Source organism: Rhodoblastus sp. (assembly GCF_019449565.1).
Lineage (GTDB): Bacteria > Pseudomonadota > Alphaproteobacteria > Rhizobiales > Beijerinckiaceae > Rhodoblastus.
This window is the reverse complement of sequence record NZ_JAGRPM010000057.1, coordinates 110,956-166,421: the sequence shown is the minus strand read 5'-3', so window position 1 is coordinate 166,421 and position 55,466 is coordinate 110,956. Positions and strand designations below refer to the sequence as shown.

General features: G+C 64.1%; 55 protein-coding genes, 1 tRNA gene and 1 riboswitch (2 of these 57 only partly in view). Of the genes, 21 read left to right on the top strand and 35 right to left on the bottom strand.

Annotated features, from left to right (window positions below; genetic code table 11):
• Positions 1-611, bottom strand: partial view of an alpha/beta hydrolase gene (locus QZ409_RS13510; protein ID WP_296712204.1) — the 5' portion only. It extends 337 nt beyond the left edge of the window; 611 of the gene's 948 nt are visible here — the first part of the coding sequence; its start codon is at positions 609-611; its stop codon lies beyond the left edge, outside the window.
• 121 nt (positions 612-732) lie between these two features.
• Here QZ409_RS13510 and QZ409_RS13505 point away from each other — a divergent pair, with 121 nt between their 5' ends.
• Both QZ409_RS13505 and trxA read left to right on the top strand, forming a co-directional pair.
• Positions 733-2,793 (top strand): YgiQ family radical SAM protein, encoded by a 2,061-nt coding sequence (locus tag QZ409_RS13505; protein ID WP_296712202.1) that lies wholly within the window; start codon positions 733-735, stop codon positions 2,791-2,793.
• A 131-nt stretch (positions 2,794-2,924) separates the two neighbouring features.
• Positions 2,925-3,245, top strand: a complete 321-nt coding sequence (trxA, locus tag QZ409_RS13500) for a thioredoxin (protein WP_296712197.1) — start codon at positions 2,925-2,927, stop codon at positions 3,243-3,245.
• Positions 3,246-3,325: 80 nt separating this feature from the next.
• On the opposite strand, the gene QZ409_RS13495 is transcribed toward trxA, so the two are convergent.
• The 4 genes from QZ409_RS13495 to QZ409_RS13480 form a co-directional block, all read right to left on the bottom strand.
• A complete protein-coding gene (locus QZ409_RS13495; RefSeq protein WP_296712193.1) occupies positions 3,326-4,075 on the bottom strand; it encodes an SDR family oxidoreductase in 750 nt (249 codons plus the stop codon).
• A gap of 104 nt (positions 4,076-4,179) precedes the next feature.
• Positions 4,180-4,854, bottom strand: a complete 675-nt coding sequence (locus QZ409_RS13490) for an isoprenylcysteine carboxylmethyltransferase family protein (protein WP_296712189.1) — start codon at positions 4,852-4,854, stop codon at positions 4,180-4,182.
• Positions 4,855-4,867: 13 nt separating this feature from the next.
• Positions 4,868-5,098: a zinc ribbon domain-containing protein gene (locus QZ409_RS13485; RefSeq protein WP_296712184.1), complete on the bottom strand. Its 231-nt coding sequence runs from the start codon at positions 5,096-5,098 to the stop codon at positions 4,868-4,870.
• A 105-nt stretch (positions 5,099-5,203) separates the two neighbouring features.
• Entirely contained in the window at positions 5,204-5,974 is a 771-nt protein-coding gene (locus QZ409_RS13480) for a CDP-diacylglycerol diphosphatase (RefSeq protein ID WP_296712180.1), read from the bottom strand.
• Positions 5,975-6,250: 276 nt separating this feature from the next.
• Here QZ409_RS13480 and minC point away from each other — a divergent pair, with 276 nt between their 5' ends.
• From minC to QZ409_RS13460, 4 genes are all read left to right on the top strand, one after another.
• Entirely contained in the window at positions 6,251-6,958 is a 708-nt protein-coding gene (gene minC / locus QZ409_RS13475) for a septum site-determining protein MinC (RefSeq protein WP_296712175.1), read from the top strand.
• Between the two features lie 12 nt (positions 6,959-6,970).
• Positions 6,971-7,786: a septum site-determining protein MinD gene (minD, locus tag QZ409_RS13470; RefSeq protein WP_296712172.1), complete on the top strand. Its 816-nt coding sequence runs from the start codon at positions 6,971-6,973 to the stop codon at positions 7,784-7,786.
• Positions 7,783-8,091, top strand: coding sequence for a cell division topological specificity factor MinE (gene minE / locus QZ409_RS13465; protein ID WP_296712169.1), 309 nt, complete (start codon positions 7,783-7,785; stop codon positions 8,089-8,091). The genes minD and minE overlap by 4 nt, the downstream gene beginning before the upstream one ends.
• 463 nt (positions 8,092-8,554) lie before the next feature.
• Positions 8,555-8,875, top strand: a complete 321-nt coding sequence (locus QZ409_RS13460; protein ID WP_296712166.1) for a hypothetical protein — start codon at positions 8,555-8,557, stop codon at positions 8,873-8,875.
• A 98-nt stretch (positions 8,876-8,973) separates the two neighbouring features.
• Here the strand turns inward: QZ409_RS13460 and QZ409_RS13455 are convergent, their stop codons facing one another.
• The 4 genes from QZ409_RS13455 to QZ409_RS13440 form a co-directional block, all read right to left on the bottom strand.
• On the bottom strand, positions 8,974-9,255 hold the full coding sequence (locus tag QZ409_RS13455) for a hypothetical protein (protein ID WP_296712163.1): 282 nt from the start codon (positions 9,253-9,255) through the stop codon (positions 8,974-8,976).
• A gap of 278 nt (positions 9,256-9,533) precedes the next feature.
• Positions 9,534-9,872, bottom strand: coding sequence for a P-II family nitrogen regulator (locus QZ409_RS13450; RefSeq protein ID WP_296712160.1), 339 nt, complete (start codon positions 9,870-9,872; stop codon positions 9,534-9,536).
• Between the two features lie 372 nt (positions 9,873-10,244).
• Positions 10,245-10,319, bottom strand: a tRNA-Gly gene (locus tag QZ409_RS13445).
• 35 nt (positions 10,320-10,354) lie between these two features.
• On the bottom strand, positions 10,355-11,464 hold the full coding sequence (locus QZ409_RS13440; protein WP_296712157.1) for a 2'-deoxycytidine 5'-triphosphate deaminase: 1,110 nt from the start codon (positions 11,462-11,464) through the stop codon (positions 10,355-10,357).
• A gap of 124 nt (positions 11,465-11,588) precedes the next feature.
• A riboswitch (SAM riboswitch) is annotated at positions 11,589-11,669 on the top strand.
• Positions 11,670-11,730: 61 nt separating this feature from the next.
• On the opposite strand from QZ409_RS13440, the gene QZ409_RS13435 reads away from it, so the two are divergent.
• Together QZ409_RS13435 and QZ409_RS13430 are read left to right on the top strand one after the other, a co-directional pair.
• A complete protein-coding gene (locus tag QZ409_RS13435; protein WP_296712154.1) occupies positions 11,731-12,936 on the top strand; it encodes an O-succinylhomoserine sulfhydrylase in 1,206 nt (401 codons plus the stop codon).
• Positions 12,937-13,016: 80 nt separating this feature from the next.
• A complete protein-coding gene (locus QZ409_RS13430) occupies positions 13,017-13,433 on the top strand; it encodes an Ivy family c-type lysozyme inhibitor (RefSeq protein ID WP_296712150.1) in 417 nt (138 codons plus the stop codon).
• Positions 13,434-13,462: 29 nt separating this feature from the next.
• On the opposite strand, the gene QZ409_RS13425 is transcribed toward QZ409_RS13430, so the two are convergent.
• Positions 13,463-13,879 (bottom strand): DUF2147 domain-containing protein, encoded by a 417-nt coding sequence (locus QZ409_RS13425; RefSeq protein WP_296712147.1) that lies wholly within the window; start codon positions 13,877-13,879, stop codon positions 13,463-13,465.
• A gap of 251 nt (positions 13,880-14,130) precedes the next feature.
• Between QZ409_RS13425 and QZ409_RS13420 the strand changes: the two genes are divergently transcribed.
• Entirely contained in the window at positions 14,131-16,860 is a 2,730-nt protein-coding gene (locus QZ409_RS13420; RefSeq protein ID WP_296712144.1) for a bifunctional acetate--CoA ligase family protein/GNAT family N-acetyltransferase, read from the top strand.
• A 158-nt stretch (positions 16,861-17,018) separates the two neighbouring features.
• On the opposite strand, the gene QZ409_RS13415 is transcribed toward QZ409_RS13420, so the two are convergent.
• Both QZ409_RS13415 and QZ409_RS13410 read right to left on the bottom strand, forming a co-directional pair.
• Complete coding sequence (locus QZ409_RS13415) at positions 17,019-18,524, bottom strand: L,D-transpeptidase family protein (protein WP_296712140.1); 1,506 nt, start codon at positions 18,522-18,524, stop codon at positions 17,019-17,021.
• A 33-nt stretch (positions 18,525-18,557) separates the two neighbouring features.
• Positions 18,558-18,779 (bottom strand): hypothetical protein, encoded by a 222-nt coding sequence (locus QZ409_RS13410; RefSeq protein WP_296712136.1) that lies wholly within the window; start codon positions 18,777-18,779, stop codon positions 18,558-18,560.
• Here QZ409_RS13410 and QZ409_RS13405 point away from each other — a divergent pair.
• Positions 18,778-19,572, top strand: a complete 795-nt coding sequence (locus QZ409_RS13405) for a DUF2076 domain-containing protein (protein WP_296712131.1) — start codon at positions 18,778-18,780, stop codon at positions 19,570-19,572. The genes QZ409_RS13410 and QZ409_RS13405 overlap by 2 nt on opposite strands.
• A gap of 54 nt (positions 19,573-19,626) precedes the next feature.
• Here QZ409_RS13405 and irrA read toward each other — a convergent pair whose 3' ends face one another.
• Complete coding sequence (gene irrA, locus QZ409_RS13400) at positions 19,627-20,154, bottom strand: iron response transcriptional regulator IrrA (protein WP_296712127.1); 528 nt, start codon at positions 20,152-20,154, stop codon at positions 19,627-19,629.
• Between the two features lie 263 nt (positions 20,155-20,417).
• Here irrA and fabA point away from each other — a divergent pair, with 263 nt between their 5' ends.
• The 4 genes from fabA (at position 20,418) to QZ409_RS13380 (ending at position 24,973) form a co-directional block, all read left to right on the top strand.
• The gene (fabA, locus tag QZ409_RS13395; RefSeq protein ID WP_296712124.1) at positions 20,418-20,933 is read left to right on the top strand and encodes a 3-hydroxyacyl-[acyl-carrier-protein] dehydratase FabA; all 516 of its coding nucleotides are present in this window, start codon (positions 20,418-20,420) and stop codon (positions 20,931-20,933) included.
• Between the two features lie 57 nt (positions 20,934-20,990).
• Positions 20,991-22,211 (top strand): beta-ketoacyl-ACP synthase I, encoded by a 1,221-nt coding sequence (gene fabB / locus QZ409_RS13390; protein WP_296712120.1) that lies wholly within the window; start codon positions 20,991-20,993, stop codon positions 22,209-22,211.
• A 14-nt stretch (positions 22,212-22,225) separates the two neighbouring features.
• Entirely contained in the window at positions 22,226-23,044 is an 819-nt protein-coding gene (fabI, locus tag QZ409_RS13385) for an enoyl-ACP reductase FabI (protein WP_296712118.1), read from the top strand.
• Between the two features lie 63 nt (positions 23,045-23,107).
• A complete protein-coding gene (locus QZ409_RS13380) occupies positions 23,108-24,973 on the top strand; it encodes a hypothetical protein (RefSeq protein ID WP_296712114.1) in 1,866 nt (621 codons plus the stop codon).
• Between the two features lie 3 nt (positions 24,974-24,976).
• Here the strand turns inward: QZ409_RS13380 and QZ409_RS13375 are convergent, their stop codons facing one another.
• The 11 genes from QZ409_RS13375 to QZ409_RS13325 form a co-directional block, all read right to left on the bottom strand.
• Entirely contained in the window at positions 24,977-25,957 is a 981-nt protein-coding gene (locus tag QZ409_RS13375) for a glycosyltransferase family 2 protein (RefSeq protein ID WP_296712110.1), read from the bottom strand.
• Positions 25,958-26,090: 133 nt separating this feature from the next.
• Positions 26,091-28,247: a polyribonucleotide nucleotidyltransferase gene (pnp, locus tag QZ409_RS13370; protein WP_296712107.1), complete on the bottom strand. Its 2,157-nt coding sequence runs from the start codon at positions 28,245-28,247 to the stop codon at positions 26,091-26,093.
• 204 nt (positions 28,248-28,451) lie between these two features.
• Positions 28,452-28,721, bottom strand: a complete 270-nt coding sequence (rpsO, locus tag QZ409_RS13365) for a 30S ribosomal protein S15 (RefSeq protein WP_283365739.1) — start codon at positions 28,719-28,721, stop codon at positions 28,452-28,454.
• A gap of 191 nt (positions 28,722-28,912) precedes the next feature.
• Positions 28,913-29,818 carry a tRNA pseudouridine(55) synthase TruB gene (truB, locus tag QZ409_RS13360; protein ID WP_296712100.1) on the bottom strand — a complete coding sequence of 302 codons (906 nt, stop codon included), beginning with the start codon at positions 29,816-29,818 and terminating at the stop codon, positions 28,913-28,915.
• The gene (gene rbfA, locus QZ409_RS13355) at positions 29,815-30,270 is read right to left on the bottom strand and encodes a 30S ribosome-binding factor RbfA (protein ID WP_296712097.1); all 456 of its coding nucleotides are present in this window, start codon (positions 30,268-30,270) and stop codon (positions 29,815-29,817) included. Before rbfA ends, truB begins: the two co-directional genes overlap by 4 nt.
• A gap of 206 nt (positions 30,271-30,476) precedes the next feature.
• On the bottom strand, positions 30,477-33,203 hold the full coding sequence (gene infB / locus QZ409_RS13350) for a translation initiation factor IF-2 (protein WP_296712250.1): 2,727 nt from the start codon (positions 33,201-33,203) through the stop codon (positions 30,477-30,479).
• A gap of 5 nt (positions 33,204-33,208) precedes the next feature.
• Positions 33,209-33,979 (bottom strand): RNA-binding protein, encoded by a 771-nt coding sequence (locus QZ409_RS13345; protein WP_296712096.1) that lies wholly within the window; start codon positions 33,977-33,979, stop codon positions 33,209-33,211.
• A gap of 21 nt (positions 33,980-34,000) precedes the next feature.
• The gene (gene nusA, locus QZ409_RS13340; RefSeq protein ID WP_296712093.1) at positions 34,001-35,611 is read right to left on the bottom strand and encodes a transcription termination factor NusA; all 1,611 of its coding nucleotides are present in this window, start codon (positions 35,609-35,611) and stop codon (positions 34,001-34,003) included.
• Between the two features lie 21 nt (positions 35,612-35,632).
• Positions 35,633-36,454, bottom strand: coding sequence for a ribosome maturation factor RimP (gene rimP, locus QZ409_RS13335; protein ID WP_296712091.1), 822 nt, complete (start codon positions 36,452-36,454; stop codon positions 35,633-35,635).
• Between the two features lie 175 nt (positions 36,455-36,629).
• On the bottom strand, positions 36,630-37,178 hold the full coding sequence (locus QZ409_RS13330) for a pyridoxamine 5'-phosphate oxidase family protein (protein WP_296712088.1): 549 nt from the start codon (positions 37,176-37,178) through the stop codon (positions 36,630-36,632).
• A gap of 10 nt (positions 37,179-37,188) precedes the next feature.
• Entirely contained in the window at positions 37,189-37,548 is a 360-nt protein-coding gene (locus tag QZ409_RS13325; RefSeq protein ID WP_296712085.1) for an MmcQ/YjbR family DNA-binding protein, read from the bottom strand.
• A gap of 62 nt (positions 37,549-37,610) precedes the next feature.
• Here QZ409_RS13325 and QZ409_RS13320 point away from each other — a divergent pair, with 62 nt between their 5' ends.
• Positions 37,611-38,579: a KpsF/GutQ family sugar-phosphate isomerase gene (locus tag QZ409_RS13320; RefSeq protein WP_296712082.1), complete on the top strand. Its 969-nt coding sequence runs from the start codon at positions 37,611-37,613 to the stop codon at positions 38,577-38,579.
• Between the two features lie 6 nt (positions 38,580-38,585).
• On the opposite strand, the gene QZ409_RS13315 is transcribed toward QZ409_RS13320, so the two are convergent.
• From QZ409_RS13315 to QZ409_RS13295, 5 genes are all read right to left on the bottom strand, one after another.
• Positions 38,586-40,208 carry an ABC transporter ATP-binding protein gene (locus QZ409_RS13315; protein WP_296712079.1) on the bottom strand — a complete coding sequence of 541 codons (1,623 nt, stop codon included), beginning with the start codon at positions 40,206-40,208 and terminating at the stop codon, positions 38,586-38,588.
• A complete protein-coding gene (locus QZ409_RS13310) occupies positions 40,208-41,305 on the bottom strand; it encodes an ABC transporter permease (RefSeq protein ID WP_296712076.1) in 1,098 nt (365 codons plus the stop codon). Before QZ409_RS13310 ends, QZ409_RS13315 begins: the two co-directional genes overlap by 1 nt.
• Positions 41,305-42,405, bottom strand: a complete 1,101-nt coding sequence (locus QZ409_RS13305) for a microcin C ABC transporter permease YejB (RefSeq protein WP_296712072.1) — start codon at positions 42,403-42,405, stop codon at positions 41,305-41,307. Before QZ409_RS13305 ends, QZ409_RS13310 begins: the two co-directional genes overlap by 1 nt.
• A gap of 13 nt (positions 42,406-42,418) precedes the next feature.
• Positions 42,419-44,293, bottom strand: coding sequence for an extracellular solute-binding protein (locus QZ409_RS13300; RefSeq protein ID WP_296712067.1), 1,875 nt, complete (start codon positions 44,291-44,293; stop codon positions 42,419-42,421).
• A 115-nt stretch (positions 44,294-44,408) separates the two neighbouring features.
• A complete protein-coding gene (locus QZ409_RS13295; RefSeq protein ID WP_296712063.1) occupies positions 44,409-45,305 on the bottom strand; it encodes a LysR substrate-binding domain-containing protein in 897 nt (298 codons plus the stop codon).
• Positions 45,306-45,424: 119 nt separating this feature from the next.
• Here QZ409_RS13295 and QZ409_RS13290 point away from each other — a divergent pair, with 119 nt between their 5' ends.
• The gene (locus tag QZ409_RS13290) at positions 45,425-45,838 is read left to right on the top strand and encodes a CidA/LrgA family protein (RefSeq protein ID WP_296712058.1); all 414 of its coding nucleotides are present in this window, start codon (positions 45,425-45,427) and stop codon (positions 45,836-45,838) included.
• Entirely contained in the window at positions 45,819-46,532 is a 714-nt protein-coding gene (locus tag QZ409_RS13285) for an LrgB family protein (protein ID WP_296712055.1), read from the top strand. Before QZ409_RS13290 ends, QZ409_RS13285 begins: the two co-directional genes overlap by 20 nt.
• A 12-nt stretch (positions 46,533-46,544) precedes the next feature.
• On the opposite strand, the gene QZ409_RS13280 is transcribed toward QZ409_RS13285, so the two are convergent.
• Entirely contained in the window at positions 46,545-47,555 is a 1,011-nt protein-coding gene (locus tag QZ409_RS13280) for an alpha/beta hydrolase (RefSeq protein ID WP_296712052.1), read from the bottom strand.
• A 124-nt stretch (positions 47,556-47,679) separates the two neighbouring features.
• Positions 47,680-48,213 carry a cytochrome c family protein gene (locus tag QZ409_RS13275; protein ID WP_296712049.1) on the bottom strand — a complete coding sequence of 178 codons (534 nt, stop codon included), beginning with the start codon at positions 48,211-48,213 and terminating at the stop codon, positions 47,680-47,682.
• A 109-nt stretch (positions 48,214-48,322) separates the two neighbouring features.
• On the opposite strand from QZ409_RS13275, the gene QZ409_RS13270 reads away from it, so the two are divergent.
• Together QZ409_RS13270 and QZ409_RS13265 are read left to right on the top strand one after the other, a co-directional pair.
• Positions 48,323-49,069 (top strand): 3-deoxy-manno-octulosonate cytidylyltransferase, encoded by a 747-nt coding sequence (locus QZ409_RS13270; protein WP_296712045.1) that lies wholly within the window; start codon positions 48,323-48,325, stop codon positions 49,067-49,069.
• Positions 49,066-49,917: a prephenate dehydratase gene (locus QZ409_RS13265; RefSeq protein WP_296712042.1), complete on the top strand. Its 852-nt coding sequence runs from the start codon at positions 49,066-49,068 to the stop codon at positions 49,915-49,917. Before QZ409_RS13270 ends, QZ409_RS13265 begins: the two co-directional genes overlap by 4 nt.
• A gap of 58 nt (positions 49,918-49,975) precedes the next feature.
• On the opposite strand, the gene QZ409_RS13260 is transcribed toward QZ409_RS13265, so the two are convergent.
• Positions 49,976-51,052, bottom strand: coding sequence for a histidine kinase dimerization/phosphoacceptor domain -containing protein (locus QZ409_RS13260; protein WP_296712040.1), 1,077 nt, complete (start codon positions 51,050-51,052; stop codon positions 49,976-49,978).
• A 292-nt stretch (positions 51,053-51,344) separates the two neighbouring features.
• Complete coding sequence (queC, locus tag QZ409_RS13255) at positions 51,345-52,034, bottom strand: 7-cyano-7-deazaguanine synthase QueC (RefSeq protein WP_296712038.1); 690 nt, start codon at positions 52,032-52,034, stop codon at positions 51,345-51,347.
• 177 nt (positions 52,035-52,211) lie between these two features.
• Here queC and QZ409_RS13250 point away from each other — a divergent pair, with 177 nt between their 5' ends.
• Together QZ409_RS13250 and QZ409_RS13245 are read left to right on the top strand one after the other, a co-directional pair.
• Positions 52,212-53,348 carry an aminodeoxychorismate synthase component I gene (locus QZ409_RS13250; protein WP_296712035.1) on the top strand — a complete coding sequence of 379 codons (1,137 nt, stop codon included), beginning with the start codon at positions 52,212-52,214 and terminating at the stop codon, positions 53,346-53,348.
• Positions 53,300-53,971 (top strand): aminotransferase class IV, encoded by a 672-nt coding sequence (locus QZ409_RS13245; protein WP_296712034.1) that lies wholly within the window; start codon positions 53,300-53,302, stop codon positions 53,969-53,971. The genes QZ409_RS13250 and QZ409_RS13245 overlap by 49 nt, the downstream gene beginning before the upstream one ends.
• Here the strand turns inward: QZ409_RS13245 and QZ409_RS13240 are convergent, their stop codons facing one another.
• Together QZ409_RS13240 and nudC are read right to left on the bottom strand one after the other, a co-directional pair.
• Entirely contained in the window at positions 53,972-54,544 is a 573-nt protein-coding gene (locus QZ409_RS13240) for an HXXEE domain-containing protein (protein ID WP_296712030.1), read from the bottom strand.
• 148 nt (positions 54,545-54,692) lie between these two features.
• On the bottom strand, positions 54,693-55,466 hold the 3' portion of the coding sequence (nudC, locus tag QZ409_RS13235) for an NAD(+) diphosphatase (protein ID WP_296712026.1). 225 nt of this gene lie beyond the right edge of the window; only the last 774 of its 999 coding nucleotides appear in the window; the start codon falls outside the window, past its right edge — the gene reads right to left on this strand; the stop codon is at positions 54,693-54,695.

Below are 55,466 nucleotides of genomic sequence, written 5' to 3'. Positions count from 1 at the left end.
CCCAGCATGCTCTCGGTGTCCTTGTTGCCGGCGACGAAATCATCGGCGTCGACGTCGCCGCCGATGAGCGCCAGCTGGTTCAGCGTCCAGCCGCTTCCCGTCTTGATCCCGTCGTCGGCATGGTCGAGCGCCTCGCGCAACACATAGGCGCCCATGGAGTGACACAGGGCGTGGATGGCGACTCGGCAATCCTGCGTTTGCGCAGCGAGCAACGGTTTGATTGCGGCGTTGACCAGATCGATCGCCGTTCTTTTGGCAATGTCCAGATCGGGCAGATAAGCGAAGGTCTCGTCGGCCGAAGGCCAGTCGAAACTGATGACAGTGACCGTCATGCGACCCGCCAGTCCGGCGACAATGGCGCGATGCGCCGCATCGACGTCGGCGGCGCCAGTATTGTAGCCGTGGACGAAAAACAGCGCGTCGCCAAAGGCGCTTCCCTTCCCGTCGCGCTGAAAGCTCGCCATGATTCGCGCGATCCAGTCGCGCAGGCCGACGCGGTGCGAGGGGCGGGGTTCCTCGCCATCGGGGACAACAAGGTAGCGGATCGCGCCAAGCGCGGTTCCGAACGCGTCGCCATCGACGGAACGGACGGTGACAAAGAATTTCGCCATTTTTCCCTCCAAAATTGCTATTCTTGAAAAAATCGCGCTATGGGACCCGTCCGCACACGAGCCTCGCCGCGAAACGAGATTTTAGCGCGCCGCGTCACGCCGCCTATTCAGCAAAGAGTCCATGTCCGAGCCGAAAATTGCCGCGCACGCGGCCAAGCCATTGTTTTCATATCGCAAATATTGGGCGCACCGGTTCGGGACGGCGCCCTTTCTGCCCATGTCGCGCCCGGAGATGGAGGCGCTCGGCTGGGATAGCTGCGACATCGTGCTGGTCACGGGCGATGCCTATATCGATCATCCGAGCTTCGGCATGGCGATCATCGGCCGCCTGCTCGAAGCACAGGGGTTTCGCGTCGGCATCATCGCGCAGCCGGACTGGAAGGACGCGGAAGCCTTCAAGCAGCTGGGCAAGCCCAATCTCTTCTTCGGCGTGACATCGGGCAATATGGATTCGATGGTCAACCGCTACACCTCGGATCGCCGGCTGCGTCACAACGACAGCTATACGCCGCATGGCGAGGGCGGCAAGCGCCCGGATCGCGCGGTCATCGTCTATGCCCAACGCTGCCGCGAGGCCTTTTCGGACGCGCCGATCGTCATTGGCGGCATCGAGGCCTCGCTGCGCCGCATCGCCCATTACGATTATTGGTCGGACAAGATCCGCCGCTCGATCCTGATGGATTCCAAGGCGGACCTGCTGCTTTACGGCAATGCCGAGCGGGCGCTGGTCGATGTCGCCCATCGCATCGCCAAAAAGGGCTTGGCGCAGGATTTTTCCGACATTCGCGGGCTCGCCTTCATGCGCGACGCCACGCCCGAAGGCTGGACCGAGGCCCATGCGGAGGATCTCGACGGCGACGAGGGCGTTCACGTCAAGGGCGACAATGTCGTCGTGCGCCTGCCCGGCTTCGAGCAGGTCGTGGCGGAGCCGGAAAGCTACGCCCGCGCCTCGCGCGTTCTGCATCGGGAGAGCAATCCCGGCAACGCCCGCCCGCTGGTCCAGAAACATGGCGGCCGGGAAGTCTGGCTCACGGCGCCGCCCATTCCGCTGACCACGCCGGAGATGGACGCGGTCTATGGCCTGCCCTACGCCCGCGCGCCGCATCCCGTCTATGAGGGAGCGAAAATCCCGGCCTGGGAGATGATCCGCCATTCGGTCACCATCATGCGCGGCTGTTTCGGCGGCTGCTCGTTCTGCTCGATCACCGAGCACGAGGGCCGCATCATCCAGAGTCGTTCGCAGGATTCGATCCTCAAGGAGATCGAGGAGATCCGCGACAAGGGCGAAGGCTTTACCGGGATCATTTCCGACATCGGCGGGCCGACCGCCAACATGTATCGCATGGCTTGCAAGGACAAGGAGACGGAAAGCGTCTGCCGACGGCTCTCCTGCGTCTATCCCGACATCTGCAAGAACCTGAACACCAGCCACGACGCCCTGATCGAGCTTTACAGGAAAGCCCGCGAGATCAAGGGCGTGAAGAAGGTGATGGTGGCCTCCGGCGTGCGCTACGATCTGGCCGTGAAAAGCCCGGCCTATGTGCGCGAGCTGGTCGCGCATCATGTCGGCGGCTATCTCAAGATCGCGCCCGAACATACTGAAGGCGGCCCGCTGTCCAAGATGATGAAGCCGGGCATCGGGGCTTATGACACGTTCAAGGAAATGTTCGACAAGGCCGCGCGCGAGGCCAAGAAGGAATATTTCCTCATCCCCTATTTTATCGCCGCCCATCCGGGCACCAGCGACGAAGACATGATGAATCTCGCGCTTTGGCTGAAGCGCAACAAATATCGCGCCGATCAGGTGCAGACCTTCCTGCCCTCGCCCATGGCCTTGGCGACGGCGATGTATCATTCCGGCTTCAACCCGCTCAAGCCCGTGCGGCATGGGGCGTCCGAGCAGGTCTCGGCCATCAAGGGGTTGCGCCAGCGCCGGCTTCACAAGGCATTTTTGCGTTATCACGACGCGGAAAACTGGCCGATGCTGCGCGAGGCGCTCAAGGCCATGGGCCGCGCCGATCTCATCGGCCCCGGCAAGCACCAGCTGGTGCCGCAATGGCAGCCGGCCGGCACAGGCGCAGGGGGCGAGGGCCGTCGCCAGGGAGTTTTGAAAGGGACCGACAAAGGCCAGCGCAACAACAAGGCGCGGAAATTTCTCACCAAGGGCGTCTTTCCGGCGTGAGTCTTGCTCTTGCTTCGACGCAAGGAAGGTGCGGCGCTGGCGCGCTTGACGCTCAGTGTCGGCCTACCTACTTTCGGCTTCAACTTTCCCACTGGCCCAGGGATTCGCATCCCGCCGCACGCGAGGTTCTCATGTCCACCGAAAAAGTCACCGACGCCACGTTCGAATCCGATGTCATCAAGTCCGCGGAGCCGGTTGTCGTGGATTTCTGGGCGGAATGGTGCGGCCCGTGCAAAATGATCGGCCCATCGCTCGAAGAGCTGGCCAAGGATTACGCCGGCAAGGTCAAGATCGTGAAGCTCAATGTCGATGAGAACCCGGCCGTCGCCGGCAAGCTCGGCATCCGCTCGATCCCGACGCTGATGCTGTTCAAGGACGGCAAGGTCGCTGCGCAGAAAGTCGGCGCCGCGCCCAAGGGCGAACTCGCCAAATGGATCAATGGCGCGATTTGAGCGTCGACCATCTGACACGAAAACTTTGCTGATCGCGGTTGCCGCGATCAGCAATATAAAAATCAGCCCCGTTTCGAAAATCAGCCCCGTTTCACTATGAACGGGCCGGCGGCCTGACAGGTCGGCATCATTTCGATCCGGTTGATATTGACATGCGGGGGCAGCCCGACCAGCCAGGCGGCGGTTTCGGCAATGTCCTCCGGCGTCAACGATTTGGTCCCGGCATAGACCGCATCGGCCTTGGAATCGTCTCCCGCGAAGCGCACCTTCGAAAATTCCGAACCCGTGACCATGCCCGGCTCGATATTGGTCACACGGACGTTCAGCCCGGCGAGATCGGCGCGCAAATTCAGCGAAAATTGCAGCACGAAAGCTTTTGTAGCGCCATAGACGTGGCCGCCGGGATAGGGATAGTCGCCCGCGACCGAGCCGAGATTGATGATCAGCCCATCATTGCGCGCCACCATCTGCGGCAGCACCGCGCGGGTGAGGTGGACGAGGCCGGAGACATTGGTGGCGATCATCCGGTCCCAGTCGGAAAGGTCGGATTCCCAGGCCGGTCCGAGGCCGAGCGCGAGTCCGGCGTTGTTGATCAACACGTCGATCTGCCGCCATTCCTGGGGAAGCGAGTCCACGAAACCGTCCACGGCCTTGGCGTCGGTCATGTCCAGAGCCAGCGGCAGCACGGCGGGGCCGAGTTCCTGCGCGAGCTCCTGCAGGCGCTCGACGCGCCGGCCCGTCGCAATGACGCGATGGCCGTCCTTGACGAAGCGGCGGGCGAAAGTTGCGCCGAACCCGGCGGTGGCGCCGGTGACGAGAATGGTCTTCATGGAGAGGTCCCGAATTTTTCGCGCGGTCGCGCATTCACGTCAATATAGCCGCGATTTTCCCGGCGCCGATAGGCGAAAACCCGGGCGCCTGCTTGCATCGGCGCTTACCAGATAAAGGGGATCATCCGCCAGCTGCGCGCGCGATAGGCGGCGTATTCCGCGCCGAAATGCGCCTGCAACAGGTTTTCTTCGGCATCGATGCGCGCGAGCAGCGGCGGCAACGTCAAGGCCGTGACGATGAGTCCGAGGCCGGAGCGGAAGACGAAAGCCCAGCCCAGCGAGCCGAGCATAAGGCCGAGATAGGAGGGGTGGCGGATGAAGCGGTAGATCCCGTCGGTCACAAGGCGATGGCCGGGCTGGATGGCGACGAGGCCTGAAAAGCGGTCGTCGAGCACGGCCACCGGCCAAAGCCTCAGCCAGCCGCCGATCGCGAACAGGCCTACGCCGCTCCAGCGAAGCCCTTCGCCGCCGAGCGAAAGAATGTCATGCCGGTCGCCCCAGGCGGGCAAATAGCCGTTGACGAGGCCGAGAATGGCGAAAGCGGGAAGCACCCAGCGATTGTCGCGATCCTCGCGAATTCCGGGCGAGAGATTGCCGCCGCAGAACAAGGCGATGGCGGCGAGGCCGAAATAGACGATGGTTAGCGCCCAGAAGGCGGGGTGGAGCAGGAAAGGCTCGAAGCCGCCCCAGCCCCAGATCGGCAAGGCGTAATAGGCGAAGGCGCCGCCGATGACCCAGCCGACGCGGCTCATGGCGCTGAGGCTGCCGCGCTCCGCCATGATTTTGGCCTCCTCAGCCGAACATCGACGCGCCGGGGCAGGCGGCGCAGGACGGGCCGGCGCCGGCATTTGAGCAAGCCGCCGGGGCGTCGCTGTCGCCGCCGCGCGCCGGCGTGGCGATGAGGGATAATTGCTGCTCCAGCTCGACGGCGCCGCAGGAGGGGCAAGCCGGTTCTTCGCCGCCGCGCACCAGGGTCTGAAAGGATGAGCCGCATTTCTTGCATTGATAGCCGTAGATCGGCATCGGGAGCCTCGATCGATCGGGAAAGGGAGTTCTTGGGCGAAGTTCGCCCGTCGCGGTGTCATTAGCAACCGGGGCGCCAAAAGCAAATGTCTCAATTAGGCGGGTTCAGCCCCGCGCGACGCGGCATTGATGGTCGAGCAGTTCTTCCGCGTGGCCGCCGTTCCCGGCGACGAGCAGGATGAAGCCGCGCCCGTATTTCGCATCCTCGACGCCGATCATGGCGATGGTCTGGCGCGCCATGTCGTCCTTGGCGTGGGGAATTTCCGTCGCCACCATGCGGAAGATGTTCTGGTCGAGATCGCCTTCCTTCAGGCGCCGGGCGCGATAATGCCCGGCGGAGGGGCGCAGATCGAGATCGAACCAGCTTTTCTGCCCATTGACCGCGTGGGCCAGCGCCTTGCGGACCGTGGGCTGCACGCAATCGACATGGATATGGAGCTGGTCCTGGCTGCGCCCCGGACGCGAATTGACCGCCATGCCGAGATCGTTCCAGCGCAGCTGCTGGCCGGCGCCCTGGACCACCCAGTCACGCTGGCTCCAGGCGTTGGCCCAGTAATTCGGCGTGTCGGTCCGCAGCAGGGACGGGCTTTCGACGCCCGAAATCTTCTCCAGCGGCGTGACGATGATATGGGTGTCGTCGTCGGGGGCGCGCAAGGTCGCGGAACCCTTGTCGTGATCCACCGCGAGGCAGGGCAGAACGACCCCGGTGACCCGGCTGACCGGCGCGCAGATTCCGTGAACGATGCGCCACAATCCGTCGCGCCCGAACGCGCGGCCCTCGAAGGCGCCCGCAGGGCGGGTTGCGCAAGTCAGAGCCGACAGAGCCAGCGCGAGCAGACTCAGCAAAGAGCAAAATGCGGGAAAGGCGCGGTGCAAGGGCGGATCATCCGGCGTCGGGGCCGCTCCCTTAGCATTTTTTCCAGGCGGCGCGCCACCGAGCAGAGCGGCGCCACCCAGGAGAGCTGCGCCTTTGGGGAATTGGAGCGGGCGATGAGAATCGAACTCACGACATACAGCTTGGGAAATAGGATTTCTATAATTTCTTGAGATTGCCACTGCTTTCTGAAAGCCCCATGAAGACGCCATCAGCGTCGTTAACATTTCGTAAACCATTGCAATGCATGGTTAATGAAACACAAACGGGATGCATCGATGAACGCCCATGTGCGCTCTCCTGCCACGCTGAACCTGAGAACGCATTCGCTGATAGCGTTCGTTTTGCAGCCGGTTGAGCCCTTGGTCGAGTGGCTCGAGACGCTGGACGGCTGGCTGGCCCGCTCCCCGAATTTTTTTGCCAATAAGCCCATCATCCTAGACATGGCCCAGGCCGATATTTCTCTCATGGATTATCGTGACCTGCTGAGCCAGTTGGCGCGCCGCCATATCCGCGTCATGGGCGCAGAAGGCGCCAGCCGGTCTTTGGTCGGTCCGCATCTGCCGCCTAATGTGACGGGAGGACGGCCTGTCGATCAACCGGAAGCTCCAGCTGAAAGCAAGGCTCCCGCGGTGGAGCGGCCGCCCGCAGCCCATAGCCGGACATTGATCATCGATGCGCCGGTGCGCTCGGGACAGACGATCTCCAATCTCGAGGGCGACATCACTATCATAGGCCGCGTGGCTTCAGGCGCCGAAATCATTGCGGGCGGATCTGTCCATATTTATGGAGCGGTGCAGGGCCGCATCATCGCGGGCGTGTCCGGCACGCCCGATGCGCGCATTTTTTGCACTGAAGCGCGAGCCGAACTGCTTTGCATCGGCGGCGCCTATGCGACTGCCGAAAATATGGACCCAAAGACCGAGGGTAAAAGTCTCGAGATCCGCCTGGCCGAAGGCTACCTGAAATTCCGAATTTTGAATTGAAAGGGGTGTGCGATGAGCAAAGTCGTTGTGGTGACGTCAGGAAAAGGCGGAGTGGGAAAGACGACCTCGACGGCTTCTATCGGGGCGGCTTTGGCCAAGAGCGGCAAGCGGGTATGTGTCGTCGATTTCGATGTCGGGCTCCGCAATCTCGATCTGGTGATGGGCGCAGAGCGTCGCGTTGTTTATGACCTGATCAACGTCGCCCAGGGCGACGCCAAGTTGCCCCAGGCGCTGATCCGCGACAAGCGCATCGAAACGCTGAGCCTGCTAGCCGCCTCGCAGACCCGTGACAAGGATGCCTTGACGGAACAAGGTGTCGAAAAGGTCATAGGTGAATTGCGCGGCATGTTCGACTGGGTTCTCTGCGACAGTCCTGCCGGGATCGAACGGGGAGCTTTGCTTGCGATGCGCTTCGCCGACGAGGCGGTGGTGGTCACAAACCCGGAAGTGTCGTCGGTTCGCGATTCGGATCGCATCATTGGATTGCTGGATTCCAAAACGCTTCGCGCCGAACAAGGTCTGCGCATGGACAAGCAGTTGCTGCTGACCCGCTTTGACGCTGGACGCGCGAGCCGCGGCGAAATGCTCAGCGTCGCCGACGTGCTCGACATCCTCTCAATTCCTTTGCTCGGGATCATTCCCGAAAGCGAGGACATCCTGCGCGCTTCCAATCTCGGCGCTCCCATCACGATGAACGGGTCGACGAGCCTGGCGGGGCGGGCCTATGAGGACGCCTCGCGTCGCCTTATGGGCGAAACGATCCCCATGGTTATTCCCGGCGAAAAGAAGTCTTTCCTCAACCGCATTCTCGGCCGGAGGGCGGCATGAACCTACTCAACTTCTTCAAGCCTCGCGGCACGGCGCCGGTCGCGCGTGAACGGTTGCAAATTCTGCTCGCGCATGAGCGAATCACACTGGGGCCTCGCAATCTCATCGCTATTCTGCGGGACGAAATATTGGCGACCATCGCGAAACATGTTGAGATTGCGCCAGAAGCTCTGACCGTCAAGATGGGTCAGGCAGGCTCCGTTTCCACACTTGAAATCGATGTGGAGATTCCGACCGAGAAGGTTAGCGCCAAGCCCGCCCATCAAGAAGCAACGCTCGCCAAAGCAGCGGCGGCGTCGCGATAAGCTGGCGACCTCGCTACCATTCATCCTTTAGAAACGTCCACTCGGTCGTCACTATCGCAAACCCCGCTCGCTGAAATCAATCCAATGGTCAAACAGCGACGACGCCCGCGCTCCAACGGGAAGCGCTCTTGTCGAAGTGAGAATGTGCCCCCACATCGAATCCACGATGAGCTTTCCTTCCCATCGGCTCAAGCCAACTGACGGGTCGCCGCGGACGTACCGGCGATCGGTTTTCGTAAGGCCCTGGCAAGCTTTCGGGCGCAGGGTTCAAAGACGCGGGCCAGCCTCCCGTCCCGCAACTGCAATACGCCCGCCACGGATGTACTGGCGGGCGTTTCACTTTATCGTGCATCGTTCAAATTGAATCTAAAAAGGTTACGCGCCCTTTAGCAGCCTATGTAACCCTTTGATAACAACTGGACCAGAAATACTGCGCACAGATTTTTGAGATGGGAGAAAGCCAATGCTTGCCCAAATCTCTCTCGACGGCATCAAGGCGCGACTCGGCGGCGACGAACATCTCGCTGTGATCGGCGCACGTGATTTCACTTTTGATACGGCGCACGTTACCTTCCAATTGAGCCGAAGAAACCCAAGTCACGTGAGGATCGTGGATATATCCGTTCAGCCGAATGGCCGCTTCACGATCGATTGTTTCGGAGCGCTTCTACCTGGCACATTCCAAGCTCCTCTTGTGCGCGAGGCGACAAACATCTTCCCCGAGAACCTAGGAATCGTCTTTGATCAGCTCGTCGGTATAGACGGCCCGAATTGGCATTCTTGATCAGGCTGTCTCAAATCCTGGCGTTCTAGATAGCATGCCCCGCACGGTGAAAGCCGGCTGCGGGGTTTTTCGTTATCGCACGACGAAAGCATTTCGAATCAAGGCGGGGTCCAGTAGCCTGCGCTTTGATCCCCGGTTCCGATGAAGTCTTGGGGGTGGGACTCAATCACCTCTGCAGGCACGATCTTCATCATTTCCGGCGGAGCTGACGCGGGGGCCTGATTGGAAGCTGTCGAGGCTGGCGGGATCGCTTGCGCAAGAGTCGACGTGGAGCGGCAGGCGCCGCCCATAACGAGACCAATATTCGTGGCGAGGGCCGTCGCGCCGCCGAGAATGGCGGCGAGGCCCAGCACGGTGAATTTCGAAAAGCGAATCGTCATAGCGCCTCCTTTTGGCGCATCGCGCCAAGATGGTTGACGGCTGATTTTCCCAGTCGCCGAGGAGACGATACGCAAATTGGAGACAACGACTGTGATCTAGTCCACAGCACGAACACCAAGCTCATAGGTCGCTATTTTCCGCTGGCGCCGAAAGCGGCAAACTGGCTATTCCGGCCTCGACCCGCCGACGCTGTGCGCCCTGAGGCAAAAATAGTCGCGCTCGCCGGACGCGGCGCATTGGTGCGGACGTACCAACGGCCCGTTTCGTTTTTGGGGGGTTAGACCGCGTCGGGGCCGATATCGCCAGTTCGGATGCGGATCGCCTGCTCGATCGGGATCACGAAGATCTTTCCGTCGCCGATATGGCCGGTCTGCGCGCTTTTGTGAATCGCCAGAATCGCTTCGTCCAATTTTTCGTCTGGTACGATGACCTCGATCATCACCTTTGGAAGGAAATCGGCCACGTATGGGTTGCCGTGGTATAGTTCGGTGTGACCCAGTTGGCGACCGATGCCCTCGACCTCAGTCACGGTTACGCCTTGGGCGCCAAACTCCTGCAGGGCCTGTTGCACTTCCTCGAATTTGAACGGTTTGATGATCGCGACGATCTTTTTCACAGCCACCGCTCCGAACAAGAAGCACGCGGGAACATAGACCATACCAAATTTCGTCGTATCCTCGATAGCCCAACCAATCAGGCGTCACAGCGCCGCCTTGCGCGCAATAGGCCACACGGCGGAGCCGCCTGGCGCGGCAAATGTCAGGGAATCGGTTAGTTTCGTCCGGCAGGCCGATCGTATCGAAGGCCATGGCGCCAGAATGCTGCCAGGAGTAGCAGGTGGCGTCGCGCAGAAATGGTGCGATGGCGACCAATCCGATTTTGTCGCGAATCGCTTCGGTGGCGGCATGGTGGCGACATAACATTTACGCGAGGCGAGAGGCGTGTCGCGCCATTGCAATAAAATTATTTAAAATCAATCAGATGTGGTTGGAGCGGGCGATGAGAATCGAACTCACGACATACAGCTTGGGAAGCTGTCGTTCTGCCACTGAACTACGCCCGCGCTCCCGACTCTCATAGCCGGATCGGACGCGGCCTTCAACGGGCCGCGCGAAAATGTTTCGACAGTTTCAGGCCCTGCGCCTGATAATTCGAGCCCAGACCTGCGCCGTAGAGATCATGCGGAACCTCCGCCATGCGCTCATAGACCAGGCGCCCCACCGGCTGGCCGTCTTCAAGGATGAAGGGCACGTCATGCGAGCGCACTTCCAGCACCGCGCGCGCGCCCTTGCCGGCGGCTTCCGTCGCGCCGAAGCCGGGGTCGAAAAAGCCGGCGTAATGGACGCGGAACTCGCCGACCAGCGGATCGAAGGGCGTCATTTCGGCCGCGTGGTCGGCCGGCACCTGAACTTCTTCCTTGGACGCGAGGATGTAGAACTCGCCTGGGTCGAGCACCAATTCGCCGCCGCCGCTGGCGAAGACCGGCTCCCAATATTCGGCGATTTCGCAGGACCCCGGCTTGTCCACGTCGATGAGCCCGGTGTGGCGCTTGGCGCGATAGCCGATCAGCCCGTCGCCGAAGCCCGAAAGATCGATGGAAATGGCGACGCCGCCGGAAAAGGACGGATTTTCGATCGAGACCAGTCTTTTGCGCGCATGAAGTTCCGCATGTGCGGCGTCATCGAGCCGGGCGGCGCCGCGGCGGAAGCGGATCTGCGACAGGCGCGAGCCGCTGCGCGCGAGAATGGGAAAGGTGCGGGGTGAAATTTCCGCGAATAAAGGTCCGCAATAGCCCGCCTCGATAGTGTCGAAGGCGCGGGCCTGGTCCGCGATGACGCGGGTGAAGACGTCGATGCGGCCGGTCGAGCTTTTCGGATTGGCGCTGGCGGCGACGTCCGGCGCGAGCGCGAGGCTCTCCATCACTTCCGCCACATAAACGCAATTGGTTTCCAGCACCGCGCCGGGGCCGAGGTCGATTTCATGCAGGGCGTGGCGGGCGATGGCCTCGCCGACGCTGCGCGCGCCGGGCAGGAAGCTGGCGCGCATGCGCCAGGCGCGCCGTCCCAGCCGCAGATCGAGGCTCGCGGGCTGGATCTGGCCCGGCGCCAGCGGCGCGGCCGGGCGGATGGCGCCGCTCTGGGCGAGAGCGGCGATCTGATGGGCGGCGAAAATGCCTTGTTCTTCTTGTTTCGCCGCCGACGCAGCCACGGGCCTCTCCCAAAACTCAACAAGCGCCCGCGATTGTTTACGGGGCGCGAGAGCCTAATCCAAGTTTGTTCAGCGGCAAAGACGCAGTTTGTGTGAGATTGACCCGCCGTCGCCACGGCGTTAAAAGCGGGACCGTGGTCATTTGAGCCGGCCGGCTTGCCGCCACGTTAAACAAAGCAGCTAAACAGGCCGGGTCTGCCCAAAATCGAGCAGCCGGCCGCTTTGCTTCCAGGAGCCAGGGCGCGTTGCGCCGTGAGGAGTTCGCCATGTCCGCCTATGACCGTCCCGCCATCGACGCCAAGACCCTGCGCCCGCGCACGAAAATGGTCCATGGCGGCACGATGCGCTCGGGCTTTGGCGAAACTTCCGAGGCTTTGTTCCTGACGCAGGGCTTCGTCTACAATAGCGCGGAAGTCGCCGAAGGCCGTTTCACCGGCGAGGACGAGGGCTTCCAGTACAGCCGTTTCGGAAATCCGACCGTGGCGATGTTCGAGCAGCGCATGGCTTTGCTCGAAGGCGCCGAAGCCGCGCGCGCGACCGCGACTGGCATGGCGGCGGTGACCAATGCGCTGATGGCCCAGGTGCGGGCGGGCGATCATGTCGTCGCCTCGCGCCAGCTGTTCGGCTCCTGCCTTTATGTCATCACGGATCTGCTGCCCCGCTTCGGCGTCGAGACCACTCTGGTGGACGGCGACGACCTCGGCGCATGGAAAGCGGCGCTGCGGCCCAATACCAAGACCGCTTTTCTGGAAAGCCCGACCAATCCGGCCCTCGGCGTGCTCGACATTCCGGCCATCGCCGAAATCGTTCATTCCGTTGGCGCCACGCTAGTGGTGGACAATGTCTTCGCCACGCCCTTGATGCAGAAGCCGCTCGAGCTGGGCGCGGATTGCGTGGTCTATTCCGCGACCAAGCATATTGACGGACAGGGCCGCTGCCTCGGCGGCGTCATCCTCGGCTCGAAGGATTTCATCGAGACCCATATCCATAATTACCTGCGCCAGACCGGGCCGTCGCTGTCGCCCTTCAACGCCTGGGTGCTGCTGAAAGGTCTTGAGACCTTGCCGCTGCGCATCGCCCAGCAGCAGGACAGCGCGGGCAAGCTCGCGGATTTTCTCGCCGGTGAGACGAAAATCGCCCGCGTCTATTACCCGGGGCGTTCGGACCATCCGCAATATGAACTGGCGAAGCGCCAGATGAAGGGCGGCTCCACCATGGTCGCCTTCGACGTCGCGGGCGGCAAGGCCGAGGCGTTCCGCATGGCCAACGCCTTCGAGATCATCAAGATTTCCAACAATCTCGGCGACGCCAAAAGCCTCGTCACCCATCCGGCGACCACGACCCATCAGCGCCTGACCGAAGAGGCGCGGCAGGCCGCCGGCATCGGACAGGGCATGTTGCGCCTGTCCGTGGGGCTGGAAGATGTCGAAGATCTGATCGACGATCTGAAGCGCGGCCTCGCCGCCGTCTGACTTGGCGTCCTCGCGCGCAAAAATATTGGCGGGCGGGCCGCAGCGGCGTAAGCTGGGCGGCGACGCGTCGGGAGTTTTCCATGCGCAATGCCGGCCATTGGCGCAACGCCTGTCTCGCCCTGCTGATCTCGGCGACGCCGCTTGGCGGCACGCGGGCGCAGGATTATCCGCCCGATATCGCCACGGCGACGCCTGCGGCCTTTGCCGCCTGGCGCGCGGTCACGCCGATCGAATATCGCAACAAGGCGTGGATCGGCCAGCTGAACGGCGTTTCCACGCCTATGGAGCGCATCAAACTGCGTGGAAAGCCGTTTTATTATGGCTCCGTCTGCATTCCGCATGATTGCGGCGGCAATTTCGTCGCCTTTCTGATCGCCGTCGATGGCGCCGAGGCCTCGGGCCTGCTGTCCTCACAGTCGCTGGGCGTGCGCCATCGCTGGTTCGGCGCTCCCGACTCCGAGGCGCGGGCGCTGCTGCAGAAAAAAATCGGCGATTGAGGCGATTGATCGGCCCGCGCGCGGAAAACTCAGTTCGCGCGCGCCCAGGTCATGGACTTGCAGATCAGCCCGCCGAACACGCAGCCGCTGGTGCGCAGCTTCTTGCCGTTGACGACCATCTTGCCGCTATAGGTCTTGCCGTCTTCGGGGTTGAAGGCCTGGCCGGTCCAGCTGTTCTGGTCTGCGCGCGCCATGTCGAAAAACACCTTCTGGCCGACATGGGCCTTGGAATTCGGATTTTTCAGCCAGACGACGGTCCCGCACAGGGCCGCGCCGCAGGGCGAGAACTGCACCTTCGAGGCGCCGTCCTCGCGCATCCAGACGCCCTCGGCGTCCTGCGCGCGCGCGGCGGGAGCGCCCAGAGCGGCGAAAAGTGCGGCCGCAGGCAAGACGGAGCGAAAAAGCCTGCGACAATCCAGGTTGAGCATGGTTCCCAGGTTCAGCATGGTTCCTCCCGCGAAGCCGCCGTTCCCGGGCTGGCGTCGTGACCTCGGCCGATTGAAGAATGATCCATCGCAAAGCTTGCGCGAGGCAAATGCGCGAATCATGTCCCGCCGATTTCGTTCATATATTACTTAAACCCGCGCCGCGCTTTTCGTGCAAGGGCAATCGGCCGGAGCCGGGCGCGACCGGGCTTTGCGGGTGAATTGCCGCCCGAAAGCGTTTATGTTCGCGCTTGCGAAGTTGGAGATCATATATGAGCACCCGTCACCTGGACCGCGCCCTCCATCCGCGATCCCTGGCGCTGTTTGGCGCGAGCGATCGTCCCGGTTCGACCGGGCGCGCCGTGCTCGACAATATTGTCTCGGCCGGCTTTCCCGGCCTGCTCCATGTCGTCAACCCGCGCTATGAGGAGATTGCGGGACGCAAGTCGTTCAAGGCGCTGCGCGACATTCCCGAGCGGCCGGATCTGGTGATCGTTGTCGCGCCGAAGGACATGGTCGCCGCCATTGTCAACGAGGCGGCGGATATTTCGGTCCCCGCCGTCATCGTCATGACCGACGATCCCACGCCCGGCGCCGATTCCCTGTTCGAACAGTTGCGCTCCATCGCGCGCCGGCGCGACATCCGCATTTTTGGCCCCAATTGCCACGGTCTGATCGCGCCGCGCGTCAAGTTGAACGCCAGCCTCTCGGCCCAGCCTGTGCTGCCGGGCGACCTCGCGGTGATTTCGCAATCTGCGGCGGTGATGGGCGCCATCGTGGCCTGGGGCCATACGCGACAGGTCGGTTTTTCCGGCATGGCCTCGCTGGGCCACATGGCCGACGTCTCCATCGACGACATGCTCGATTTCTACGCGCTCGATCCCGTGACGCGCGCGATCCTGCTCTATGTGGAAACACTGGAGGATTCCAAGGGCTTCATGTCCGCCGCGCGCGCCGCCTCCCGCGTCAAGCCGGTCATTGTCGTGCGCTCGGGCCGCCACGAGGCCTCGCGCCGCGCCGGCACCCATGCCGGCAATCTCGCCACCACCGATGAGGTCTATGACGCCGCCTTCCGCCGCGCGGGCCTGCTGCGCGTGCCGGACATCGACTCGCTGTTCGACGCCGCCGAAGCGCTTGGCCGCGTGAAGCCTTTCAATGGCGACCGGCTCGCCATCGTCACCAACGGGCGCGGCGTCGGCTATCTCGCCATCGACCAGTTGCTCGACCTCCACGGCAAGCTCGCCGAAATTTCCCCCGCGACCCGCGACGCGCTCAAGCCGATCCTGCCGGCCAGCTGGTCCGGCTCGGCGCCGGTGGAGCTCGCCGGCGACGGCGGCGCCGATGACTATGGCCAGGCCCTGTCCCTGGTGCTGCAGGACAAGGCCAATGACGCGGTTCTGGCGATGCATTCGCCCAATGTTCTATCCAGCAGCGAGGAGACGGCCCGGGCGGCGGTGGAGGCGGTGAAAAAACATCGCCGCGCCTCGATCAACGCCAAGCCGGTCTTCGCCGTCTGGTATGGCGCGGACGAGGCGATCAACCATGTGTTCGAGGAGGCGCGCATTCCGCATTACGAGCGGGGCGCCGTCGCCGGTTTCATGCATATGGTCAACTGGCGCCAGGCCCGCGAGGCGCTGATGGCGGCGCCGCCCTCGATGCCGGTGGATTTCGCGCCGGACACCTCAAAGGCGCGGGCCGTCGTCCAGCAGGCGATCGCGCGCGGCAACAGCTGGCTGGCGCCCGTCGAGATCAGCGCTTTGCTGGAGGCCTATGACATTCCGATTGCTCCGGCGCGGCTCGCGCGCTCGCCGGAAGAGGCGGCGGAAGTGGCGCGTCTGGTGCTCGGCCGCTACGGCGGATGCGTCGTCAAGATCATGTCGCGCGACATCATCCATAAATCGGACCTCGGCGGCGTCGTGCTCGACCTGCGCACGGTCGAGCAGGTTGTCGAGGCCACGCGGAAAATGCTGGAGCGCGTCGCCATCGAGGCGCCCCACGCGCAGGTGGACGGCGTCACCATTCATCCGATGGTGCGGCGTCCCAATGCGCGCGAACTGGTGATGGGCGTCACCGACGACCCGACGTTCGGACCCGTCATCGTGTTCGGGCGCGGCGGCAAGGCGGTGGAGGTCATTAACGACAAGGCGCTGGCCCTGCCGCCGCTCGACCTGTCGCTGGCGCGCGGCCTCATCGAACAGACGCGCGTGGTGCGCGCGCTGCGCGACTACCGCGACATCCCGGCCGCCGACATCGACGCCGTCGCCCTGCTGCTGGTCAAGCTTTCCCAGCTTTCCGCCGACATTCCAGAAGTACGCGAGCTGGAGCTCAATCCGGTCCTGGCCGATTCCGACGGCGTCGTGGTGGTGGACGCCCGCGCGCTGGTCGCGCCTTCGGAGGGCCGCGTGCTCTCGGGCTGCAATCCCCGCTTCGCGGTCTCGCCCTATCCCAAGGCGCAGGAGCGGCGCACCACGCTGAAGAACGGGACGCCGGTGCAGTTGCGTCCGGTTCGGCCCGAAGACGAGGAAATGTACAAGGTCTTCTTCACTCATGTCTCGCCGGAGGACATTCGCCTGCGCTTCTTTGCGCCCGTGAAGGAGTTTTCGCACGCCTTCATCGCGCGCCTCATCCAGATCGATTATGCGCGGTCCTTCGTCTGCGTCGCAGTGGACGAGAACACCGGGCTGATGCTGGGCGTGGTGCGGCTGATGCTCGACGCCGACCACGAGCATGGCGAATATGCCGTCCTGCTGCGTTCGGACCTGAAAGGGCAGGGCCTCGGCTGGAAGCTCATGAAATATATGATCGAATTCGCCCGCGCCGAGGGCATCAAGACGGTCGAGGGCCAGGTGCTCAGCGAAAACCAGCCCATGCTGTCGATGAATCAGGCGCTCGGTTTCACCATCCAGGACGATCCGGGCGAGCATGGCGTGAAGAAGGTCGTGCTCGACCTGACCCAGCCTCCGACCGAGGCCGAGACGCGGGTTAATCCAGAGGCGAAGTAATACCAAGACTCACGGGTGAGAACCTGTGAGTCTTGGTTAGGCGTGACTGCGCCCAATAGCCCGTCGAAAGACGGGCGTCTCTCGACGCCCTTTTGGCTGATGCGAGGGATTCCTTGACCGCGACGCGTCGCGGTCAAGGAGAAATGGCATAAGAGCCTTCAGCCCCCTACGGTGTCGACGTTATAGACATCATCGCGGAAATGGACTGTGCCGTCGGCGGAGGCCCAGCCGGTCATATAGACCCAGACCACCGGCACGGGCTTCGGCAGCTTGATGTCCTCGCGCGCGCCGGAGGCGATGCGTTGCTGGATCATCTGGCCGGTCCAGCCAGCGCCCGAAGCGCCGCCTGAGGTGCTTCCCGGCGCCGTCCCAATCGTCGCGGCGGCGCTGGCAAGCAGCGGATCGGACGAGACCGCCGCCGAAGAGGCCCCATTTGCGGCGCCGTTCACCGGAACGCCCTGCAGCAGCCAGGCGGCGAGATCATAGACGCCCTGCACGCGCACGCAGCCATGCGACAGGAAGCGATAGTCATTGGCGAATAGATTGCGCGACGGCGTGTCGTGCATATAGACGGCGTCGGGATTGGGCATGGCGATGCGGATCAGGCCCAGCGAATTGCCCGCGCCCGAGTCCTGGCGCAGCGTGTAATTCGTCGCCCTGTCCGAGTTCCAGTTGATCGAGCCCGGATTGATCTCCTGCCCCTTGCCGTCGAGGATGCGGATGCGCGCGCGCGCCAGATAGTTCGGCTGCTTGCGCATTTTCGGGATGATCTCGTTCTTGATGATCGAGACCGGCACCGTCCAGGTCGGGTTGAGGTTGATCGCGACGATTTTTGCCGCGATTTCGGGCGAATGATGCTCCGGCCCGCCGACGATGGCGGCGTAGCGCCGCGCGACGTGGTTGTTTTCGACTGCGTCGACAGCGGTGGAAGGAATATTGACCGCGACATATTTTTCGCCGAAGGGGAAGTTCAGCCCGGCGAGCCTTTGCGCGCTGGAGGCCAGTTGCTTGAAGCGGACATTGGCGGGCACGTTCATGGCGCGAAGGGTCGCGCCGGCGACGATTCCGGTCTGCTTCAGCCCATTGCGAAACTGGAAGCGCTTGACCGCGGCGGTGAGGGCGGGCGTCCACGCCGCGCCATTGGCTTCGGCGCCGACGATGTCGCCCTCGACCGCAAGGCGGCGGCGCAGGGTCGCGACCGCCGGGCCCTTGGCGCCGGGCGAGAGCGCGCCGGGCACGACCGGCCAGCCGCCCGCGTCGACTATCGCGGCATAGCGTTCCGAAGCCTTGGCGGTGGTGAAGAAGGTCTCCGGCTGGAGAACGGGGGTCGGGTCGTCGGACAGCGCCATTTCGCGCGGCGGCGGCGCCGGCTTGGGCTTCGGCTTGACCGGCGCAACCTGCGCGGCCGCGGGCGCGGCGGGGTTTTGAGCGGGCGCAGCCGCGGGGGCTTCGGGCGCTACGGCGGCGGGCGCTGGCGCGGCGGTAGCGGGCGTCGTCGTCGCCGGGGCCGCGGGCGCGGTAGGGGCGGGCGTCGCTGGAGCGGCCTCGACCGGCTGGTTGGCGAGCGGCGTCGGCGAAAGCGCGCTTTGCGCAAAACCGGCCAGCGGCGCGGCGCAGAGCGCGGTCGCCGAAAGAAGGGCCAAAATTCTCGTCTTGCGCCTCATGATGCGAAATTTCCCTCGACCGTCGCCTTCCCTTTAAGAACCATGCGACGGCGATTGCCAAGGTTTTTGCGGGTTCTGGCGCAAATTCCCTGTTTCTGTGGCCTTTTTACGGCTATGGCGGGCGAGTGTTCCCATACGCCGCAACATGACGGAAATTTCATCTTGCGCCGCCTTTTCTTCGTCGCGCGGGCCGCCCATATTCCGGGCGTCCGGCCATAGCACGAAGCGCCGTTCGCCATAAAGGAAATGCGCCATGTCGCCCGAAGAACGCCAGTTGCTCTCCGAATTGTTCGAACGCGTCCGCAGCCAGGCGAATGCTCCGCGCGACCGCGACGCCGAAGCCTTGATCGCCGACAGCGTGCGCGCCCAGCCCTATGCGCCCTATCTGCTGGCGCAGGCGGTGCTGGTGCAGGAGCAGACCCTGCGCGCGGCGGACCAGAAAATCCGCGAATTGCAAGCCCAGGCCAGCCAGCTTGAGGCGGAAGTTAGCCAGCTGCACGCCCAGGCCCAGTCCGCGCCGCAAAATTCGGGCGGCTTTCTCGGCGGCCTGTTTGGCGGCGCCGCACGCCCCGCGAGCCAGCCGCAGCCGGCTCCCAATCCGTGGGGCGCCGCGCCCCAGGCCCAGCAATATGCGCCGTCTCCGCAGCAGCCAGGTCCCTCGCCTTGGGGCGCGCCACAGCAGCAACAGCCTCAGGGCGGCGGCTTTTTGAAAAACGCAATGGGCGCGGCCGCTGGCGTGGCCGGCGGTGTGCTGCTGGCTGATTCGCTTCGCGGCCTGTTCGGCGGCGGGCATGGCTCGGGCGGCGGCCTTGGCGCTGGTCTCGGCTCGGGGCTTGGCGGAACCGGGCTTGGGGGAACAGGGCTTGGCGGCTCGGGGACTGGCGGCGGCGAGACGATCGTGAATAATTTCTTCGACACGCCGAAAAAGGATCAGGACAAGTCGGTGCTCGATTCGCCGCAGGATAAGGACCAGAATCTTTCCGACGCCGATTATTCGGGCGACGACGATTTCTTTGGCGGCGACGACGATTACAGCTCGGACGTCTGAGCCGGCGGCATCACTCAAGGCCCGCCCGCCGCAAGGCCGGGCGGGTTCGCCGTTTCAGGAGTCCGTTTTGCGGCGCAGGCGGATCACCACGTCGACGCGGGCGATTTCCATGCCTTCGGGCGGCTCCGGCAGCCGGCTGAAATCAATCATCTCCTGCGGCAGATCGACCAGCAGATGGGTTTCGTCCTCGGTCAGGAAATGCTGGTGGGCGGCGAGATTGGTGTCGAAATAGGTCTTGGCGCCGTCAACCGTCACTTCCTTCAGCAGCCCCACCGAAGTGAACTGGTTCAGGGTATTGTAGACCGTGGCGAGCGAGATCGGCGTGCGCGCCTTCAACGCCTCTTCATAGAGCCGTTCCGCCGTCACGTGGCGGTCGCCGCCGCCAAACAGCAGCCAGCCGAGGCGCAGGCGCTGCCGGGTCGGACGCAGGCCCGCGTCGCTCAGCTTGCGCCGCAGGTCATGTAGCGGGCAGCCATTGAGTTCGGCGCCGGCCTTGGTGGTGGCGAAAATCGCGTTGCGGCCTTTCGCCGCGCTGTCGGGCTCCCGCCGCGAGCGGGACGCGCTCTCTCTTTTCTCCATCACGACGACCTTTCACCTTGGCGAAGCGGCAGGTTTTTCTTGGTTCAAATCGCCGCGCGCCATCGCCAGATATAGACTTTTGCGTCAGTGGCGGCAATATCGGCGCGTCGGGGCGCAGCTCATCATTCCGGGAATCGTTCGAGGCTTCTACTTCTTTTTGCGCGGCTTTCAGCCCCTCGATTGCTGTGTTAGAAGGCGCGGTTCATCATCTTGCGCCGCCGCGCCCAAGCGCGCCGCGCGGCGTCACTACAGGGGAAATGTCCCATATGGGCGAGAAACGCTCCAGTTTCGCTTATGAAGATCTTCTGGCTTGCGGTCGTGGCGAACTTTTCGGCCAGGGCAATGCGCAATTGCCCCTGCCGCCGATGCTGATGTTCGACCGCATCGTGGAGATCGGCGAGGAGGGCGGCGCCCATGGAAAAGGCCTGGTCCGCGCCGAATTCGACATCAAGCCGGACCTCTGGTTCTTCGGCTGCCATTTCCAGGGCGATCCCGTCATGCCCGGCTGTCTTGGCCTCGACGCCCTGTGGCAGCTCACCGGCTTCTTCCTCGGCTGGCTCGGCCTGCCCGGCCGTGGCCGCGCTTTGGGCGTCGGCGAGGTGAAATTCGCCAATCAGGTGTTGCCGAGCGTCAAGAAGGTCGTCTATGGCGTCGAGGTGAAGCGCGTGTTCAAGGGCAAGCTCGTCCTCGGCATCGCCGACGGCTGGCTTGAGGCCGACGGCGTCCGCATCTATGAAGTCAAGGACATGCGCGTCGGCCTGTTCCAGCCTGTCGCGGGCTGAGGCCCGCGCCCAAAGCGGCCCCGTGAAAGAGCCGCTCACCCAACAAGGAGTGAAAGCATGAGGCGCGTCGTCGTCACCGGCATCGGCATTGTCTCTTCGATCGGCAATAACGTCGAGGAGGTCACGGCATCGCTGCGCGAGGCGCGGGCGGGCATCGTGCGGGCCGAAAAATATGCGGAACTGGGCTTCCGCTGCCAGGTTCACGGAGCGCCGACGCTCGATCCCGAAAAGCTCGTCGATCGCCGCGCCATGCGCTTCCACGCCACGGGCACGGCCTGGAACCATGTCGCCATGGATCAGGCCATTGCGGATTCCGGCCTGGAAACGGCCGATATCGTCAATCCGCGCACCGGCATCATCATGGGCTCGGGCGGTCCCTCGACCCGCGTCATCGTCGAATCGGCCGACATTACGCGGACCAAGGGCCCCAAGCGCGTCGGGCCCTTCGCGGTGCCCAAGGCCATGTCCTCCACCGCCTCGGCGACTCTCGCCACCTGGTTCAAGATCAAGGGCGTCAATTATTCGATTTCGTCGGCCTGCTCCACCTCCGCGCATTGCATCGGCAATGCCGCGGAAATGATCCAATATGGCAAGCAGGACGTGATGTTCGCCGGCGGCTGCGAAGAGCTGGACTGGACGCTGTCCGTGCTGTTCGACGCCATGGGCGCGATGTCGTCCTCCTATAATGATACGCCCGCGACGGCCTCGCGCGCCTATGACGCCGACCGCGACGGCTTCGTCATCGCCGGCGGCGCGGGCGTCGTGGTGCTGGAGGAATATGAGCACGCCAAGGCGCGGGGCGCGAAAATTTATGCCGAACTCGCAGGCTATGGCCTGACCTCCGACGGCCATGACATGGTCGCCCCTTCGGGAGAGGGCGCCGAGCGCTGCATGCGGATGGCGCTGGAGACCTGCAAGATTCCGATCGACTATATCAATCCCCACGCGACCTCGACGCCGGTTGGCGATCTCAAGGAGATCGAGGCGATCCGGAAAGTCTTCGGCGCCGACAAATGCCCGCCGATCTCGGCCACCAAATCGCTCACGGGCCATTCGCTCGGCGCCGCGGGCGTGCAGGAAACGATCTATTCGCTGCTGATGCAGCAGAACAATTTTATCTGTGAAAGCGCCAATATCGCCAATCTCGATCCGGCCTTCGCCGATATGAATATCCTGCGTCAGCGTCGGGATAACCAGCAGCTCGGGGCGGTGCTGTCCAATTCCTTCGGATTTGGCGGCACCAACGCGACGCTGATCTTCAAAAATATCGACGCTTGACCGAGAGTGCGCGCATGACAGTTTCCGCCAAGGGCTTGATGACGGGCAAACGCGGCCTCATCATGGGCGTGGCCAACAACCACTCCATCGCCTGGGGCATCGCCCAGGCCGTCGCCGCCGAGGGCGCCGAACTCGCCTTCACCTATCAGGGCGAGGCGCTGGGCAAGCGGGTGAAGCCGCTCGCCGAGAGTCTCGGCTCCACGCTCACCTTGCCCTGCGACGTCGAGGATCTCGCCAGCGTCGACGCGCTGTTCGCGGAACTTGAAAAGCATTGGGGGACGCTGGATTTCATCGTCCACGCGATTGGCTTCTCGGACAAGAACGAGTTGAAGGGCCGCTATGTCGACGCCACGACGCGCGAGAATTTCTCGCGCACCATGGTGATCTCGGCCTTTTCCTTCACCGAAATCGCGCAGCGCGCGATGAAGCTGATGCCGAACGGCGGCTCCCTGCTCACCTTGACCTATGGCGGTTCGACCCGCGTCATGCCCAATTACAACGTGATGGGCGTGGCGAAGGCGGCGCTGGAATCCAGCGTGCGCTATCTCGCGGCCGATCTCGGCGCGCAGAACATCCGCGTCAACGCCATTTCCGCCGGGCCGATCCGCACGCTGGCGGGCGCCGGCATCGCCGACGCGCGCTTCATGTTCAATTTCCAGAAGGCCCATGCGCCGCTGCGGCGGACGGTGACGATCGAGGACGTCGGCGGTTCGGCGCTCTATCTGCTGTCCGGTCTTTCGGCCGGCGTGACCGGCGAGATCCATTTCGTGGACGCTGGCTATAACGCCATCTCCATGCCCCAGCCGGGCAGCCTCAAGGCCGATCTGGAATAGCGGCTTCTTAAGCCTTTTGCCGCCATATTCCCGCGTCGCGGCTGTGACGCGGGAGACCTTCATTTGCATCAGGCGCCGAGCATCGTTTCCCCGGACGCGGAGCCGAGCTCCCCTGCCCAAAATCCGACGCGGGATCACCTCGCGCGCGGGAATGTCGGGCTCTGGCTGGCCGTGGCCTGCGCGCTCGCTCTGTCCCTCGTCCTGCAACAGTCCCGCCTGCTGACGGTTTGGCGCACCGGCGGCTTCTTCGACACCGACGACGCCATGCGCATGGTTCAGGTCCGCGATCTGCTGGCGGGTCAGGGCTGGTACGACATGACGCAATGGCGGCTCGACGCGCCGGGCGGCGTCTTCATGCACTGGTCGCGGATCGTCGATATTCCGCTCGTCCTGCTGTTGAAATTCTTCGGGCTCTTCCTGGCGCCGGAGCAGGCCGAGCGCGCGGCGCGGATCGCCTTTCCCACGCTCATGTTCGCTGTTTTACTCTCGGGCGGCGCCTGGGCGGCGCGGATCTTTGCGGGGGCCTCCGCGCGGGTCTATGGCGTGTTCGCCATCCTGTTTTGCGGCGTGTTCTTCTGGCAGTTCCCGCCCGGCCGCATCGATCATCACGCGCCGCAGATCACGCTGTTGTTCTTCGCCGTCGCGGCGCTCGCCCGCGCCTTCGATCCGGCGCAAGCACGCTGGGCCGCGCTCGCCGGCGCCTGCATGGCGGTCTCTCTCGGCATTGGCCTCGAAAACATGCCGTTTTTTGCGGTGATCGCGGGCGCTCCGGGCCTCATTTTCGTATTGCGGGGAGCCGAGGCGCGCGAGCTCTTGCGCTCCTTCGCTATCGGTCTCGCTCCGACGCTGACAGTCGTATTTTTGATGACGGTTGGGCCACGCAACTGGTTCGTTCCCGCCTGCGATGCTTTGTCGGCGCCCTGGTTGGTTGGCGCGCTTTGTGGTGCGGCGGCCTATGGGGCGTTGTCCTTGTTGGGCTCATTGTCATTCGCAGGTCGAATCGCCTCTCTGGGCGTGTTTGGCGTGGCCAGTCTGGCGCCAATTGTCCTGTACTGGCCGATTTGCCTGCAGCCGCTCTATGCCGGTGTCGATCCCGTGGTGAAGAGTTTATGGCTCGATCACGTGGGCGAAAATTTGACGCTTCGCCAGGATTTCGCGGTTTCGCCCGGCGGGGCTTTGCTGATGGCGCTCCCGATTCTGATCGGTTTGTGCGGCGCACTTTTCGGCATGCTGTCCACCTCGGGAATTGCGCGGGTGCGTTGGCTGTTTCTTGCATGCGTCGTAGCCGTCGGTTTTGCCCTTGGCTGCCTGTGCTTGCGCGTCTTTTCCTCGACCATGCCGCTTGCGGCGCTTGGCCTGTTGGCGCCAGTCGCCGCTTTGCGGCGGCGCCTCGCAGGCCGGGGCGAAGCGCTTGCGGCGACAGCGAGTCTTGCCGCTCTCTTCGCCCTGTCGTCATTCGGAGTTGCTTTGGCTCTGCCCGAACTGAAGCCGTCGGCGGAAGCGGAAAATTCGCCGGACATGTTCTGGCGCCGGCCCTCAGCCTGTCTCGATTCGGCGAGCTACGAGCCGTTGGCCGGTCTCGCGCCCGGCCTTGCCGTCGCGCCCGTCTCCGCCGGCTCCTATCTCCTTGCCCATACGCATTTGAGCGTTCTGGCCGCTCCCTATCATCGCAACAATCACGGCAATCGCGCGGCGCTTGACATTTTGCGCAGCGCCCCGGCGCTGGCGGAATCCCTGGCGCGCAAGGCCGGCGTGGCTTATGTGCTGCTGTGCTGGGATGCGCCGGCGGATGTCGCGGCATACAATGCCATGGGCGCGGACAGTCTCGCCGCCCAGATCGTGGCGGGGCAGGCGCCTGGTTGGTTGCGCGCGCTGCCGGTCACAGGAACGCCATTGCATGTCTTTACGGTGACGCCGCTGGACGATTGACGTTCAGCGACCGCTCATGAACGGCGTGCGCTCCACCGGAGTGGCGGCGCCGACTTCGTCTTCGATCGGGAAGGGCGGATATTGCAGATAGGCGAGGAAGCGCATCTCGCGACGTCCCCGGCTGACAGTGTCCAGAACCATGCCGGAAACCAAGCTCAGCGCGGAAAGCAGCATGATTCCCATTGAAAGCACGGCGGACGGCATGCGTGGCACCAGGCCGGTTTCCAGATAAGTGACGAAGACCGGAATGGAGATCGCCACCGAAGTGGCGGCGAGGGCCAAAGCGAGCAGGCTGAAAAAGAGCATGGGGCGTTCGTGACGCACCAGTTTTAGAATCATCATCAGAATGCGCCAGCCGTCGCGATAGGTGCGTAGCTTGCTCTGCGAACCCTCGGCGCGGTCGCGGTAAAGGCCGCGCACATGGCCGACGGGCATGGCTGCCTCCAGCGCATGTATGGTCAGTTCGGTCTCGATATCAAAGCCTTGGGACAGCGCCGGGAAGGATTTCACAAAGCGGCGGGAAAATAATTTATAGCCAGAAAGCATGTCGAGCACGCGACCTCCGAAAATACCCCGCACCACGCCGGTCAGGACGTCATTGCCGAAGCGATGCCCGCGCCGATAGGCTGACTGGCCGATTTCATGGCGGATGCAATTGACGATATCGCAGGGGCCTTTTCGCGCGAGCGCGATCATGTCGTTGGCGGCGCTGACGTCGTAAGTGTCGTCGCCGTCGACCATCAGATAGAAGTCGGCGTCGATGTCGCGGAACATGCGCCGCACGACATGGCCTTTGCCCTGCTGGCTTTCGTGGCGGACGATCGCGCCGGCGGCCCTGGCGGCTTCGGCGGTGCGGTCCCGCGAATTATTGTCGTAGACATAGACCGTCGCGCCCGGCAAGGCGCGGCGAAAATCCCGCACCACTTTGCCGATGGCGGCTTCTTCTTGATAGCAGGGGATCAAAACAGCGATTTTGGGCGTCATCGACGGGGTTCAGTCTCGCGAGAGGTAGCTGGCTCCCCAAATTAGCGCGCCGGCATTAAAGAAAGCCTTGCCCGGACAAAAGAAAAAGGCGGCCGTCTCGCGACGTCCGCCTTTTCCTTGGAATGTTGGAGGCTCAGGCCTGTTCTTCGGCCGCTTCAGCCTTGGCTTCCGCCTTGGCCTTGGCTTCAAGATCCTCGCCGGTGGTCTGGTCGACGACGCGCATCGAGAGACGGACCTTGCCGCGATCGTCGAAGCCCAGCAGCTTGACCTTCACCTTGTCGCCTTCCTTGACCACATCCGTGGTCTTGGCGACGCGCTGGCTGGACAGCTGCGAGATGTGGACGAGACCGTCCTTGGCGCCGAAGAAGTTCACGAAAGCGCCGAAATCGGTGGTCTTGACGACCGTGCCTTCGTAAATCTGGCCGACTTCCGGATCGGAGGCGATGGACTTGATCCAGGCGATCGCCGCCTTGATCGAATTGCCGTCGGCGGAGGCGATCTTCACGGTGCCGTCGTCGTCAATGTTGATCTTGGCGCCGGTCTTTTCCACGATCTCGCGGATGACCTTGCCGCCCGAGCCGATCACTTCGCGGATCTTGTCGGTCGGAATCTTCATCGTCTCGATGCGCGGGGCGAATTCGCCCAGCTCGGCGCGGGCGCTGGTAAGCGCCTTGGCCATTTCGTGCAGGATGTGCAGACGACCGCCCTTGGCCTGGCCGAGAGCGACCTTCATGATCTCCTCGGTGATGCCGGCGATCTTGATGTCCATCTGCAGCGAGGTCACGCCATGCTCGGTGCCGGCGACCTTGAAGTCCATGTCGCCGAGATGATCCTCGTCACCCAGAATGTCGGAGAGCACCGCGAAGCGCTCGCCTTCCAGGATCAGGCCCATGGCGATGCCGGCGGTCGGGCGCTTCAGCGGAACGCCCGCGTCCATCAGCGCCAGCGAGGCGCCGCAAACCGTCGCCATCGAGGACGAGCCGTTGGATTCCGTGATCTCTGACACGACGCGGATCGTGTAGGGGAACTCGGCCGCCGTCGGCAGCATCGGATGGACCGCGCGCCAGGCCAGCTTGCCATGGCCGATTTCGCGGCGGCCGGGCGAACCCATGCGGCCGGTCTCGCCGACGGAATAGGGAGGGAAGTTGTAGTGCAGCAGGAAGTTTTCCTTATAGGTCCCTTCCAGCGAGTCGATGTATTGCTCGTCCTCTCCGGTGCCGAGCGTCGCCACGACCAAAGCCTGGGTCTCGCCGCGGGTGAAGATGGCGGAGCCATGGGTGCGGGGCAGGACGCCGACCTGGGCGACGATCGGGCGCACGGTGCTCAGATCGCGGCCGTCGATGCGGATATGGGTGTCCAGAATGTTCCAGCGCACGACCTTGGCCTGCAGGTCATGGAACACTTCCGCGACCTTCTGCTTGTCGAACTTGGCTTCGCCGTCAGCGGGGAACAGGGCGGCCGTGACCTTGGCCTTCACGGCGTCGACGGCGGCGTAACGCTGCTGCTTGGCGGTGATCTTGTAGGCTTCGCGCAGCTCGGCTTCGGCGATGTCGGCGACGGCCTTTTCGATTTCGCTCTTGTCGACGAGGACGAGGTCGCGCGGCTCCTTGGCGGCGCGCTCGGCGAGGCGGATGATGGCGTCGATCACAGGCTGGAAGGCGGCGTGGCCGGCCATGACGGCGGCGAGCATGGTCTCTTCCGAAAGCTCCTTGGCTTCCGATTCCACCATCAGCACGGCGTCGGCGGTGCCGGCGACCACGAGGTCGAGGTCCGAGGTCTTGGCCTCGTCGACCGTCGGGTTCACCTTGATCTCGCCATTGATAAAGCCGACGCGGGCGGCGCCGATCGGGCCCATGAAGGGCACGCCGGACAAGGTCAGGGCGGCGGAGGTCGCGACGAGGGCCAGAATGTCCGGGTCGTTCTCGAGGTCATGGCTCAGGACCGTGACGACGACCTGGGTGTCATTGCGATAGCCGTCCGGGAAGAGGGGGCGGATCGGACGGTCGATCAGGCGCGAAATCAGCGTCTCACGCTCGGAGGGACGGCCCTCGCGCTTGAAATAGCCGCCGGGAATGCGGCCGGCGGCGAAGGCCTTTTCCTGGTAGTTTACGGTGAGCGGGAAGAAGTCCTGGCCGGCCTTGGGCGCCTTGGCCGAAACGACCGTGGCCAGCAGGGTGGTTTCGCCATAGGAGGCGAAGACCGCGCCATCGGCCTGGCGCGCGATGCGGCCGGTCTCCAGCGTCAGCTTGCGCCCGCACCAGTCGATTTCCTCGCGATGAATCTCGAACATTTTTTTCGTCTTTCGTGGATGGGAGAAGCGCCACACCATGAGCAAGACGGCGAGACGTCGCCTTGTGCGGCGTCTGGCAATCCTGCCATGGCCCGAACGCTTCGTCCGGTTGGACGGGCGGCCCCTGCCGCCGGCCCCTTTTGCGCGGCTTTTGCCCCGCGATATCGAAAAACGCGGCCGGACAAGCCGGCCGCGCGGGAAAATTTAACGGCGGATGCCGAGACGCCCGATGAGCGTCTTGTAGCGGGCTTCATCGCCCTTCTTGACATAGTCGAGAAGCTGACGACGCAGGGAGACCAGCTTGAGCAGGCCGCGACGCGAATGGTTGTCCTTCACATGCGACTTGAAATGCTCGGTCAGGTTCGTGATGCGCTCGGTCAAAATGGCGACCTGCACTTCCGGCGAACCGGTATCGCCCGGCTTGGTGGCGTATTCCGTAATGAGCGCGGCTTTGCGCTCGGCCGTGATCGACATCGAATGTCCTTTCGTTGTTGAAGAACCGCTGCGCGTGGGGCCGCTCCGGGATGTCGTCCAGGGAGGTCAAACGCGAGCGCCGCCGCAAGCGCGAGCCGGCGGCGAAGTGCGCCTTATACACGAAAATTGTGGCGGGGCCAGCCCGAAGGCGTTTTGCGCGCGTAGGAGGCTTTTAATGGCGGCCGGTTTGCTTAGAACGGCAGGTTGAACACGCGGTTCGGGACGAACTCGCCGGCTTGAACCTGTCCGGAGGCGATCACCACGCCGCCGCAGACGGCATAGGCGGCGCCTTCGGCCGGGGCGTCGCGGCCGCGCAGGATGACCGACTGGCCGCGCCGGGCGCGGGTCGCCGCCGTGCGGTCGAGCAACAGGCAGGGCAGCTCCGTCAGGCCAGCCTCGACGCCGAGCAGGTCTTCATGGGCCAGTTCCGGCGCCTCCAGTAATTCCGCCAGCGGCGCGGAGGTCTCTTCGCTGAACGGGCCGACGCGGGTGCGGCGCAGCGCGGTCACATGGCCGTAGCAGCCGAGCGCGCGGCCGAGATCGCGGGCGATGGCGCGGACATAGGTGCCCTTGCCGCATTCGGCCTCCAGCACCGCCTGGTCGCGGTCCGCCGCGACGAGCCGCAGCGCATGGATCGTGATGGGGCGGGGCGCGAGATCGACCGTCTCGCCGTCGCGGGCGAGATCATAGGCGCGCTCGCCATTGATCTTGATCGCCGAAAAGGCCGGCGGGCGCTGCATGATCTCGCCGGTGAAGCTCGGCAGCAAAGCGGCGATGGCGGCGGGGTCGGGCCGCGCGTCGCTCGTCTGGACCGCATGGCCTTCGGTGTCGTCGGTGTCGGTCTCCACGCCCCATTGTACGGTGAAGCGATAGGCCTTTTCGCCGTCCTGCACGAAGGGCACGGTCTTGGTCGCCTCGCCAAAGGCGATCGGCAGCACGCCCGAAGCGAGCGGGTCCAAGGTGCCGGCGTGGCCTGCCTTCTTGGCGTTGAACAGGCGCTTCAGCCGGGAGACGGCCTGGGTCGAGGTCAGCCCGACCGGCTTGTCGAGCACGACCCAGCCATTGACTTCGACGCGGGTGGAGCGCGGCGCGTTCACGGCGCGTCGTCCCCTTTTTCCGCGCCGTCGCCCTGATCGTCTTCCGAGCCGTCTTGCCCGGGCGCGGCGAGATCCTGCGCGACCTTGGCCGTTTGCAGCAAGGCGTCGATCTTGGCGGCGTTGGCGAAGGATTCGTCCACCCGGAAGCGGATTTCCGGCGCATATTTCAGATTGACCTGATGGGCGACCTCGGTGCGCAGATATTTCTTGTGGCGCTCAAGGATTGTCACGATCTGGTCCTGCGCCTTGCCGCCGAGCGGCATGACATAGACGGTGGCGAGCTTGAGATCGGGGCTCATCTTGACCGTGGGTACGGTGACGACCAGCCCGGCGAGATCGGGATCGTTGATTTCGCCGCGCGACAGCAATTGCGCCACGGCGTGGCGGATCAGCTCGGCGACACGCAACATGCGCTGGCTCGGCTCGCCGCCCTTTTGATGAATTCTGGACATTTTTGCCTCGTGAGAGCGCCGCCGCCTTGAGCGGCGGCAATTATCTCTGCGTATTGGCGAAGGGGCGCTCGCTCGTCCCTCCCGCTCGGCCCGCGGGACGAGCATGGGAGCGACTGCGACCAAACGCCAGTCGAAAGACAGGCGTCTTTGGACGCCCTTCGGCTGATGCGAGGGGCGCCGAACCGCATCGCGGTTCGGCAATGTTATCAGAGACTCCGCTTGATTTCCTCGACGCGGTAGCACTCGATGACGTCGCCCTGCCGCATGTCCTGGTAATTCTCGAAGGCCATGCCGCATTCCTGGCCGGAGGCGACTTCCTTGACCTCGTCCTTGAAGCGCTTGAGGGTCGAGAGCTTCCCCTCGTGCACCACGACATTGTCGCGGATGAGGCGGACGTGCTGGCCGCGCTCGACGACGCCGTCGGTGACGAGACAGCCAGCGACCTTGCCGACCTTCGTAATGGTGAAGACCTCGCGGATTTCGGCGTTGCCGAGCATGGTCTCGCGCAGGGTCGGCGCGAGCAGGCCGGACATGGCCGCTTTCACATCGTCCACGAGATTGTAGATGATGTTGTAATAGCGGATTTCGATGCCGAGCTTTTCCGAGGCCTCGCGCGCTTCCTTGTGGGCTCGGACGTTGAAGCCGATGACCGCGGCCTTGGAGGCTTCGCCGAGCGCGATGTCGGATTCGGTGATGCCGCCGACGCCGGCGTGGACCACGCGCGCCGCGACTTCGTCGGTGCCAAGCTTCTCCAGCGCCGCGCAGATCGCTTCGACCGAGCCTTGCACGTCGCCCTTGATGACCAGCGGGAATTCCTTGCGGCCCGCAGTCTTGAGCTGGCTCATCATGTCGGCGAGCGAGGAGCGCGCCGAACCGCCGCGCGCGGCGGCCTGATCGCGCTTCTGGCGTTCGCGATATTCGGTGATCTCGCGGGCGCGGGCTTCGGACTCAACGACCGCGACGCGGTCGCCGGCTTCTGGCGCGCCGCCGAAGCCGAGGATTTCCGCCGGGAAGGACGGGCCGGCATGGACGCAATTGACGCCCTTGTCGTCGATCAGGGCGCGCACGCGGCCCCATTGCGAGCCGGCGACGACGATATTGCCGACGGCCAGCGTGCCGCGCTGGACCAGAACGGTCGCGACCGGGCCGCGGCCGCGGTCGAGGCGCGCCTCGATGACGGTGCCTTCGGCGGGGCGCTCGGGATCGGCCTTGAGGTTGAGCACTTCCGCCTGTAGCGAAATGGCTTCGAGCAGCTTGTCGAGATTGGTCTTCTGCTTGGCCGAAACCTCGACTTCCAGCGTGTCGCCGCCCAGCGATTCGACCTGCACCTCATATTGCAGCAGTTCGGCGCGGACGCGCTCCGGCTTGGAGTCGGGCTTGTCGATCTTGTTGATGGCGACGATGAGCGGCACGCCCGCCGCCTTGGCGTGGCTGATGGCCTCGATCGTCTGCGGCATCACGCCGTCATCGGCCGCCACGACCAGCACGACAATGTCGGTGACCTTGGCGCCGCGGGCGCGCATGGCGGTGAAGGCGGCATGGCCGGGGGTGTCGATGAAGGTGATCTTGCCGCCCAGCGGCGACTGCACCTGATAGGCGCCGATGTGCTGGGTGATGCCGCCGGCTTCGCCGGAGACCACATTGGCCTGGCGGATTGCGTCGAGCAGCGAGGTCTTGCCGTGGTCGACATGGCCCATGATGGTGACGACCGGCGGACGCGAAACGAGGCTCTCCTCGGCGTCCGGCGTGTCGAACAGGCCTTCCTCGACGTCGGATTCAGCCACGCGCTTCACGGTGTGGCCGAGTTCGGAGGCGATCAGTTCGGCGGTGTCGGCGTCGATCACGTCGGTGATCTTGTGCATCTGGCCCTGGCGCATCAACAGCTTGATGACGTCCACGCCGCGTTCCGACATGCGGTTGGCGAGCTCCTGAATCGTGATCGTCTCAGGCAGGACGACTTCGCGCGACAGGCGCTCCTTCTGCTCCACGACGCCCTTGAGGCGCTGGGTGCGGCGACGGAAGGCGGCGACGGAGCGCGTGCGCTCCTCGCCGTCGCTGGCGAGCGCGGTGGTGACGGTCAGGCGGCCACGCGACTTGGCTTCGGCGCCGCGCGCCGGCTTGACGGCCGGCACGGCGAGCTTGGGCTGGATCGGGGTGCGGCGCAGGCCGAGCGGCGCGGGGGCGCCCGCGCCGGGAGCGGCGGGCGTTGTCCGGCCTTCGGCGGCGGCCGGGGTCGGCGTGGCCGACGGGGCCGGGGCGGCGGGACGGGGCGTGTTGAAGACGATCTGCTGCGGACGGCGCGAATTGCCCGACGGGGTCAGGGACAGGCCATGCTCGCCCTCGGTCGAGGCGGGAGCGGCGGGCGCGGCGCCCGGGGTGAGGCGACGGCGCGCCTCATCCTCGGCGCGGCGCTTGGCTTCCAGATCGCGCTGCAGGCGCGTTTCTTCTTCCTTCTTGCGGGATTCCGCCGCTTCGCGCTCGGCGCGTTCGCGGTTTTCACGCTCGGAGCGGGCGCGGGCCTCGGCCTCCTGGCGCTTGCGGTCTTCTTCCTCACGAACGCGGGAGTCGTTCAGGGCGCGGGCGCGGGCGTCGCGCTCGTCATCAGTCAAGGTGCGGAGGACGACGCCGGTCTGCGGGCGCGGCGGAGTCGGCTTGACCGGCGGGCGCGCCTGGGCGGGCGCGCTCTGCTGGACAGGAGCGGCAGGGGGAGTCGGCGCGGCGGCGGCCGGCCTCGGCGCGGGCGCGGCCGTGGCGCCGGGCGCTTTCGGCGCTTCATGGGCGCGACGCTTCACCTTCTCCACCACAACCGCCTTGGTGCGGCCGTGCGAGAAGCTCTGGCGCACGACTCCCTGCTCGACCGGGCGCTTCAACGACAAGGTCTTGGTCGGAGGCACGGTCAGGGTTTTGTCGCCGGAATTGTTAGAATCGTTCATATCGCTCATGCGTCCCCGGAATCTCGCCCGTTGCTGTCTCGACCGTTCGCGCCATCGGCTTCGAAGTCCTGCTCCAAAGCCTCGGTCGTTGTCAAATCTTCGCCCCCGTCAGGGGCCGCCGCTTCGCCGTCGCCGCGATATAACGCAAGTCGCCGTGCGGAAGCGAGAAAAACCTTCGCCGCGGAGCCAATGCCCAGCGCGGCGTGAACCACATTGCCGCGGCCGAGCGCGGAATCGAGTTCATCCGTGGTGAGGAGATCGATGTCCGGCGGCATGCTGTCGCCGAAGCGGCGGCGCAGCGCCTGACGCAGCTTGCGCTTGCCGTCCGGCGCGCCGTCGACAGCATGAATCAGCGCGGCGATCTTGCCCGAGCCGATGGCGCTTTCGACCTTGGCGAAGCCGGTGGTCACGAGGCCGGCCTTGTTGGCCAGCGCGAGCCCTTGAGCGGCGTCGCGCCGTATCAGCGTCTCGATCAGCTCTGGAAGATCGGGTGAAGCAAAAGCCTTTTCGCGCAAGCCGCGCGAGAAGAGCTGCTTCTTGACGGCCTGGGCGACCAGCGCCTTTGACAAGCCGACCCAGACGCCGCGTCCGGGCAATTTGCGCTTGAGATCTGGAACGACAGCCTGATCGGGGCCGAGGACGAAGCGGATCAGCTCGTCAGGCGCGCCGGTCTGGCGCGTGACGACGCAGGTGCGCTCTTCCGGCGCCTCTCCCTTGCGGGGAGCGGCGACGGGCGCGACCAGATCCTGTTTCGTCTCCAGCGTCAAAGCCAGCATGCCCTTTCTCGCGGCCGCGCATCACGCGGTCTCGCCGTCCTGTTCAGTTTCAGCGGCCTCGTCTTCCGCCGGGGCGGCGAGATCGGCCTCATCGACCCAGCCCATCTTGACGCGGGCGCGCATGACGATGGCCTCGGCCTCGTCGCGGCTCACGTCGAGACCGTCGAGGAAGCCTTCGGTCCGCACGTTTTCGCCATTCCGCTTCTCGGTCCAGCCAACCAGATCGTCGGTGGCGCAACCGGCGAGATCCTCGATCGTCTTGACCTCGTTCTCGCCGAATTTCACCAGCATGGCGGTGGTGACGCCTTCGATCTCGCGCAATTCGTCCGACACGCCAAGTTCAATGCGGCGGGCGTCCTGCTCCGCCTCGACGCGGGCCAGATATTCACGGGCGCGGTTCTGGATTTCCTCGGCGGTGTCGGCGTCGAAGCCTTCAATCGCCGCGACTTCGGAGGTATCGACATAAGCGAGTTCGTCGACGCTGCGAAAGCCTTCCGAGGCCAGCAGCTGGCCGACGACTTCGTCCACGTCGAGCGCCTGCATGAAGGACTGGGTGCGCTCGATGAATTCCTTCTGGCGGCGCTCGGATTCCTCGGCCTCGGTCAGGATGTCGATATCCCAGCCCGTGAGCTGCGAGGCGAGGCGCACGTTCTGGCCGCGGCGGCCGATGGCCAGCGACAGCTGATCGTCCGGCACGACGACCTCGATGCGCGAGCTGTCCTCGTCCAGCACCACCTTGACGACTTCCGCCGGCTGAAGCGCATTGACGATGAAGGTCGCGGCGTCGGCCGACCAGGGGATGATGTCGATTTTCTCGCCCTGCAATTCATTGACGACCGCCTGCACGCGCGAGCCGCGCATGCCGACGCAGGCGCCGACCGGATCGATCGAGGAATCGCGCGAGGTCACGGCGATCTTGGCGCGCGAGCCGGGATCGCGGGCGACCGAGCGCACCTCGATCACGCCGTCGTAGATTTCCGGCACTTCCTGCTGGAACAGCTTGGCCATGAACTGCGGATGGGTGCGCGAAAGGAAGATCTGCGGCCCGCGCTGCTCGCGGCGCACGTCATAGACATAGGCGCGCACGCGGTCGCCGGGGCGGAACAATTCGCGCGGGATCATTTCATCGCGGCGGATGATCGCCTCGGAGCGGCCGAGATCGACGATGACATTGCCATATTCGACGCGCTTGACCACGCCGTTGATGACGTCGCCGATGCGGTCCTTGAATTCCTCGTACTGGCGGTCGCGCTCGGCCTCGCGCACCTTCTGTACGATGACCTGCTTGGCGGATTGCGCGGCGATGCGGCCGAATTCGATCGGCGGCAGGGTCTCGGCGATCCAGTCGCCGACCTGCGCGGCCGGATTGCGCTTGCGGGCGTCGGCGAGCAGGATCTGGGTGGCGTCGTTCTCGATCTGGTCGACGACCAGCATCAGGCGGGAATAACGCACTTCGCCGGTGCGCGGATTGATCTCGGCGCGGACCTCGGTTTCCTGGCCATAGCGGGAGCGCGCCGCCTTCTGCATGGCGTCTTCCATGGACGCGAGCACGATCGAGCGGTCGATCGACTTGTCGCGCGCGACGGCGTCGGCGATCTGCAAAAGTTCAAGCCGGTTGGCGCTGACGGCCATGGGTGTTCTCCTGATAAGTCGTTATTTGCTTGTTGGACGGCGGACCGAAGGGTTCTTGCCGCCGCCGCCTTTTTTGAATTGCGCCCGTACGCCAGCCGGGAGGACGGGTTTCGATTTCGTGCTCGCGCCGAAGCCTTTTTTACGTGGCGCCGCCGCAGTTTTCTGTGGCGCGTCCCCGTCAAGGCCTTCCTCGCCCTCGGCCCCGCCGTCGCCCTGCGCCAAAGCCTTGGCGGCGCGAAGGGATTCTCGGATCAGCGCCTCGGTGAGCACCAGCTTGGCCTCGTCGAGGTCGCGCAGGGCCAGTTTCGGCAGCTTTTCCTCGTCGGGGCCGGCGTCCGGCCGCTCGATGGTCAGGACGCAATCACGTCCCACGCCCTCGACGGCGCGGATCGGCCCGCGAAAACGCTTGCGGCCGCTCACATGCGCGTGGGCCAGTTCGATGCGGGCTTCCTTGCCGAGCGCGCGGCGGAAATCCGAGGCTCGCACGAGCGGGCGGTCGAGGCCCGGCGAGGAAATTTCCAGCCGATAGGCCTGTTTGATCGGGTCCTCGACGTCGATCACCGGCGACAAGGCGTCGTGGATCTCTTCACAATCGTCAATGGTGAGCGACCCGTCGGGCCGCTCGGCCATAATCTGGACGGTGGTTCCCTGTCCCGACATCACTTTGACCCGCACCAGGCGGTAGCCCATTGAATTCAGCACTCGCTCGCTCAGCGCGGCGATCCGCGCGGCGACGCCGGTCTCTTCGACGAAGCGCGCCTCATCCAGCGGCGCATCCACGGTCTGGAGCGGCGCGTCGAGATCCTGCGCAATTTGGGCGTCTGAGTCCTGCGTTTGGTTCAAATGGTTGTTCCGAATGGGTCCGGCAAGTCGCGAATAACAAACAAGCCGGGAAAACAAAAAAGAGCGGGTCCCGCCTGGGCCCCACTCCCGCGCGGCCCTTACAGGCCATGACGAAGATGCTGACTGAACGCTATATAGTCCAAAGCCCATCTCGGCGCAAGGCCGCGCGACCCCGTCAATCGTCGAGCAGGCCGGTGGGCAGGCCGTCGAAACTCAGCGCGTTCTTCTCCCGCCAATAGTCGTTTATGCCGTCCTCGCCCTTCTTTTCCGCCCATTTGACCAGCGTGTCGCGCTGGCCGGCGAACTCCATCAAGGGCACGCCGAAGCCGCAAGATGTGATGATTTCCTCGACTGCCACATCGACGATCTGTCTCGCGCCCGGCAGTTCGGCGAAATGGCCTGCGAATTTGTCAAAGCCGGGGCGGCCGGCGCCGATGGTCCTGCCTTTTCCGTAAAGCCGCAGTATGTTCGGCGGGCCGGAAAAGCCGCAGAACATCAAGGTGATGCGATCGCTGAGGCGCAGATGCGCGGCCGTTTCGTTGCCGCTGCCGGTCAGGTTGAGAAAGGCGACGCGGCGCGGGCCGAGCACCGCGAAGGTCCCATCTAGGCCCTTTGGGCTGAGATTGACCCGGCCCTCCGGCCCGGCGGTGGCGACGAAAAAAATCTTTTGGGCGTCGATGAAATCTTTCAATTTCGCGTCGATCTCGTCATGCCTCTTGGCCATCGGTCGCTCCCTAAATCCCATCGAGCCCCAGTTCGCGCCGCTTCTTTCGGCTGAGGCCGCCAAGCACGAGACGATAGGATGCGTGGATCAATTCGCGCAATTCGTCTTGCGCGACAATCCCCGCCCGCGCCTCGATCCATTTCAGCCCGCGCGAGGCGAGATAAGGCGCTGGGCGAAAGCCTGCCTGCTCGGGCAGGATCATGAAGGCGATCTCGCTGACCTTGAAGGAATAAGCCGGGGCGTCTTCGCTCCCGCCGCCGATACAAAACACCTTGCCGCCGACCTTCCAGACATGGGATCCGCCCCATTGCATGACATAGGTTGTCGCGGGCAAAGCGGAGCAGAATGCGTTGTATTCTTCGTAGGTCATGGCCTCATTTGCCGTCTTGGCGGCGATGTTATAGGGATTTCGCCCGCACAATAGGGGATGCCATGAATCGCGTCGCGCTTGAAGCCGCCCGGAGAAGCGTCGAAATCGAAGAGGCCGGCGTCGCCAAACTGCGCGCGGCGCTCGACGGCGAATTGGGCGAAGCCCTGGAAAAAGCCATCGCCACGATCAAAGCGGCGCGCGGAAAAGTCATCGTCAGCGGCATGGGCAAGAGCGGCCACATCGGACGCAAGGTCGCCGCGACGCTGGCCTCCACTGGCACGCCCGCCTTCTTCCTGCATCCCGCCGAGGCGAGTCATGGCGATCTCGGCATGGTGACGACGGATGACGTTGTGCTGGCCTTTTCCTGGTCCGGCGAGACGGCCGAGCTTGCCGACCTGATCGAATATTCCAAGCGTTTCGCCATTCCCCTGATCGCCGCCGCCTCGCGGCGCGACAGCGCGCTCGGCCGCGCCGCCGATATTCTGCTGGAGCTGCCGCTGGTCGAGGAGGCCTGCCCCAACGGCCTCGCGCCGACGACCTCCACCACCATCCAGCTCGTGCTCGGCGACGCGCTCGCCGTGGCGCTGATTGAGGATCGCGGCTTTTCGGCGCAGGATTTCCGCCAGTTCCATCCGGGCGGCAAGCTCGGCTCGCGCCTGCACAGGGTGGACGAGCTGATGCACAAGGGCCTCGACATGCCCCTGCTGCCGGAACAGGCCTCCATGAGCGACGTCATCCTCACCATGACCGGCAAAAGATTCGGCTGCGTCGGGCTGGTGGATGGCGAGGGGCGCCTCGCGGGCATCATCACTGATGGCGACTTGCGCCGTCACTGGACCGACCGGATGCAGGACCAGCCGCCGGCGAAGATCATGACCCGCGCGCCGCTCACAGCGCCGCTCGGGTCGCTCGCCTCCTCGGCGCTGGAAGTGATGAACCGCAGGAAGATCACGGTGCTGTTCATCCTCGATGAAGGCAAGCCGGCCGGCATCCTGCACATCCACGATCTTCTGCGCGCCGGCGTGGCGTGATCGGGCTTACTGCAGCGCGTCGAGGTTGAACGCCGCGGCGAACAGTTCCTGCGTATATTTTTCTCGCGGATTGGCGAAAATCTCGGCGGCCGAACCCTGTTCGACAATCTTCCCGTCGCGCATCACCGCGATTTGGGAGGCCAGCGCCTTTACCAATTTCAGATCGTGGCTGATGAACAGGTAAGACAGGTTGCGCCTCACTTGCAGGTCGCGCAGCAGATCGACGATTTGCGCCTGTACGGAGCGGTCGAGCGCGGAGGTTGGCTCGTCGAGCACGATGATTTCGGGATCGAGCGCCAAGGCCCGGGCGATGGCGATGCGCTGGCGCTGGCCGCCGGAAAATTCATGCGGATAGCGGTCCATGGTGGACGGATCGATGCCAGTGTCGGTCAAGGCGCGGGCGACGACAGTCCGGCGTTCGGCGGGCGTTAGCCCCTTGTTCTGGATCAGAAGGCCTTCCTCGACGATCTCGCCGACCGACATGCGCGGCGACAGCGAGCCATAGGGGTCCTGAAACACGACCTGCAAAGCCTTGCGCAGGGGCCGCATCTGCCGCGCCGAAAAGCCTTCGATATTCTGGCCGAGATAAACGATCGGCCCCTCAGAGCGGATCAGGCGCAGCAGCGCCAGCCCGAGCGTGGTCTTGCCGGAGCCGGATTCGCCGACAAGAGCCAGCGTTTGGCCCTTGCGCAGGGCGAGCGATACGCCGTCCACGGCCTTCACATAGGCGCTGGCGCGACGGAAAAAACCTTTCTTGATCGGAAACCAGACCCGCAGACCCTGCGTCGCCAGCACTTCGGGGGCTTCCGGATCGGCGGGCGGCGCGGCCCCCTTGGGTTCGGCGGCGAGCAGCATTTTCGTATATTCGTGCCGGGGCGCGCGGAACAGCTCCGCCGTCGCGCCGGTTTCGACAATGGCCCCCTGCTTCATCACCGCGACATCGTCGGCCATGCGGCGGACGATGCCGAGATCATGCGTGATGAACAGGATCGCCATGCCATAGCGCGCCTGAAGATCGCGTAACAGGATCAGGATCTGGGCCTGCACCGTCACGTCGAGCGCGGTGGTCGGCTCGTCGGCGATCAGCAGGTCGGGGCGGTTGGCGAGCGCCATGGCGATCATCACGCGCTGGCGCTGGCCCCCGGACAATTCATGCGGAAAGGCGTCGAGCCGCTGCTCGGCGTTTTGCAACCCGACCTCGCGCAACAGCTCCAACGTCCGCGCGCGGCGTTTGTCGCGCGAAAACATGCCGTGGATTTCGAGAATTTCCCCGATCTGCTTCTCGATCCGGTGCAGCGGATTGAGCGAGGTCATAGGCTCCTGGAACACCATGCCGATCCGTGCGCCGCGTATCTCCCGCAGCACGGCTTCGTCGGCGCCGATGAGTTCGCGGCCCTGAAAGCGGATCGAGCCGCCAAGGATTTTCGCGCCCGGGGCCAGCAGGCGCACGATGGCGAGCGCGGTGACTGATTTGCCCGAGCCGGATTCGCCGACCAGTCCGAGCGTTTTTCCGCGTTCGAGCCGCAGCGAGGCGTTCTCGACCGCGCGCGATTCCCGTCCCGTAGGCCCGAAGCCGACGCTCAGGTTCTCGATTTCGAGCAGCGGCGCGTCGCTCACGCTCAGGGCCATCAAAAGCCCTTTCTCGGATCGAAGGCGTCGCGCAAGGCCTCGCCGGTGAAGACGAGCAGCGACAGCGTGACGGCGATCACCGCGAAGCCGGAGAGGCCAAGCCAGGGCGCTTGCAGATTGCTCTTGCCCTGCAACAGCAGTTCTCCGAGCGAAGGCGAGCCGGGCGGCAGGCCGAAGCCCAGAAAGTCCAGCGAGGTCAAGGTGGTGATCGAGGAATTGAGAATGAAGGGCAGGAAGGTCAGCGTCGCCACCATGGCGTTGGGCAGCACATGCTTGACCATGATCTTGCGATTGGACAGTCCGAGCGCCCGCGCTGCGCGGACGTAATCGAAATTGCGCGCGCGCAAAAATTCGGCGCGAACGACATGGACCAGATTGACCCAGGAAAAGGCGAGCAGAATGAACAGCAGCACGAAGAAGCTCGGCGTCACGATGGCCGACAGAATGATCAGCAGGTAGAGGCTTGGCAGCGACGACCAGATTTCTATGAAGCGTTGGAAGATCAGGTCGGTCCAGCCGCCGAAATAGCCCTGGATCGCGCCTGCGGCGACGCCGACGAAAGAGGAAATGCCCGCGAGCAGCAGGCCGAACAGCACGGAAATCCGGAAGCCATAGATCAGCCGCGCCACCACGTCGCGGCCCTGATCGTCGGTGCCGAGCCAGTTCCATTCAATCTGGCTGCAATTCTGCGCCGGCTCCCCCGCGAAGGTTTTGCCGTGAGAGCATTGCTCATTGGTCAGCGACCAGGTCGGGGGCGACGGCGCGGGCGTGGGCAAAGCGAGGTTGTGGGTATTGTAGGAATAGCGGATCGGCGGCCACAACAGCCAGCCGTTTGCCTCGATTTCCTTGAAGATGACCGGGTCGCGGTAGTCGGTCTCGGCGAGGAAGCCGCCGAATTTGTCTTCCGGGTAATCGACCAGCGCCGGGAACAACAGCTCGCCCTTGTAGGAGACGAGGATCGGCTTGTCATTGGCGATGAATTCGGCGCCGAGCGAGGCGACGAAGGCGATGATGAAGATCCAGAAGGCGAAGAAGCCGCGCCGGTTACGCTTGAAGACTTCGAGGCGGCGGCGGCTGATCGGCGTGAGCGAAAACATCACGTCTCCCGCGTCTCGAAATCGATGCGCGGGTCGATCCACGCATAGGTCAAGTCGGAGAGCAGATTGATCGCGAGGCCGAGCAAAGCGAAAATATAGAGATTGGCGAAGACCACCGGGTAATCGCGGTTGAGGGTCGATTCGAACGAGAGCAGGCCCAGCCCGTCGAGCGAGAAGATCGTCTCGATCAGCAGCGAGCCGGTGAAGAAGGCCGAGATGAAGGCGCCCGGAAAACCGGAAATCACGATCAGCATGGCGTTGCGGAAGACATGGCCATAAAGCACGCGCCGCTCGGTGAGACCCTTCATCCGCGCCGTGACGACATATTGCTTGCGGATTTCGTCGATGAAGGCGTTCTTGGTCAGGAAGGTGGTGGTGGCGAAGGCGCCGAGCGTGAGGGCCGAGACCGGCAGCACGATGTGCCAGAGATAGTCCTTGATCTTCCCGAACAGGGTTAGATCGGCGAAGCCGTCCGAAGTCAGGCCGCGCAGCGGGAAGAATTGCCAGAACGAGCCGCCCGCAAATAGTACGATCAGCAGGATGGCGAACAGGAAGCTCGGGATGGCGTAGCCGATGATGATGACGGCGGAGGTCCAGGTGTCGAAGGCCTCGCCCTCGCGCTGCGCCTTGGCGATGCCGAGTGGAATCGAGATGATGTAGGACAGAAAGGTCATCCACAGGCCGAGCGACATGGAGACCGGCAGTTTTTCCTTGATCAGCTGCAACACCGGCGCGTCGCGGAAATAGGAGCGGCCGAAGTCGAACACCGCATAATTGCGGATCATCAGCCAGAAGCGTTCGAGCGGCGGCTTGTCAAAGCCGAATTGCTTTTCCAGTTCGGCGATGAATTTGGGGTCGAGACCCTGCGCGCCGCGATATTTGCCGGAAAATTCCGACGCCGCCCCGCCGCGTCCGACGGCGATGCCGCTGTTGCCGCCGCCAAAACGCGAGGTCGCCCCGGAATCCTGGCCCTGCATCTGCGCCAGCACCCGTTCCACCGGCCCGCCGGGGGCGAATTGCACGATGAGAAAGGATAGAGCCAGAATCCCGAACAGGGTCGGGATCATCAGCAGGATGCGGCGCGCGATGTAAAAGGCCATCAGGATCTGGCCATCATGATTTGGCTTTCACCGCTGCGGCTTTTTCGGCGTCCCACCACCACAGGGACGAAATGCCGAGGTCGAGCTTGGGAACCGCCTCGGGGCGGCCGAACACGTCCCAGGCGGCGATGCGCCGGTTGGGCGAGAACCAGTTCGGAATCCAATAATGGCCGGAGCGCAGCACGCGGTCGAGCACGCGGCAGACAACCACCAGCTCGGCGCGTGACTGGGCCTTGAGCGCCTTGTCGATCAGGATATCCACGGCGGAATCATCAATGCCCGCCAAATTCAAGCCGCCGGGCGTCTTGCCGGATTGCGAGCCGAAATAGGCGAGCAATTCGTCGCCGGGCACGCCGCCGACCATCTTGCGGTCGATGACCACGTCGAAATCAAAATTGTCGATACGCTGCTTGTATTGGGCGGAATCCACGGCGCGCAGGCGCGGATCGATGCCGAGCAGCTTCATGTTTTTGAACATGGGCTGGACGACCTTGTCGAAGGCATTGGAGAATTCCAGCACTTCGAAGGTGAGCGGCGTCCCGTCGGGCAGCAGCAATTGCGAACCTTCGCGCCGGCAGCCGGCTTCCTTGAGCAGAGTGTTGGCGCGTTGCAGCAGGGCGCGGTCCTGACCCGAACCGTCGGAGACGGGCGGAATGAAGGGCGGTCCGAATACATCCGCCGGAACTTTTGCGCGCAGAGGCTCCAGAATGGCGAGTTCTTCCGGCGAAGGCAGGCCCTCCGCCTTCATGTCGGTGTTTTCGAAATAGCTCACCGTGCGCTTATAGGCGCCATAGAACAGGTTGCGGTTGTCCCATTCGAAATCGAGGCAACAGCCGAGCGCTTCGCGCACGCGCGGATCCTTGAAAATCGGGCGCCGCAGATTGAAGAAAAAGCCCTGGAAGCCGGGGCTGCGCCGGTCCGGGATCTCCATTTTGACGACGCGGCCGTCGCGCACGGCGGGGAAGTCGTAACCCGTCGCCCATTCCGAGGCGGTCGCGGACTCGTGCAGGTTCACGGTCCCGGATTTGAAGGCCTCGAAGCCGACCGCGCGCTCGCCGAAATAATCATAGCGGATGCGGTCGAAATTGTTCTGGCCGACATTGACCGGCAGATCCTTGGCCCAATAATCCGGCACGCGGTCATAGGCGATATAGCGGCCCTGTTCGAACGCGCCGATCTTGTAAGCGCCCGAGCCGAGCGGCGGCTCCATGCCGGAACGCTCGAAGCTATGGGCCTTGTAATAGGCCTCGGACAGGATCGGCTGGCCGGCGATATTCAGGATGGAATCGCGCCCAAAGCCCTCGCGCAAGCTCACCAGCACGACGTCATCCGCCTCGGCGACGGCATTTTCGAGATCGCGCAGCAATTGCCGGATCAGAGGATGGCCTTTTTCGCGCAAAATGAGCAGCGAAAAGGCCACGTCTTTCGCCGTCAGCGGCGACCCGTCGTGGAATCGCGCCTCGGGCCGCAGATGGAAACGATATTGGCGCCTGTCCGGCGAAATCTCGACGGCGCGGGCGACGAGGCCATAAAGCGCATTGTCCTCGTCGAGGCTGCCCGCCATCAGGCTGTCGTTGATCAGTGAGAGGCCCGTAGCCGGATTGCCCTGAAGGATCAGGCCATTGAGCGAGTCATAGGAGGTCGCCACCGCCTCCATGATCAATTGCCCACCCCGGGGGGCGCCCGGCTTCGCATAGGGAAAATTGGGGAAATTTTCCGGCAGGTTCAGCTCGCCGAACGAGGAAAGCCCATAGGTCTTGCGCCAGCCCTTTTCTTCTGCCGACGGGAGGTCTTGGCCCGCGCGCAGGGGCAGACCGAACAGGGGCAGGGCGGCGGCTGATAGCAGCGCGGCGCGCCTCGTGAGCGTGAGTTGGGCGAATGGATGCAAGGAAGCCTCGACAAGAGGGCGGAGATTCGCCAGCCATTATGTCGTTTTTGCGCCGGGACGCCAGCGGCAAGGGGTCAGCAAGGGGTTAGAAGGCGCGGGCTGGCGGCGCGAGGGGTCAGGGGATATCGTCGCCAGGGCGGAAGGCCTCTCTCGTCAGCGCCAGCCAGGCCCGTGCGGCGTCCGAAAGATAGGCGCCGCCGCGCCAGACCAGCGCCAGCCGCCAGTCCATTTCGGGTTCGTCGAGAAGCACGCTGACCGGCCCGCCCGGCGGGCGGCGCTGGTCGAGAAGGCGCGGCAGGAAGGCGACGCCGAGACCGGCGCCGGCGAGTTCGACGATGAAGTCGGTCTGGCTGGAAAGGGCGGCGATCCTGGGTTCGAAGCCGGCCTTGCGGCAACTGTTGACGATGACGCGATTCAGCGCGAAGCCGCGTTCGAACAGCAGCAGCGGACTGTCGTGAAGGTCCTTGATGGTCAGACGCTCGCGCGCGGCGAGCGGATGGCTGGCCGGCAACAGCGCCATCAGCGGCTCGCGCCGCAATTCGAGCCATTCGAGATCTTCCTCGATCGGCATCAGGGATGCGGCGAAATCAATCTCCCCGCGCCGCAGGATTTCTTCGAGCCGGTCGCTGCCCTGTTCTGCGAGCCTGATCTCCACGCTTGGATAAAGCTGCCTGAATTTCGCAAAAAGCGGGGCGAACAAGACGCCGCTGCCCAATGGCGGCAGGCCGAGCCGAAGCACGCCGCGCTTGAGGCCCTGCAGCGCGTCCAGCTCCGCCCCGAGGTCGTCGCGTTCGGCGAGCAGCCTTTGGGCGCGGCGATAGACGACTTCTCCCACAGCGGTCACGGTCGGGCCCTGGGCGAGGCGGTCAAGCAGAGGCGAGCCGACTTCCTCCTCCAGTTGCCGGATGGATTTGCTGACCGCCGATTGCGTGCTGCCGAGGGCGTTGGCGGCGGCGGTAAAGCCTTTGTGACGGACGACCTCGACGAAAATGCGCAGATTTTTGAATTCCATCTGCATTCCAATATGGAATGATATTCATTCAATCAATTCATTTTTAGAATGCTGCAATGCGGTATAGACTAATGTCTAGGTCGGGGCCTCTCGCAGGCGCCGGGGCCGAGGACAAAACCATGACCGCACGCCGCATTCGCATCACCTTTCGCCATTTCATCCATCACAGCCGACTGGTTCAAATTGGGCTGATCGTCGCGCTTTGGTTCGTGGGCGGGCAAATCGGGAAGGCGCTTCAACTTCCCATTCCGGGCGGCGTCATCGGCATGAGCCTGGCGCTCGTCCTGCTGATGACCGGCGGCGTCAGCCTCTTTAGCATGAAGCGCGGCGCGGACTGGTTCCTGGCCGAAATGCTGCTGTTCTTCGTCCCGGCGGTGCTTGGCGTGCTGGATCATCGCGAGTTTCTTGGCCTGCTGGGCCTCAAGATCCTGGCGGTCATCCTGCTGAGCACCGTCGCGGTGATGGCCATGACGGCCTTGACCGTCGATCTGATCTTCCGTTGGAGCGAGAAACATGAGCGACTGGCCTCTTAGCCGGCTCGACCCGGCCCTCCATATGCTGTTCTGGTCGGCCGCCACGGTGGCTTGCTATCTGCTGTCCAAGCGCATCTACCGCAAATGGCCGAAATGGTGGCTCACGCCGCTCGCCGCCGCGCCGGCGGCGCTGATCGTGGCGGCGCTCGTCCTCAAGGAAGATTATCGCGATTATTTCCATAGCGCCGGCTGGCTGCTGGCGTTGCTCGGGCCGGCGACGGTCGCTTTCGCCGTGCCGATCTATGAACAGCGCGCTCTGATCCGCCGCCATTGGCCGGTTCTGCTCGCGGGCATGGTCGTCGGCAGCCTCGTCGCCATGGCGACGAGCTGGGGGCTGGCCGCCGCGCTGGGGTTGAGCGGCGTCCTTCAGCTCAGCCTGACACCGCGCTCGATGAGTACGCCCTTCGCCATGCAGGTGTCCGGCGAAATCGGCGGCATTCCCGATCTGACGGCGATTTTCGTGGTCATGACAGGCGTGTTCGGCGCGGTCATCGGCGAGTTCCTGCTGGCGCGCATGAATTTGCGCTCGGCTCTGGCGCGGGGCGCCCTGTTCGGCGTCGGCGCGCATGGAGCAGGCACGGCCAAGGCACATCAAATCGGACAGGTCGAGGGCGCCGTTTCCGGCCTCGTCATGGTGCTGGTCGGCCTGCTTAACGTGCTGGCGGCCCCGGCCCTTGCGCATTTCCTCCGCTAAGGGAGGGGCATCTTATCGCGCCAAGGCCTTGAGCAATTCCGCGTGGAAGCGGTCGGGCTCCTCCATCTGCGGCGCGTGGCCGAGGCCGGGAAATTCGATCAGCCGCCCGTTGGGGATCATGGCGGCGGCTTCCTTGCCGAGTACGTCATAATGGCCGAGGCGCTTTTTCACGTCGGGCGGGGCGATGTCGCCGCCGATCGCGGTGGTGTCGGCCGTGCCGATCATCAGCGTTGTGGGGACCTTGAGGTCGCGGAATTCGTAATAGACCGGCTGGGTGAAGATCATGTCGTAGATCAGCGCCGAATTCCAGGCGACGATCTCATGGCCCGGACCCTTGTTGAGGCCAGCCAGCATGTCGACCCATTTCTCGTAGGCCGGATTCCAGCGGCCGACATAATAGGTCGCCTGTTCATAGGCGCGGACGTTTTCGGCCGAGAGCTTCAGCTCGCGCTGAAACCATTGATCGACGGTGCGATAAGGAACGCCCTTGGCCTTCCAGTCCTCAAGGCCGATGGGATTGACCAGAACCAGCCCTGAAACCTCTTCCGGATACATCAGCGCATAGCGGGTCGCCAGCATGCCGCCGGTCGAATGGGCGATCAGGGCGGGCTTCTGGACGCCGAGTTGCGCGAGCAGGGCATGGGTATTGGTCGCCAGCTGCTGGAACGAATATTGGTAATGCGCGGGCTTGGTGGAGGCGCAAAAGCCGATCTGGTCCGGCGCGATGACCCGGTAGCCGGCCTGCGAGAGCGCCGCGATGGTCTGCTCCCAGCTCGCGGCGCAGAAATTCTTGCCATGCAGCACCACGGCCGTGCGTCCATTGCCCGGCCCCGCTGGCGCAACATCCATATAGGCCATGGACAATTTTTCGCCCTGCGACTCGAAATCGAAACGCTGCACGGCGTAAGGATAGGCGAAGCCTTCGAGCTGCGGGCCATAGGCCGGAGTCTCGGCGACGGCTGGCGCGGCGGCCAACGCAGCGCCGGAAAGGAACAGCGCGGCAACGGCGAAAATTTTGGACATGGCTTTCATCTGTACCTCGGCATTTGGCGCGTCGGGTTCAGATAGGACGCCTTCCGTGCATTTTCATCCGCAACGAAAAAGCCGGGGACTGGCCCCGGCTTCAACATGCGCTTAAACGTTCGACTTACTTCGCGGCCGGCAGCGGAACCGGGGCGTCGGAGAGCGAACGCAGGTAGACGATGATGTCGGCGCGCTTGCCGGCGTCCGGCTCGCCGCCGAAGCCCATCTTGGTGCCGGCGACAAAGGTCTTGGGGCTGGTGATGAAGGCGTCGAGATCTTCAAAGGTCCATTTGCCGCCCTTGGCCTTCAGCGCGTCGGAATAGCCGAAGCCGGCTTCGCTGGCCTTGGCGCGATCCACCACGCCATAAAGGTTCGGGCCGACCTTGGCGGGGGCGCCCTTGTCGAAGCTGTGGCAGGTGGCGCAGACCTTGGTGAGGGCCTTGCCCTTGTCGGCGTCGGCCTTGGCCAGCAGGTTGGGCAGCGGGACGGCGGCGACCGGAGCGGCCTTCTTCGCGGGCTCGGCGCCGCTGGGAAGATCGAAGCCCGGCGGGTTCGCGGGCTGGGCCACGACGAGCGCATTGCTGAAAAGGCCAAGGAAAAGGGCGAACAGGATGGCGCCGAAAAGCGCCCCGTAAACACGGTAGTCGAGAAGGAACATGCCGCAATCTCCGCTGGGACGGCCTCTGATAAACGCTTTGCCTCATGCTTGGCAACACGTATAAGCGGCGAAAATCCTCATAAATTAAGCCTAGTCGCCCAGCTCAGCCATGACCGAAAACGTCCTCATCGTCATTCCCGCCCGCCTCGCCTCGACCCGGCTGCCCGACAAGCCGCTGGCCGAGCTTTGCGGCGCGCCGATGATCGTCCAGGTTTTTCGCCGCGCGGTGGAGGCGGGGATCGGGCCGGTGCTGGTCGCGGCCGACGGGCCGGAGATCGCGGCGGCGATCAGACAGGCCGGCGGCGAGGCCGTCGTGACGGATCCCGACCTGCCCTCGGGCTCGGACCGCATCTTCGCCGCCCTGCAAAGCTATGATCCCGGACGGCGCTATGATGTGATCGTCAATCTGCAAGGCGACCTGCCGACCATCGACCCGGCCAGCGTGCGCGCCTCGCTCGCGCCGCTCGCCAACCCGGCGGTCGATATCGCCACGCTCGCCGCGCGAATCGCCCGCGACGAGGAGCGCATGGACCCTAATGTGGTCAAGGCGGTGGGCTCGCCCATCGGACCGTCCCGCCTGCGCGCGCTCTATTTCACCCGCGCCACCGCGCCCTGGGGCGAGGGCGACCTGTTTCACCACATCGGCCTTTACGCCTATCGCCGCGCCGCGCTGGAGCGTTTCGTGGCCCTGCCGCCCTCCGCGCTGGAAAGGCGCGAGAAGCTGGAGCAATTGCGGGCGCTGGAGGCGGGCATGCGCATCGACGTGGAAATCGTCGACACCGTGCCGCTCGGCGTCGACACCCCGGCCGATCTGGAGCGTGCGCGCAAAATCCTCGACGGAAGCAGCCAGAAATGAACAAGATCATTGCCTATCAGGGCGAACCGGGCGCGAATTCCCATATCGCCTGTTCCGACGTCTATCCCGGCTGGGACACCTTGCCCTGCGCCAGTTTCGAGGAGGCGCTTTCAGCCATCGGCGAGGGTCGCGCCGATCTCGGCATGATCCCGATCGAGAATTCGCTCGCGGGCCGCGTCGCCGATATCCATCATTTCCTGCCCGGCTCCGGCCTCTATATCGTCGGCGAATATTTCCTGCCGATCCATTTCCATCTGCTCGGCGTCAAGGGCGCGAAAATCGAGGATCTGCGCAGCGTCTACAGCCATGTCCATGCGCTCGGCCAATGCCGCAAGATCATCAAGAAATATAATCTGAAGGCCGTGACGACCGGCGATACCGCAGGTTCGGCGCGCGAAGTGGCGGAATGGGGCGACAAGAGCCGCGCCTCGCTCGCGCCGCTGCTCGCCGCCGAAATCTACGGCCTCGACGTGCTCGCCCGTTTTGTCGAGGACGAGGACCACAACACCACGCGCTTCGTCATCCTGTCGCGCGAGCCGCGCTCCGGCCCGCGCCCCGAGGGGCCGATGCTGACGACCTTCATCTTCCGCGTGCGCAACGTGCCCTCCGCGCTCTACAAGGCGCTCGGCGGCTTCGCCACCAATGGCGTCAACATGACCAAGCTCGAAAGCTATATGGTCAATGGCGAATTCGCGGCGACGCAATTTCTGGTGGATGTCGAGGGCTGCCCGGAAGACCCCAATCTCGCGCGCGCGCTGGAGGAATTGCAGTTCTTCAGCGAGGAAGTCCGGATTCTGGGCGCCTATCCGGCGCATCCGTTCCGGCAGGAGTTTGGCGGCGGGAGCTAGGGGTTGAAAGCCAACATTTGGTCCGCGCCAGCAAACAGCCGGGCATCCGCTTAGTCTTTTAAGATGATTGGGAAAGCGCAGCTTTCGCAAAGGAAATGATGACGCTCACGCCTTTGCCTGGCGACGAGGTCACAGCGACCCTTGCGCACGCATTTTCCCTCAGCGATTGGACAATGATCGCGCCGAGCTTTCCGGGCTTCGGCCAGATCGCGCCAACGGGCAAACCAACGCCATCGTCGGCGACCACAATGTGGCAGCCGTAATCGTCGATCAGGCTGTGAAGTTTGATGGCGCCGCCTTCGCCACCCGCGAAGGCGTGTTTGAGCGAGTTGGTCAGCAGCTCGTTCACGACAAGTCCCGCAGGCATGGCCACGTCCACCGATACGGGCCAGGTATCGAGTTTCATGTCGAGACGGACGCCTTCCGCAGCGTGCGCCTGCATGACCGCCGTCGCGATCTGTCCGAGATAGGCGCCAAGATCGACGTTGTCGTTGGAATTTTCTCGCGTGAGCGCATCATAAAGGACAGCCAGAGCGTTGATCCTGCCGGCAAGCCGATCGAAGCGCTCGCCAGTTGCGTTATCCGGCACATTGCGCGCTTCCGATCGGATCAGGGCCGTAATCATCTGCAGATTGTTTTTGACGCGGTGCTGGAGCTCCCGGAGAAGAATGTCGTTGTCTTGCAATGCTTTCGCCCGACCGCCGCCGCAAGTCTCTTGCCCCGCCACTCCCACCAGAGCGACAAGACGGAATTTCGGTTTTCCAGCCGCGTCCTCGATCATGTTGGACCAGGCAGTCACATTCACCGACCCCGTTTCTCGCTCGATCGTGAATTCGCCGATATATTCCGCATCGTCTCGGACCGCGTCGCCCAGCAGGCGGTCGTCGTCGGCCGAGGCGGAGATCCCAGGCAGCGCTCTCCAACTCCGGCCCTCGATTTCTGCAGCCGATCGACCCGTCAGCCGCTCGAATTCGAGATTGGCGTATGTGACGATCTCGGAAGGGTGGAGTTCCGAGACGGCGACAGCCACCGGCGCATGATCAAGGAACTGCTTGAACCGGTTATTGTCCAGCGCCTCGGACAGATCAGCTGTATCGAGCAGAGCTTCAATCCCGTCGGCATCATCTTTGGTCATCGAATTTCCCTAATTCGCGCGCCGCCAGGACCAAGCCGAGACGGCCGCCGAACTCTGCCGCCTACAAGACTATCATCAGAAACGCGCCCAATTGCGGCCCAATCGACAAATTGGGACTATTGGGGCGCCCTCGAGCGTGTCCAGAGCAATGTTTTTTCAACGCTCGGGAAATCGCTCCGAAAAAATCAAAAAATTCCGAATAGATCTAACATGCGGCGTTCTGGCGCCGTAGCGTCGGAATTTACCTATGACGACGATCCGGCGCCGCCTTGGATGGATCACGAGCGCCGGCTCATCGCCCTGCCCGCCATTTCGCAAAACCATCCGCGCGCAGGCGGCAGGCCGGGCATTCGCCGCACCCAAAACCCCAGTCGTGGCGTTGGCCGCGTTCGCCGAGATAGCAGGTGTGGCTGTGTTCGACGATGGTCTCGACCAGCGCCGAGCCACCGAGGTTTTGGGCCAACGCCCAGCTTTGCGCCTTGTCGAGCCACATCAGCGGCGTTTCCAGCACGAATCGGCTCTCCATGCCGATATTCAGCGCGACCTGCATGGCCTTGATGGTGTCGTCGCGGCAATCGGGATAGCCGGAAAAATCGGTCTCGCACATGCCGCCGACGATGCGTGTCAGCCCTCGCCGATAGGCCAGCGCGGCGGCGAAGGTCAGAAAGATCAGGTTGCGGCCGGGCACAAAAGTGTTGGGCAGGTTTTTCGCGCCCATTTCGATGGACTTAGCGCGGGTCAAGGCAGTGTCCGAGACGGCGCCGAGCGCCGCAAGGTCCAGCAAATGGTCCGGGCCGAGCCTCTTGCCCCATTCAGGCTTGAGCCGAGCCAGCGAGTCGCGCAAAAAACCGCGCTGGTCCAATTCGATGCGGTGGAGCTGGCCATAATCGAAGCCGAGCGTCTCGACGCGCTCGTAGCGCTCCAGCGCCCAGGCGAGGCAGGTGGTGGAATCCTGCCCGCCGGAAAACAGAACCAAGGCCATGCGTCGCCCTCCTGAAAAAGTCTGCCTACACCGGAGCGGCGCCCGCGTCCATTTTGACGCGCGCCAACCGCTTGCGCAGGCGAGCTTTTTCGCGCCCGCCTTTGCCAAGCGCCGCCATCTGCATTATCTCGCGGGGCGTGCGCGCCGAAAAAGCTGGCGCGCCACCGGGATTGAGCCTTGGTTCCTGAGCCGCCCTACTGCCTGATCGAAGACCGCGAAGCCGGCGAAACCCTGCTATTCGCCGAACCGCGCGCGATCTTAACGGCGCATCGAGCCGAGGAGGTCGCGGGCGCCTTCTCGGCCTTGCAGAAGGCGGTGGGCGAAGGGTATTTCGTCGCCGGCTCCGTCGCCTATGAATGCGGCTACGCTCTGGAGCCGCGTCTCGCGCCGCTGCTGAGCCCCCGCGCAAAAAAGCCGCTGCTGCTGTTCGGCGTATTCGACGCCCCACGCCCGGCTCCGTCGCTCGCGCCTGCGGGCACCGCGGCGATCAAGGCGCTGGCTCCGGGCTGGAGTTTCGCCGAATATGAAAAACGCTTCGCGGCCTGCCGAGATTATATCGTTGCGGGCGACGTCTATCAGATCAACCTGACCTTCCCGATCACGGGCCAATGGCGCGGCACGGCGCTCGATCTGTACCGCCTGCTGCGGGCGCGCCAGCCGGTCGAACTTGGCGGAATCATTGCGCTGGGGCCTGAGACGATCCTGTCGGTTTCGCCGGAGATTTTCTTTTCGACGCAAGGCGACAGGATTTCCGCGCGGCCCATGAAAGGCACCGCGCGGCGCGGAGCGACGCCCGAGGCTGACCGCGCCTTGGCCGAGGCCTTGGCGCGCGACGACAAGAACCGCGCGGAAAACCTGATGATCGTCGATCTGCTGCGCAATGATATCAGTCGTCTGTCAGAGATCGGCTCCGTTCATGTGACGGATCTTTTCTCGGTCGCGACCTTCCCGACCCTGCATCAGATGACCTCCGGCGTGGAGGCGCGGCTGCGGCCGCGGCTGTCCTTTGAGGAAATCTTCGCGGGGCTGTTTCCCTGCGGCTCGGTCACCGGCGCGCCAAAAATTCGCGCCATGGAAATCATCGCGGAGCTGGAGACGGCGCCGCGCGAAAATTATTGCGGGGCGATCGGCTATATCGCGCCGGGCGGCGACATGCGTTTCAATGTCGCCATCCGCACGCTGACGCTGGCGCCGGACGGGCGCCTGACCTGCCCGGTCGGCTCGGCGGTGGTGGCGGATTCGCGGGCGCGGGAGGAATATGACGAATGTCTGCTCAAGGCGCGCTTCCTGACGGGCGAGACGATTTCGGGCTGATCGAGACGCTGCTCTGGACCCGCGACGGCGGCTATTGGCTCGTCGAGCGCCATCGCGCGCGCATGGCCGCGTCGGCGGCGGCTTTAGGCTTTGTCTTCGCGCCGGAGGTTTTTGAGGCGGCGCTGGAGCGGGCCCGCGCGGGAGCAGAGGCCGAAGCCCTGCGGGTGCGGCTGGTCCTGAGCCGCGATGGCTCCATCGAGGCTGCCGCGGCGCCTTTTCAGCCTGATCCGCCCGAAAAAATCTGGCGCGTCGCTGTGGCGCCGACGCGCTTCGATTCGCGCGATAGTCTGCTGCGGCACAAGACCACGCGCCGCGCGCTTTACGAGGATGCGCTCGCCGCCTCGGGCGCCGATGAAGTGATTTTTCTCAACGAGCGCGACGAGATTTGCGAAGGCGCGCGCACGAATCTGTTCCTGGCGCGCGATGGCCTGTTGTTGACGCCGCCCCTCGCCAGCGGCCTGTTGCCCGGCGTTTTCCGCGAGACCCTTCTGGCGGAAGGCCGCGCGCGGGAGGCAGTTCTGGGCCTCGGCGATCTTCGCGAAAACTTTTTCGTGGGCAATTCCCTGCGCGGCCTGCTGAGGGCGCGACGAATTCAGGACGTGCGTGGCGGAGGTCGATGTTGATCAGGTCGCGAGCGGGCTCGGCGCTGGGGCCCGCATCCGGCGCGAGACCGGAATGATGATGGCGGCATGGATCGCGATGGCGACGCCAAGGCCGATCAGATGTTGGGCGACGGTCGCGGGCACGGCATAGAGCGCGTAACCGCCTAACGGAATGAAGACTGCCAGCGCCGTCACCAACCCTGGATTATATTCGCGAAACCGCAGCGCGACGACGCAATGGGCGACAGCGTTGACCGCCGCGAGATAAGGCGCGGCGAGGCCCCAGCCTGGTCCAAATTCCAGCGCCGCATAGAGCGCGATCAGGTTGAGGCCCCAGACGCCGGGCAGATTCACCCACAGCACGGTCAGTTTTGTCAGGGCCTCGCGTCCGCCAAAAACGCGGCTGTTGGCATAGGCGCGAAAGCGGTCGCCGGAGTGCTCTTCAAGCTGGTGGAGCATGTAGGCGGGGCCGAAGCTGTAAATCAGCGCCAGGGCCTCGCCGCGTCCTGCAAGCGCAAAGGGAGTGTAAAGCAGCAAATCGACCAGCAATACGGCGGTCGCAACCACCCAGTGCACATAAAAACGGTCAATCATGTCGAGACCATCCCGAAATCAAGGTCTGGGGGGCGATTCTGGAGCCAATCGTTTCCCGTTTTCGGTCGTCCCTGCAAGCAGAAGTTGCAGCGGGTCGTCGGCGGCATCCATGACGCGCCGCGCCGATTCTACCGCTGACGCGCGAAGATCACGGGCGCGCGGCCTTGCCGCTCGCCTCGCCCGTAGAAAGCCAATGCTCGAGCAAGGTCCGCGCGATGGCGATCGAATTGGGTGCGAAAAAACCCTGCTCATGGCGCTGTTCGATCATGGCGCGGGCTTCGGCGCGGCTGAACCAGCGGCAATCCTCCAGCTCGTCCCGATCGATGACAATCTCGCGCGAAAGAGCCTGCGCCCGGCAGCCGATCATCAGCGACGCCGGGAAGGGCCAAGGCTGCGACGCGACATAGCGCACCGCGCCGACAGCTATTCCGGCCTCTTCCATCACCTCGCGGCGCACGGCTTCCTCCAGCGTCTCGCCGGCTTCGACAAAGCCCGCGAGGCAGGAATACATGCCTTCGGGAAAGCGCGTCTGGCGGCCGAGCAGACAGGAATCGCCATGCTCGACCATCATGATCGCCACGGGATCGGTGCGGGGAAAATGCTGGGCCGCGCAGGCCTCGCAATCGCGCCGCCAACCGCCCTGCGCCGCTTGGGTCGGCGCGCCGCAACGCGCGCAGAAGCGATGCGCTGCGTGATAATGCAAAATCGCCTTGGCTTGGGCCAGAATGGCGATTTCGCCGCGTGAAAGGCTTTGTTTATTGGCGAGCGGGCGCAGGTCGCGAATTTGCAGGTCGGGCCGGGCGGGCAGGATCAGGCGGCGCTGGTCGGTGAAGGAGGCTTCGTCATAGGGCGCTTCGGCGCGGGCGGCGTCGTCGGGCAGCAGCAGGGCGAAGACCGGCCCCGATTCGTCGCGCCCGAGCAG

What these genes read in the sequence shown, in the direction of transcription:
- QZ409_RS13505 (WP_296712202.1), top strand. Translation starts at nt 733, where the DNA reads ATGTCCGAGCCGAAAATTGCCGCGCACGCGGCCAAGCCATTGTTTTCA.
- trxA (WP_296712197.1), top strand. Translation starts at nt 2,925, where the DNA reads ATGTCCACCGAAAAAGTCACCGACGCCACGTTCGAATCCGATGTCATC.
- QZ409_RS13495 (WP_296712193.1), bottom strand. Translation starts at nt 4,075, where the DNA reads ATGAAGACCATTCTCGTCACCGGCGCCACCGCCGGGTTCGGCGCAACT.
- QZ409_RS13490 (WP_296712189.1), bottom strand. Translation starts at nt 4,854, where the DNA reads ATGGCGGAGCGCGGCAGCCTCAGCGCCATGAGCCGCGTCGGCTGGGTC.
- QZ409_RS13485 (WP_296712184.1), bottom strand. Translation starts at nt 5,098, where the DNA reads ATGCCGATCTACGGCTATCAATGCAAGAAATGCGGCTCATCCTTTCAG.
- minC (WP_296712175.1), top strand. Translation starts at nt 6,251, where the DNA reads ATGAACGCCCATGTGCGCTCTCCTGCCACGCTGAACCTGAGAACGCAT.
- minD (WP_296712172.1), top strand. Translation starts at nt 6,971, where the DNA reads ATGAGCAAAGTCGTTGTGGTGACGTCAGGAAAAGGCGGAGTGGGAAAG.
- minE (WP_296712169.1), top strand. Translation starts at nt 7,783, where the DNA reads ATGAACCTACTCAACTTCTTCAAGCCTCGCGGCACGGCGCCGGTCGCG.
- QZ409_RS13460 (WP_296712166.1), top strand. Translation starts at nt 8,555, where the DNA reads ATGCTTGCCCAAATCTCTCTCGACGGCATCAAGGCGCGACTCGGCGGC.
- QZ409_RS13455 (WP_296712163.1), bottom strand. Translation starts at nt 9,255, where the DNA reads ATGACGATTCGCTTTTCGAAATTCACCGTGCTGGGCCTCGCCGCCATT.
- QZ409_RS13435 (WP_296712154.1), top strand. Translation starts at nt 11,731, where the DNA reads ATGTCCGCCTATGACCGTCCCGCCATCGACGCCAAGACCCTGCGCCCG.
- QZ409_RS13430 (WP_296712150.1), top strand. Translation starts at nt 13,017, where the DNA reads ATGCGCAATGCCGGCCATTGGCGCAACGCCTGTCTCGCCCTGCTGATC.
- QZ409_RS13425 (WP_296712147.1), bottom strand. Translation starts at nt 13,879, where the DNA reads ATGCTGAACCTGGGAACCATGCTCAACCTGGATTGTCGCAGGCTTTTT.
- QZ409_RS13420 (WP_296712144.1), top strand. Translation starts at nt 14,131, where the DNA reads ATGAGCACCCGTCACCTGGACCGCGCCCTCCATCCGCGATCCCTGGCG.
- QZ409_RS13415 (WP_296712140.1), bottom strand. Translation starts at nt 18,524, where the DNA reads ATGAGGCGCAAGACGAGAATTTTGGCCCTTCTTTCGGCGACCGCGCTC.
- QZ409_RS13405 (WP_296712131.1), top strand. Translation starts at nt 18,778, where the DNA reads ATGTCGCCCGAAGAACGCCAGTTGCTCTCCGAATTGTTCGAACGCGTC.
- QZ409_RS13410 (WP_296712136.1), bottom strand. Translation starts at nt 18,779, where the DNA reads ATGGCGCATTTCCTTTATGGCGAACGGCGCTTCGTGCTATGGCCGGAC.
- fabA (WP_296712124.1), top strand. Translation starts at nt 20,418, where the DNA reads ATGGGCGAGAAACGCTCCAGTTTCGCTTATGAAGATCTTCTGGCTTGC.
- fabB (WP_296712120.1), top strand. Translation starts at nt 20,991, where the DNA reads ATGAGGCGCGTCGTCGTCACCGGCATCGGCATTGTCTCTTCGATCGGC.
- fabI (WP_296712118.1), top strand. Translation starts at nt 22,226, where the DNA reads ATGACAGTTTCCGCCAAGGGCTTGATGACGGGCAAACGCGGCCTCATC.
- QZ409_RS13375 (WP_296712110.1), bottom strand. Translation starts at nt 25,957, where the DNA reads ATGACGCCCAAAATCGCTGTTTTGATCCCCTGCTATCAAGAAGAAGCC.
- pnp (WP_296712107.1), bottom strand. Translation starts at nt 28,247, where the DNA reads ATGTTCGAGATTCATCGCGAGGAAATCGACTGGTGCGGGCGCAAGCTG.
- rpsO (WP_283365739.1), bottom strand. Translation starts at nt 28,721, where the DNA reads ATGTCGATCACGGCCGAGCGCAAAGCCGCGCTCATTACGGAATACGCC.
- rbfA (WP_296712097.1), bottom strand. Translation starts at nt 30,270, where the DNA reads ATGTCCAGAATTCATCAAAAGGGCGGCGAGCCGAGCCAGCGCATGTTG.
- infB (WP_296712250.1), bottom strand. Translation starts at nt 33,203, where the DNA reads ATGAACGATTCTAACAATTCCGGCGACAAAACCCTGACCGTGCCTCCG.
- QZ409_RS13345 (WP_296712096.1), bottom strand. Translation starts at nt 33,979, where the DNA reads ATGCTGGCTTTGACGCTGGAGACGAAACAGGATCTGGTCGCGCCCGTC.
- nusA (WP_296712093.1), bottom strand. Translation starts at nt 35,611, where the DNA reads ATGGCCGTCAGCGCCAACCGGCTTGAACTTTTGCAGATCGCCGACGCC.
- QZ409_RS13330 (WP_296712088.1), bottom strand. Translation starts at nt 37,178, where the DNA reads ATGGCCAAGAGGCATGACGAGATCGACGCGAAATTGAAAGATTTCATC.
- QZ409_RS13325 (WP_296712085.1), bottom strand. Translation starts at nt 37,548, where the DNA reads ATGACCTACGAAGAATACAACGCATTCTGCTCCGCTTTGCCCGCGACA.
- QZ409_RS13320 (WP_296712082.1), top strand. Translation starts at nt 37,611, where the DNA reads ATGAATCGCGTCGCGCTTGAAGCCGCCCGGAGAAGCGTCGAAATCGAA.
- QZ409_RS13315 (WP_296712079.1), bottom strand. Translation starts at nt 40,208, where the DNA reads ATGGCCCTGAGCGTGAGCGACGCGCCGCTGCTCGAAATCGAGAACCTG.
- QZ409_RS13310 (WP_296712076.1), bottom strand. Translation starts at nt 41,305, where the DNA reads ATGTTTTCGCTCACGCCGATCAGCCGCCGCCGCCTCGAAGTCTTCAAG.
- QZ409_RS13305 (WP_296712072.1), bottom strand. Translation starts at nt 42,405, where the DNA reads ATGGCCTTTTACATCGCGCGCCGCATCCTGCTGATGATCCCGACCCTG.
- QZ409_RS13295 (WP_296712063.1), bottom strand. Translation starts at nt 45,305, where the DNA reads ATGGAATTCAAAAATCTGCGCATTTTCGTCGAGGTCGTCCGTCACAAA.
- QZ409_RS13290 (WP_296712058.1), top strand. Translation starts at nt 45,425, where the DNA reads ATGACCGCACGCCGCATTCGCATCACCTTTCGCCATTTCATCCATCAC.
- QZ409_RS13285 (WP_296712055.1), top strand. Translation starts at nt 45,819, where the DNA reads ATGAGCGACTGGCCTCTTAGCCGGCTCGACCCGGCCCTCCATATGCTG.
- QZ409_RS13280 (WP_296712052.1), bottom strand. Translation starts at nt 47,555, where the DNA reads ATGTCCAAAATTTTCGCCGTTGCCGCGCTGTTCCTTTCCGGCGCTGCG.
- QZ409_RS13275 (WP_296712049.1), bottom strand. Translation starts at nt 48,213, where the DNA reads ATGTTCCTTCTCGACTACCGTGTTTACGGGGCGCTTTTCGGCGCCATC.
- QZ409_RS13270 (WP_296712045.1), top strand. Translation starts at nt 48,323, where the DNA reads ATGACCGAAAACGTCCTCATCGTCATTCCCGCCCGCCTCGCCTCGACC.
- QZ409_RS13265 (WP_296712042.1), top strand. Translation starts at nt 49,066, where the DNA reads ATGAACAAGATCATTGCCTATCAGGGCGAACCGGGCGCGAATTCCCAT.
- QZ409_RS13260 (WP_296712040.1), bottom strand. Translation starts at nt 51,052, where the DNA reads ATGACCAAAGATGATGCCGACGGGATTGAAGCTCTGCTCGATACAGCT.
- queC (WP_296712038.1), bottom strand. Translation starts at nt 52,034, where the DNA reads ATGGCCTTGGTTCTGTTTTCCGGCGGGCAGGATTCCACCACCTGCCTC.
- QZ409_RS13245 (WP_296712034.1), top strand. Translation starts at nt 53,300, where the DNA reads ATGTCTGCTCAAGGCGCGCTTCCTGACGGGCGAGACGATTTCGGGCTG.
- QZ409_RS13240 (WP_296712030.1), bottom strand. Translation starts at nt 54,544, where the DNA reads ATGATTGACCGTTTTTATGTGCACTGGGTGGTTGCGACCGCCGTATTG.